The organism is Malikia spinosa, assembly GCF_002980625.1.
Lineage (GTDB): Bacteria > Pseudomonadota > Gammaproteobacteria > Burkholderiales > Burkholderiaceae_C > Malikia > Malikia spinosa.
In genome coordinates, this window is the sequence record NZ_PVLR01000046.1 from 1 (window position 1) to 55,313 (window position 55,313).

At 67.6% G+C, this 55,313-nt stretch carries 50 protein-coding genes, 1 pseudogene and 1 riboswitch (1 of these 52 running past the window's edge); of the genes and pseudogenes, 13 read left to right on the plus strand and 38 right to left on the minus strand.

The window, feature by feature from the left end; all coding sequences use genetic code 11:
* Positions 1–104: 104 nt before the first annotated feature.
* From C6P61_RS14600 to C6P61_RS14615, 4 genes are all read right to left on the minus strand, one after another.
* Positions 105–530, minus strand: a complete 426-nt coding sequence (locus C6P61_RS14600; RefSeq protein ID WP_105730662.1) for an ATP-binding protein — start codon at positions 528–530, stop codon at positions 105–107.
* Between the two features lie 175 nt (positions 531–705).
* Positions 706–960 carry a hypothetical protein gene (locus tag C6P61_RS14605; RefSeq protein ID WP_105730663.1) on the minus strand — a complete coding sequence of 85 codons (255 nt, stop codon included), beginning with the start codon at positions 958–960 and terminating at the stop codon, positions 706–708.
* 58 nt (positions 961–1,018) lie between these two features.
* A complete protein-coding gene (locus C6P61_RS14610; protein WP_105730664.1) occupies positions 1,019–1,258 on the minus strand; it encodes a type 1 periplasmic-binding domain-containing protein in 240 nt (79 codons plus the stop codon).
* Entirely contained in the window at positions 1,255–1,608 is a 354-nt protein-coding gene (locus C6P61_RS14615) for a type 1 periplasmic-binding domain-containing protein (RefSeq protein ID WP_425319757.1), read from the minus strand. Before C6P61_RS14615 ends, C6P61_RS14610 begins: the two co-directional genes overlap by 4 nt.
* Between C6P61_RS14615 and C6P61_RS14620 the strand changes: the two are divergent.
* Positions 1,537–2,561, plus strand: a pseudogene (locus C6P61_RS14620) (Gfo/Idh/MocA family protein); the annotation flags it as partial. The gene C6P61_RS14615 and the pseudogene C6P61_RS14620 overlap by 72 nt on opposite strands.
* Before the next feature lie 2 nt (positions 2,562–2,563).
* On the opposite strand, the gene C6P61_RS14625 reads toward C6P61_RS14620, so the two are convergent.
* The 3 genes from C6P61_RS14625 to C6P61_RS14635 all read right to left on the minus strand — a co-directional run bounded on the left by C6P61_RS14625 (position 2,564) and on the right by C6P61_RS14635 (position 5,423).
* Positions 2,564–3,355 carry a TIM barrel protein gene (locus C6P61_RS14625; protein WP_105730667.1) on the minus strand — a complete coding sequence of 264 codons (792 nt, stop codon included), beginning with the start codon at positions 3,353–3,355 and terminating at the stop codon, positions 2,564–2,566.
* A gap of 111 nt (positions 3,356–3,466) precedes the next feature.
* The gene (locus C6P61_RS14630; protein ID WP_105730668.1) at positions 3,467–4,477 is read right to left on the minus strand and encodes a Gfo/Idh/MocA family oxidoreductase; all 1,011 of its coding nucleotides are present in this window, start codon (positions 4,475–4,477) and stop codon (positions 3,467–3,469) included.
* A gap of 43 nt (positions 4,478–4,520) precedes the next feature.
* The gene (locus tag C6P61_RS14635; RefSeq protein ID WP_105730669.1) at positions 4,521–5,423 is read right to left on the minus strand and encodes a sugar phosphate isomerase/epimerase family protein; all 903 of its coding nucleotides are present in this window, start codon (positions 5,421–5,423) and stop codon (positions 4,521–4,523) included.
* Positions 5,424–5,542: 119 nt separating this feature from the next.
* Here C6P61_RS14635 and C6P61_RS14640 point away from each other — a divergent pair, with 119 nt between their 5' ends.
* The 4 genes from C6P61_RS14640 to C6P61_RS14655 all read left to right on the plus strand — a co-directional run bounded on the left by C6P61_RS14640 (position 5,543) and on the right by C6P61_RS14655 (position 9,892).
* Positions 5,543–6,595 carry a LacI family DNA-binding transcriptional regulator gene (locus C6P61_RS14640; RefSeq protein ID WP_105730670.1) on the plus strand — a complete coding sequence of 351 codons (1,053 nt, stop codon included), beginning with the start codon at positions 5,543–5,545 and terminating at the stop codon, positions 6,593–6,595.
* A gap of 181 nt (positions 6,596–6,776) precedes the next feature.
* Entirely contained in the window at positions 6,777–7,649 is an 873-nt protein-coding gene (locus C6P61_RS14645) for a MurR/RpiR family transcriptional regulator (protein ID WP_105730671.1), read from the plus strand.
* Between the two features lie 135 nt (positions 7,650–7,784).
* Positions 7,785–8,780 carry an inositol 2-dehydrogenase gene (gene iolG, locus C6P61_RS14650; protein WP_105730672.1) on the plus strand — a complete coding sequence of 332 codons (996 nt, stop codon included), beginning with the start codon at positions 7,785–7,787 and terminating at the stop codon, positions 8,778–8,780.
* Positions 8,781–8,857: 77 nt separating this feature from the next.
* Entirely contained in the window at positions 8,858–9,892 is a 1,035-nt protein-coding gene (locus C6P61_RS14655; RefSeq protein ID WP_105730673.1) for a Gfo/Idh/MocA family oxidoreductase, read from the plus strand.
* A 104-nt stretch (positions 9,893–9,996) separates the two neighbouring features.
* On the opposite strand, the gene C6P61_RS14665 is transcribed toward C6P61_RS14655, so the two are convergent.
* The 5 genes from C6P61_RS14665 to pgeF all read right to left on the minus strand — a co-directional run bounded on the left by C6P61_RS14665 (position 9,997) and on the right by pgeF (position 15,531).
* A complete protein-coding gene (locus C6P61_RS14665; protein ID WP_105730674.1) occupies positions 9,997–10,230 on the minus strand; it encodes a DUF2789 family protein in 234 nt (77 codons plus the stop codon).
* A 193-nt stretch (positions 10,231–10,423) separates the two neighbouring features.
* Positions 10,424–11,161 carry an acetoacetyl-CoA reductase gene (gene phbB, locus C6P61_RS14670; RefSeq protein WP_105730675.1) on the minus strand — a complete coding sequence of 246 codons (738 nt, stop codon included), beginning with the start codon at positions 11,159–11,161 and terminating at the stop codon, positions 10,424–10,426.
* 99 nt (positions 11,162–11,260) lie between these two features.
* Positions 11,261–12,442: an acetyl-CoA C-acetyltransferase gene (locus C6P61_RS14675; RefSeq protein WP_105730676.1), complete on the minus strand. Its 1,182-nt coding sequence runs from the start codon at positions 12,440–12,442 to the stop codon at positions 11,261–11,263.
* A 62-nt stretch (positions 12,443–12,504) separates the two neighbouring features.
* The gene (locus C6P61_RS14680; protein ID WP_105730677.1) at positions 12,505–14,280 is read right to left on the minus strand and encodes a PHA/PHB synthase family protein; all 1,776 of its coding nucleotides are present in this window, start codon (positions 14,278–14,280) and stop codon (positions 12,505–12,507) included.
* A 315-nt stretch (positions 14,281–14,595) separates the two neighbouring features.
* Positions 14,596–15,531 (minus strand): peptidoglycan editing factor PgeF, encoded by a 936-nt coding sequence (gene pgeF / locus C6P61_RS14690; RefSeq protein ID WP_105730679.1) that lies wholly within the window; start codon positions 15,529–15,531, stop codon positions 14,596–14,598.
* A 69-nt stretch (positions 15,532–15,600) separates the two neighbouring features.
* On the opposite strand from pgeF, the gene C6P61_RS14695 reads away from it, so the two are divergent.
* Positions 15,601–16,158 (plus strand): NUDIX hydrolase, encoded by a 558-nt coding sequence (locus C6P61_RS14695; RefSeq protein WP_105730680.1) that lies wholly within the window; start codon positions 15,601–15,603, stop codon positions 16,156–16,158.
* Here C6P61_RS14695 and C6P61_RS14700 read toward each other — a convergent pair.
* From C6P61_RS14700 to ppsA, 3 genes are all read right to left on the minus strand, one after another.
* On the minus strand, positions 16,151–17,218 hold the full coding sequence (locus C6P61_RS14700; RefSeq protein WP_105730681.1) for a cell division protein FtsZ: 1,068 nt from the start codon (positions 17,216–17,218) through the stop codon (positions 16,151–16,153). The genes C6P61_RS14695 and C6P61_RS14700 overlap by 8 nt on opposite strands.
* Before the next feature lie 2 nt (positions 17,219–17,220).
* Positions 17,221–20,745 carry a chromosome segregation protein SMC gene (smc, locus tag C6P61_RS14705; RefSeq protein WP_105730682.1) on the minus strand — a complete coding sequence of 1,175 codons (3,525 nt, stop codon included), beginning with the start codon at positions 20,743–20,745 and terminating at the stop codon, positions 17,221–17,223.
* 224 nt (positions 20,746–20,969) lie between these two features.
* Entirely contained in the window at positions 20,970–23,360 is a 2,391-nt protein-coding gene (gene ppsA, locus C6P61_RS14710; RefSeq protein WP_105730683.1) for a phosphoenolpyruvate synthase, read from the minus strand.
* A gap of 180 nt (positions 23,361–23,540) precedes the next feature.
* Between ppsA and ppsR the strand changes: the two genes are divergently transcribed.
* Positions 23,541–24,362 carry a posphoenolpyruvate synthetase regulatory kinase/phosphorylase PpsR gene (gene ppsR / locus C6P61_RS14715; RefSeq protein ID WP_105730684.1) on the plus strand — a complete coding sequence of 274 codons (822 nt, stop codon included), beginning with the start codon at positions 23,541–23,543 and terminating at the stop codon, positions 24,360–24,362.
* A gap of 13 nt (positions 24,363–24,375) precedes the next feature.
* Here ppsR and C6P61_RS14720 read toward each other — a convergent pair whose 3' ends face one another.
* The 5 genes from C6P61_RS14720 to C6P61_RS14740 all read right to left on the minus strand — a co-directional run bounded on the left by C6P61_RS14720 (position 24,376) and on the right by C6P61_RS14740 (position 31,043).
* Positions 24,376–25,266, minus strand: coding sequence for a hypothetical protein (locus tag C6P61_RS14720; RefSeq protein ID WP_105730685.1), 891 nt, complete (start codon positions 25,264–25,266; stop codon positions 24,376–24,378).
* 155 nt (positions 25,267–25,421) lie between these two features.
* Positions 25,422–27,659, minus strand: a complete 2,238-nt coding sequence (locus C6P61_RS14725; RefSeq protein WP_105730686.1) for an exonuclease domain-containing protein — start codon at positions 27,657–27,659, stop codon at positions 25,422–25,424.
* Positions 27,656–28,030, minus strand: a complete 375-nt coding sequence (locus C6P61_RS14730) for a response regulator transcription factor (RefSeq protein ID WP_105730687.1) — start codon at positions 28,028–28,030, stop codon at positions 27,656–27,658. The genes C6P61_RS14725 and C6P61_RS14730 overlap by 4 nt, the downstream gene beginning before the upstream one ends.
* Positions 28,027–30,819: a sensor histidine kinase gene (locus C6P61_RS14735; RefSeq protein ID WP_105730688.1), complete on the minus strand. Its 2,793-nt coding sequence runs from the start codon at positions 30,817–30,819 to the stop codon at positions 28,027–28,029. The genes C6P61_RS14730 and C6P61_RS14735 overlap by 4 nt, the downstream gene beginning before the upstream one ends.
* A gap of 26 nt (positions 30,820–30,845) precedes the next feature.
* A complete protein-coding gene (locus C6P61_RS14740; protein WP_105730689.1) occupies positions 30,846–31,043 on the minus strand; it encodes a hypothetical protein in 198 nt (65 codons plus the stop codon).
* A 157-nt stretch (positions 31,044–31,200) separates the two neighbouring features.
* Between C6P61_RS14740 and C6P61_RS14745 the strand changes: the two genes are divergently transcribed.
* Positions 31,201–33,024 (plus strand): DUF294 nucleotidyltransferase-like domain-containing protein, encoded by a 1,824-nt coding sequence (locus C6P61_RS14745; protein WP_105730690.1) that lies wholly within the window; start codon positions 31,201–31,203, stop codon positions 33,022–33,024.
* Positions 33,024–33,680 (plus strand): 3'-5' exonuclease, encoded by a 657-nt coding sequence (locus tag C6P61_RS14750; RefSeq protein ID WP_105730691.1) that lies wholly within the window; start codon positions 33,024–33,026, stop codon positions 33,678–33,680. Before C6P61_RS14745 ends, C6P61_RS14750 begins: the two co-directional genes overlap by 1 nt.
* Positions 33,681–33,783: 103 nt before the next feature.
* Here the strand turns inward: C6P61_RS14750 and C6P61_RS14755 are convergent, their stop codons facing one another.
* The 16 genes from C6P61_RS14755 to C6P61_RS14830 form a co-directional block, all read right to left on the minus strand.
* A complete protein-coding gene (locus tag C6P61_RS14755; RefSeq protein WP_105730692.1) occupies positions 33,784–35,514 on the minus strand; it encodes a cation acetate symporter in 1,731 nt (576 codons plus the stop codon).
* Positions 35,511–35,819, minus strand: a complete 309-nt coding sequence (locus C6P61_RS14760; protein ID WP_105730693.1) for a DUF485 domain-containing protein — start codon at positions 35,817–35,819, stop codon at positions 35,511–35,513. Before C6P61_RS14760 ends, C6P61_RS14755 begins: the two co-directional genes overlap by 4 nt.
* Positions 35,820–35,944: 125 nt before the next feature.
* Positions 35,945–36,580 carry a histidine phosphatase family protein gene (locus C6P61_RS14765; protein WP_244908963.1) on the minus strand — a complete coding sequence of 212 codons (636 nt, stop codon included), beginning with the start codon at positions 36,578–36,580 and terminating at the stop codon, positions 35,945–35,947.
* Positions 36,577–37,407 (minus strand): adenosylcobinamide-GDP ribazoletransferase, encoded by an 831-nt coding sequence (locus C6P61_RS14770; RefSeq protein WP_425319758.1) that lies wholly within the window; start codon positions 37,405–37,407, stop codon positions 36,577–36,579. The genes C6P61_RS14765 and C6P61_RS14770 overlap by 4 nt, the downstream gene beginning before the upstream one ends.
* An 11-nt stretch (positions 37,408–37,418) precedes the next feature.
* Positions 37,419–38,465, minus strand: coding sequence for a nicotinate-nucleotide--dimethylbenzimidazole phosphoribosyltransferase (cobT, locus tag C6P61_RS14775; RefSeq protein WP_105730694.1), 1,047 nt, complete (start codon positions 38,463–38,465; stop codon positions 37,419–37,421).
* A 64-nt stretch (positions 38,466–38,529) separates the two neighbouring features.
* Complete coding sequence (locus tag C6P61_RS14780; RefSeq protein WP_105730695.1) at positions 38,530–40,014, minus strand: cobyric acid synthase; 1,485 nt, start codon at positions 40,012–40,014, stop codon at positions 38,530–38,532.
* Positions 40,011–41,105 (minus strand): aminotransferase class I/II-fold pyridoxal phosphate-dependent enzyme, encoded by a 1,095-nt coding sequence (locus C6P61_RS14785; protein WP_105730696.1) that lies wholly within the window; start codon positions 41,103–41,105, stop codon positions 40,011–40,013. The genes C6P61_RS14780 and C6P61_RS14785 overlap by 4 nt, the downstream gene beginning before the upstream one ends.
* Positions 41,098–42,213, minus strand: a complete 1,116-nt coding sequence (locus C6P61_RS14790) for a CobD/CbiB family cobalamin biosynthesis protein (RefSeq protein WP_105730697.1) — start codon at positions 42,211–42,213, stop codon at positions 41,098–41,100. Before C6P61_RS14790 ends, C6P61_RS14785 begins: the two co-directional genes overlap by 8 nt.
* Entirely contained in the window at positions 42,210–43,043 is an 834-nt protein-coding gene (gene bluB, locus C6P61_RS14795) for a 5,6-dimethylbenzimidazole synthase (protein WP_105730698.1), read from the minus strand. Before bluB ends, C6P61_RS14790 begins: the two co-directional genes overlap by 4 nt.
* 6 nt (positions 43,044–43,049) lie before the next feature.
* Positions 43,050–43,619, minus strand: coding sequence for a cob(I)yrinic acid a,c-diamide adenosyltransferase (cobO, locus tag C6P61_RS14800; protein ID WP_105730699.1), 570 nt, complete (start codon positions 43,617–43,619; stop codon positions 43,050–43,052).
* A gap of 27 nt (positions 43,620–43,646) precedes the next feature.
* Positions 43,647–44,423, minus strand: a complete 777-nt coding sequence (locus C6P61_RS14805; protein WP_244908964.1) for an ABC transporter ATP-binding protein — start codon at positions 44,421–44,423, stop codon at positions 43,647–43,649.
* Complete coding sequence (locus tag C6P61_RS14810; protein ID WP_105730700.1) at positions 44,420–45,502, minus strand: FecCD family ABC transporter permease; 1,083 nt, start codon at positions 45,500–45,502, stop codon at positions 44,420–44,422. The genes C6P61_RS14805 and C6P61_RS14810 overlap by 4 nt, the downstream gene beginning before the upstream one ends.
* Complete coding sequence (locus C6P61_RS14815; RefSeq protein WP_105730701.1) at positions 45,499–46,431, minus strand: ABC transporter substrate-binding protein; 933 nt, start codon at positions 46,429–46,431, stop codon at positions 45,499–45,501. The genes C6P61_RS14810 and C6P61_RS14815 overlap by 4 nt, the downstream gene beginning before the upstream one ends.
* Positions 46,428–47,000, minus strand: coding sequence for a bifunctional adenosylcobinamide kinase/adenosylcobinamide-phosphate guanylyltransferase (locus tag C6P61_RS14820; RefSeq protein ID WP_425319759.1), 573 nt, complete (start codon positions 46,998–47,000; stop codon positions 46,428–46,430). The genes C6P61_RS14815 and C6P61_RS14820 overlap by 4 nt, the downstream gene beginning before the upstream one ends.
* Positions 46,994–48,343: a cobyrinic acid a,c-diamide synthase CobB gene (locus tag C6P61_RS14825; RefSeq protein ID WP_105730702.1), complete on the minus strand. Its 1,350-nt coding sequence runs from the start codon at positions 48,341–48,343 to the stop codon at positions 46,994–46,996. The genes C6P61_RS14820 and C6P61_RS14825 overlap by 7 nt, the downstream gene beginning before the upstream one ends.
* Before the next feature lie 18 nt (positions 48,344–48,361).
* Positions 48,362–50,185, minus strand: coding sequence for a TonB-dependent receptor domain-containing protein (locus tag C6P61_RS14830; protein ID WP_105730703.1), 1,824 nt, complete (start codon positions 50,183–50,185; stop codon positions 48,362–48,364).
* A 68-nt stretch (positions 50,186–50,253) separates the two neighbouring features.
* Positions 50,254–50,491: riboswitch (cobalamin riboswitch) on the minus strand.
* A gap of 32 nt (positions 50,492–50,523) precedes the next feature.
* Here C6P61_RS14830 and C6P61_RS14835 point away from each other — a divergent pair.
* The 3 genes from C6P61_RS14835 (at position 50,524) to C6P61_RS14845 (ending at position 51,870) form a co-directional block, all read left to right on the plus strand.
* Complete coding sequence (locus tag C6P61_RS14835; RefSeq protein ID WP_105730704.1) at positions 50,524–50,736, plus strand: DUF904 domain-containing protein; 213 nt, start codon at positions 50,524–50,526, stop codon at positions 50,734–50,736.
* Positions 50,736–51,038 carry a cell division protein ZapA gene (locus tag C6P61_RS14840; RefSeq protein ID WP_105730705.1) on the plus strand — a complete coding sequence of 101 codons (303 nt, stop codon included), beginning with the start codon at positions 50,736–50,738 and terminating at the stop codon, positions 51,036–51,038. Before C6P61_RS14835 ends, C6P61_RS14840 begins: the two co-directional genes overlap by 1 nt.
* 526 nt (positions 51,039–51,564) lie before the next feature.
* A complete protein-coding gene (locus C6P61_RS14845) occupies positions 51,565–51,870 on the plus strand; it encodes an SWIB/MDM2 domain-containing protein (protein WP_105730706.1) in 306 nt (101 codons plus the stop codon).
* An 88-nt stretch (positions 51,871–51,958) separates the two neighbouring features.
* On the opposite strand, the gene C6P61_RS14850 is transcribed toward C6P61_RS14845, so the two are convergent.
* Positions 51,959–53,263, minus strand: a complete 1,305-nt coding sequence (locus C6P61_RS14850; protein WP_105730707.1) for an MFS transporter — start codon at positions 53,261–53,263, stop codon at positions 51,959–51,961.
* 31 nt (positions 53,264–53,294) lie between these two features.
* Here C6P61_RS14850 and C6P61_RS14855 point away from each other — a divergent pair, with 31 nt between their 5' ends.
* Complete coding sequence (locus C6P61_RS14855) at positions 53,295–54,302, plus strand: D-2-hydroxyacid dehydrogenase family protein (protein WP_105730708.1); 1,008 nt, start codon at positions 53,295–53,297, stop codon at positions 54,300–54,302.
* A gap of 29 nt (positions 54,303–54,331) precedes the next feature.
* On the opposite strand, the gene C6P61_RS14860 is transcribed toward C6P61_RS14855, so the two are convergent.
* A protein-coding gene (locus tag C6P61_RS14860; protein ID WP_244908965.1) for a GspE/PulE family protein crosses the window boundary here: on the minus strand, positions 54,332–55,313 show its 3' portion. Its footprint extends 950 nt past the window's final position; 982 of the gene's 1,932 nt are visible here — the last part of the coding sequence; its start codon lies beyond the right edge, outside the window; its stop codon occupies positions 54,332–54,334.

The following is a 55,313-nucleotide window of genomic DNA, read 5'->3' on the forward strand; positions in this document are numbered from 1 at the left end:
GGCCCGGAACTCGGGTGAATGGCGCCGGCGCTGGCGTCCGGCTGGGGGATGAGTGATGTTGGTGTCCATGTGTCCGCGTGTAGATAAGCGGACACAAGCATCCTTCAGGGTAAGGCTGCTTTCAAGATGGGGTTTGCCGGACGGATACGCAGCGCGTCCTTGAAAGAACGATGAACGAGTTGAAGCTCGTCGATCGAGTCGAGGAAGAAGTAGGCAAGCTGCGATGAGGACGCCAACCAGTGGGTGAAACGCTCGTGCTCATCCCCGAAAAGGGTGGCGACGACGCCAGCGGATGCAACGCTTTCGAGAGACAAGAAGAACGCTGGCTCGCCCCGAGCGAAGAGTTCCCTCGCCTTCGACTCGCACTCATACGTCTTACCGGCACCGGCCTCGGACACGATGAGAATGCGCTGTGACCGTAGGAGTTCGTCCCAGCTGACGCCGGATTCGTCGAAGCGTTCACCCCAGGGCAGTTCGAATGCATCGTCTTTGCTGGAGGGTGTTCTCAGGGCCTTAAAAGTGCGATTCATCTTGATTGAGGGCTTAGCGGCCAGCGCTTGTTCGATTTATAACTGCACCTGTCGCCGCTAGTCTGACAGCGAGGGTGCTGAACCCGACCGATCCGGCGTCTCAGAGGCTCCGATCCGCTGTCTAGCTGACATTGGTTTGGCGGAGGCGAAGGGCCGCAACCGCTGCTTAGCGGTCTCACGAGCTATCAATGCGAAGGCTCCCATCGGGCCGGAAGCCGTCGCCGGCCTTTGTATGCGTTTTTATCAGAATTCCGAGGTACTCCCAAGCGGGGTTGTCGTGATCTGGGAGTGAAAAACAGAAGGTAATTGTCAGCCATGCCTGATCACGGCCGCGCTTAGCCACCGACTCGAGCAAATCTCGGCTGTGCTGCTGCAGAAAATCAGCTATGCCATACGGCATGACGGTGCCCGGCACCACCATCCAGCGCATGACCGGATGCGAGATCGTGACGCCGGAGAATGCCTGAGCCCGTCGGCTTGCCAGACGGCTAGACGTTCGCCGCGGTGAACAGCTCAAACGGAACCAGGGTCTGCCAGCGCTGCGGGCTGCTGCGGCTCTCGAGCGCGAGCTGCATGGCATCGCACAGCGCGCGGGCCATCGCTGGCAGGGGATGCGACAGCACGGCGGTGACGCTGCCGTCCAGCAGTGCCTGGCGCGTGATGTCGGTCAGGTCATGGCAGACGGTCACCAGCTGCGGTTGGGGGGTATCGCGCAAGGCATCGATCACGCCCTCGATGCCACCCCCTGCGACATAGATGCCCGCCAGGTCGGGGTGCTGGTGCAGCAGTTCAGTGCCGCGCTCTGCGCCAGCTGCGGGTCCTCCAGGCTGACCAGGGTCTCGAGCACATGGAACTGCGGGGCCGCCTCCCGCAGGTAGGAGCGAAAGCTGATCTCGCACTGTTCCTGGCACAGGTAGCGGTGGCTGCCCAGCAGCAGGGCGACCTTGCTGGCGGCGGGGCACAGGCGTGACAGCAGCCAGGCCACCATGCGCCCCATCTTGCGGTTGTCGACGCCCAGCGGCCCAGGCGTGCCGCCACATGGCGCGGCGTCAGCTCGTCCAGATGCTCGATCAGGCACTCGACGGGTGGCTCGCCCTGGCGTGCCGCGGCCGCCAGTCCGGCCGCGAACGAGCGGTAGAACGGCGTGCGCCGGCTTTGCAGCAGAAAGCCAAGGCCGCACTGCAAGCCGGCCTGCATGTGGTGTGCGAGAAGCCGCTGTGCTTCACGACCCAGCAGGCCGAGGAGCTGCGCGCGCTCGCGGCATGCCAGGGCCGGATCGTCGGCGTGACCTATGGCTATGCCGGCCACCAGCTGATCGAGCAGGCGCGCGAGATGATCGCGGCCGGCGAACTCGGCGAGATCCGGATCGTGCAGATGCAGTTCGCGCACGGCTTCCACAGCGCGGCGGTCGAGGCCGCCAATCCCGCCACCCAGTGGCGCGTCGATCCCAAAATGGCCGGCCCGAGCTACGTGCTGGGCGATGTCGGCACCCACCCGCTCTACCTGTCGGAGGTGATGCTGCCGCAACTGCGGATCAAGCGCCTGCTCTGCACGCGCCAGAGCTTCGTCAAGAGCCGCGCGCCGCTGGAGGACAACGCCTTCACGCTGATGGAATACGACAACGGCGCGGTCGGCCAGGTCTGGTCCTGCGCCGTCAACGCCGGCTCGATGCATGGCCAGAAAATCCGCGTGATCGGCGCCAAGGCCAGCCTCGAATGGTGGGACGAGCGGCCGAACCAGCTCAGCTTCGAGGTCCAGGGCCAGCCGGCGCGGATTCTCGAGCGCGGCATGGGCTATCTGCACCCGGCGGCACTGGCCGATGACCGCATCGGCGCCGGCCACCCCGAAGGCCTGTTCGAGGCCTGGTCGAACCTCTACTACCGCTTCGCGCTGGCGATGGACGCGGCGGACCGCGGCCAGCCGGCACCGCTGCGCTACCCCGACATCGACGCCGGGGTCGAGGGCGTGCGCTGGGTCGAGCACTGCGTGCGCTCGGCCGATGCCGGCGCGGTCTGGGTCGACTACCGCTGACCTCAGGCCGCCACTTGCTCGCGCAGCCAGCCCATGCTGTCGGCCAGCGCGACCTGCGGGTCGTCCAGCTGCTGCACCTCGGTGGCGAAGGGCTCGAAGCTGAACAGGCCCTGGTAGCCCGCGGCCTGCAAGGCGCTGATCTGCGCCACATTGCCCAGGCGGTCGCGCGGGTCGACCAGCACGCGGTGGGCGTCGAGCATCGCGTCCACTGTCACGTCGGTGTCGGCCACGCCCGAGATATGGACCAGGCCGGTCCACTCGGGGTAGAACTCGGTCTCACCGGCCAGGTGATGGTGGAAGGTGTCGTGCACCAGCTTGAAGATGCCTTCACCGCCAGCGGCCTTGATGGCGGCAATCGCATCGGCCTTGCGCCGCAGCGACGACACCGGGAAGCCCAGCGGCTCGACCAGGCCCTTGATGCCGCGCGCTTCCAGGATAGGCTTGATCGCCTTCAGCGCGCTGACCACGTCGTCCAGCGCGACCGGGGTGCCGTCGTTGAGCGGGCACATCACCAGCGACTCGGCGCCGCAGGCGGCCGCGTAGTCGGCCAGCGCCTCGGTCTGGGCGCGGCGTTCGTCGTTCCAGACGTTGAACGGATAGAGCGCGTTGATCGACAGCAGCTTGACGCCAGCGGCCTCGGCCGCCGCCTTCACTTCAGCCGGCGCTACGGTGCCGACCAGGTTGGGCGTGTCGTTGCGGATCTCGACATCGGTCACGCCGAGGGCGCGCGCCATGGCAAAGAACTCGGCCGGGGATTGGCGCGGGGCCAGGATATGGCTCAGGGAAAAACGCATGGTATTGACCTGGGATGAAAGGGTTTTCGGGTGTTTGCGGGTGTTGCCGCCTGGCTGCAGGGAGATCAAGCCTCTTGCCTGCCTGGCCAAGGCGGCCTTGCATGAGGCAACTTATTCGTAGAGCGCGGGGCGGGCCGGCAACTCGATCGCCACCGCCTGGCCGGCGCTCTCCTGCGCCTGCACGCAGGCGTCCGAGGTGACTGCGGCCGCATAGCCGTCCCAGGCGCTCGGGCCGGTGGCGCCACCCTGGGATGCAGCAGCGATGAAGTCCTGCAGCTCGACGTCGTAGCTGGCCACGAAGCGGTCCTTCCAGTCGGTCAGGATGCTGCTCTGGCGCTTGGCATCGAGCCGCAGCGCCACCGCCATCGGTTCGGGCAGGCGGGCCGTGCCGGCCTCGCCGACCACCTCGCACTGAATGTCGTAGCCGTACTGGCAGTTGACGAAGATCTCGACGTCGATCAGCACGCCCTTCTTCGTTTCCAGCACCACCACCTGCGGGTCACGTAGCTTGCTGTGGCTGCGCGCAGCATTGCGCGGGTAGAGCACGCGCGCCGACACATAGTCGTCGTCGAGCAGCCAGCGGAACACGTCGATCTCGTGGATCAGCGTGTCGTGGATCGCCATCGGCGTGACATAGGCCTCGGGCACGGCCGGGTTGCGGTGCGCGGCATGGACCAGGATCGGGGCGCCGGTGTGCTGCTGCACGGCCTGCCTGAGCGCCAGGTAGCCAGCGTCATAGCGGCGCATGAAGCCGACCTGCACCAGACGCTTGCCGTGAGCCACCTCGGCCTCGACGATACGGCGTGCGCCCTCGGCCGTGGTCGCCAGCGGCTTCTCGCAGAACACCGGCTTGCCGGCAGCGACGGCGGCCAGCACATAGGGCTCGTGGGTCGCGCCCCAGGAGGTCACCAGCACGGCGTCGACTTCAGGCGCGGCAATCAGCGCCTCGCCGGTCTCGTACAGCTTGGCGTTGGGCGCCAGATCGGCGCGCACGCTCTCGGCCGAAGCCAGGTTCACATCGGACAGCGCGACCACTTCGGCGCCGGCCAGCACCTGCTGGATGCGACGGGTGTGGTCGCGGCCGATCATGCCGGTGCCGATGACACCAATTTTCAAAGTCATGGTTTGCTCCTGAATAGCTTGGGGTTGGAATGGAAGTGGGGGCTTATCGGGTCGGGTATTGGTCGAGGTAGCGCTGGATCTCGGTGCGCATGAAGCGGCTGGATGCCTCGGCGCGCTCCTCCCAGGCGAAGACGCAGGCTGACAGCACGCCGTCGAACTTGACGTCGGCCAGGGTCTGGAAAAACAGGTCCCAGTCGATCTCGCCCTGGCCCATGTCCAGGTGCTGATGGACCCGGATCTGGCTTGAGCCCGGCGGATTGACGATGTAGCGCAGCTGCGACGATTTCTTGTGGTTGAAGGTGTCGGCCACGCGGACATGGGCCAGCACCGGCGCGGCCTCGCGGATCATGGCCGCCATGTCGTCGCCGTAGTAGAAAGTGTGCGGCGCGATGTAGCTCAGCCTCAAGGCCTTGGAGCCGATGTTCTTGACGATGTCGACGGCCGGCTGCAGCTGCTCGACCCAGTCCTCGGGGTGCGGCTCGACCGACAGCGTCAGGCCTTCGCGCTCGAAGATCGGCAGCAGCTCGTCCATCGAGCGGAACCAGGCCGCCTCGCACAGCTCCCGGGTGTTGGCGCCGGGGCGCTCGCCGACCGAGCGCTCGGGCGAGGCGCCGCGGCCGAACTCGCTGATCAGGGTGTCGCAGCCCATCTCGACGGCCACCTCGATCGCCTTCTTCCAGCAGCGCACCGCCCACTGGCGCTCGTCCTCGAACGGGCTGGCCCAGCGGTACATCGGCTGCAGCGTGGCCAGTCCCACGCCATGCTCGCGCAGCGCGGCCTTGAAGCCGGCCATGCGCTCCTTCGTGGCGCGCGGCATCACCCACCAGTCGAGGAAGTCGCTGCGCGGCGACAGTTCGATCTGGTCGTAACCCAGCTCGGCCGTGGCGCGGCACAACTCGGGCAGGCTCAGGTGGCGGATCATGTACGGGTCCAGCGCTATCTTCATTTCGGGTCTCCTTGTGCTTGTGCTTTTTCATGTCGCCGGTGCCAACCGGGCGACTGGAGCCAATGTAGGGGCCGACCGGCGAAAGAATGGCGAGATAATTGACGAAAAATCGTCAAATCATGGTTAACCCCAACCGCCGCAAGAAAACCGCCCGCTTCGAGGAAATCGCTGCCCTGGCCGGCGTCAGCGTCTCCACCGTGGACCGCGTGCTCAACGAACGCGACACCGCATCGGTCCGGACCCGGGAAAAGGTGGTGCAGGCCGCGCGTCAGCTCGGCGTGCCGCGCCTGCTGCCCGAAACCCGTCATGGCCTGATCCACATCGACATCGTGTTGCCCGACAGCAGCACGCCCTTCTTCCAGCGTCTGAACCTGGCCTTGCAGCGCGGCGTGGCCATGCTCGACAAGCGTCTCGTGGTGCATCGGCTGTGGACACCCGAGCAGGACGAGGCCGCCCTGGTGCGCAGCATCGGGCCGCGCCGCTACCGGCGCCAGGCGCTGATCGTGGCGGCGCCCGACACGCCGGCCGTGCGCGGTGCGCTGCAGCAGGCGCGCGAACGCGGCGAGCATGTCACGATGGTGGTGACCCGGGTCGACCAGGTGCCGCAGGCCGATTACGTCGGCATCGACAACCACGCCGCCGGGCGCACGGCGGGCTACCTGCTCGGGCGGCTGTGCCACCGCGAAGGACGGGTATTGATCCTGTCGAGCCGGCGCGACTACCTGGGCCACAGCGAGCGCAGCCGGGGCTGCCGCGAGGTGCTGGCCGAGCAGTTTCCGGCCCTGAGCTGCGACCTCGACGTGACAGAGACCCACGACGACGCCGACAAATGCTACTGGGCGGTGCAGCAGGCGCTGCAGGAAAACGGCGCGCTGGTCGGGCTCTATAACACCGGGGCCGGCTCACCCGGCATCATGGCCGCGCTGGGGCGCTTTGCGCAGGACAAGGTGTGCTGGGTCACGCACGAGATCTCGGACGACCACCGGCAATACCTGGCGCAAGGCATGCTCGACGTCGTGATCGACCAGGACCCCGACACCCAGGCCATCCGGGCACTGCAGAATGTGGTGGCTGCGCTCGGCACGGCGCCAGCGGCCAGCCTGGCGCAACAACCCGGAGAATTCCGGCTCTACTTTGCCGAGAACATGGGACAACAGCCCTATCTGGAGTGAACCGCCAGGCAGCCCCGAGCGCATGAAACCGGTGTTGCGGGAATGCCCGAATAAGAAAGAACTATATTTTCATTCACAATATGCAAAGAAATATATTTCTATAAAGGCAACTCAAAACCCGCATGAGCCCAATGATGGGTGCAAGGCCGGGGCGCGGCCGGTCTCCATTTGAAAGACGAACATGGCAGCGACAACAGACAGCAACAACAGTGTAGACCAGTTCATTGCACGCATCACGGCGCAATACGAGCAGCTCAGCAAGCAGCTCAAGGTGATTGCCAAGTACGTGGAACAGCACCGTGACCATATCGGACTCGAAGGCATCCAGCAGGTGGCGGCCCAGTGCCAGGTCCAGCCCTCGGCCGTGGTGCGCTTTGCCAAGCATTTCGGTTTCTCGGGCTTTTCCGAGATGCAGGCCATCTTCCGCGCCGGGCTGACGCGCCAGCTCGCGCCCAGTCGCAACTACCGGACCCGCATCCGCGATGTCATCGATTCGGGCTCGGGCAGCCTGTCGAGCGTCGAGATCGCGCGCGAATTCCTGGCCGGCAGCCAGGCCGGCATGCATGAACTCGATGCCAACCTCGACGAACAAGCTTTCAAGCAGGCGGTGGACATGCTGCGCGAGACCGACTGCATCTGGATCGCGGCATCCAGGCGCTCCTTCCCGGTGGCAGTCTATCTGGACTACGCGCTGCAGCACACCGACAAGCGGGTCGGCCTGATGTCCGGCCTGGGCAGCATGCACCTGGGACAGATGCGCTCGGTACGCCCGGGCGACGTGATGATCGCGATCTCCTTCGCGCCCTATGCCGAGGAAACGCGCGCTGCGGTGGATCTGGCAGTCGAACGCGGCGCCCGACTGATCGCCATCACCGACAGCCGCATGAGCCCGCTGGTCAAGATGGCAGAGGCCGCTCTGCTGGTGCAGGACAACTCCACCTTCGGCTTTCGTGCCCTCACCAGCACCATGGGCCTGGCACAAAGCCTGTTCATCGCGCTGGCCTACGCGCTGGAGCTGCCCTACCGGCCTACCTCGCCGAAGGTCGGCAACTGAGCCCGAGGAATAGAAACACGCTTTTTCATGGAAAATATTTTGGAAAAATCTTTCCAAAATAGCGGAAAACTTCTTATAGTTCCTGGGACGCGCAGCGCGCGCCAGATTCGATCCCAGGAGACATAAGGAACCCTCATGAAAAACGTCGCCGTCTTCGGTGCGGGCCGCATTGGCCGCATCCACGCCTCCAACCTCGCCGCCCTGCCCGGCGTTCGCCTGCAGTATGTCTGTGACGCGGTGCCCAGCGCCGCGGCCGAACTGGCACAGCAGCTCGGCGCCCAGGTCGCCGAGCTCGACCAGGTGTTCGCCGATCCGGGCGTGGATGCGGTCGCGATCTGCTCGCCCACCAGCACCCACAGCGACCTGATCGCCAGGGCGGCGGCCGCCGGCAAGCATATCTTCTGCGAGAAGCCGGTCGACCTGTCGGTGCCGCGCGCCGAGGCGGTGGCGCGCGCCGTCGCCGAGGCCGGGGTGGCCTGCATGATCGGCTTCCAGCGCCGCTTCGACCCGACCTTCAACGAGGCACGCCGCCGCCTCGACGCCGGCGAGATCGGCCGCCCCGAGATGCTCGTGATCACGAGTCGCGACCCCGGCGCGCCGCCGGTCGACTACCTCAAGGCCTCGGGCGGCATCTTCCGCGACATGCTGATCCACGACCTCGACGTGTTCCGCTGGATCCTGTGCGCCGACGGCGACGAAGCGGCCTGGCTCAGCGCGACCGCCTCGGTGCTGACCGATCCAGCCGTGGCCGAAGCCGGCGACTGGGACAGCACCGCCGTGACGATCAAGACCCGCCTGGGCCGTCTCTGCCAGATCAACACCAGCCGCCGCGCCGCCTACGGCTACGACCAGCGCTTCGAGCTGCTCGGCTCCGACGGCATGCTGCAATGCGGCAACCAGACCCCGAGCCAGGTGCTGCAATGGGACGCGCGCGGCGTGCGGGCCGACAAGCCCGAGCCCTTCTTCCTGCAGCGCTATGCCGCCGCCTACCGGCTCGAGATCGAGCATTTCTTCGACTGCCTGCAGTCGGGCCAGCCGTTCAAGACCACGGTCGAGGACGGCGTCAAGGCCCAGCAGCTGGCTGATGCCGCCACCCTGAGTGCGCAAAGCGGCCAGCCGGTGCAGTTCTGAGCGCTGGCGCCTGATGGCAATCGGAGCGCGGGCGAAGGCGCCGCAGCTCCCCAGTCGAAAACAACAGGAGACAAGACATGAAACAGGAAAACACCGCCCCGCTGCGCGTGGGCATCGCCGGCCTGGGCCGGCTCGGCAAGCGCCACGCCGAGCAACTGGCGCGCCACACCCCGGGCGCGCGGCTGGTTGCGGCCTGCAGCCCGGTGGCCGAGGAGCTCGACTGGGCGCGTGAGACGCTTGGCGTGCCGCGCCTCTATGCCGACTATGCCGAGCTGCTGGCCGACCCCGAAATCGATGCCGTGGTGCTGGTCACGCCGACCACGCTGCATGCCGACCAGACCAGCGCGGCGCTGCGTGCCGGCAAGCATGTCTTCGTCGAAAAGCCGCTCTCGCTCGACGTCGCGACCTGCGAGGCGGTCGAGGCCGTGGCGCGCGACTATCCCGATCAGGTCGCCATGGTCGGCTTCGTGCGCCGCTTCGACCCCAGCTACGCGCGTGCCAAGGCCGCGATCGACGCCGGCCAGCTCGGCCGACCGTTCCTGGTGCGCTCGCAGACCTGTGACCAGAACGATCCGGCCGGCTTCTTCGTGCGCTTCGCGCCGAGCTCGGGCGGCATCTTCATGGACTGCAGCGTGCATGACATCGACCTGGCGCGCTGGATGCTCGGCAACCCGAAGGCGGTGCGCGCCTTCGCCAGCGGCACGATCGCGCTGCACCCGGGCCTGACCGACTGCGGCGATGTCGACAACGGGCTGGCCATCGTCGAGTTCGAGGGCGGACAGCGCGCGATGTTCTACGCCAGCCGCACCCTGCCCCATGGTCACGAGACCACGACCGAAGTCATCGGCACCACCGGCACGGTGCAGATCGGCTTTGGTGCGCACGCCGACCGCACCGAGTTCCGCAACGCGGCCGGTGTGCAGCACACCGCGCTGCCGGACTTCTTCGCCCGCTTCGAGGACGCCTTCCGACTCGAAATGGAAGCCTTCGTCGCGGCCTGCCGCGGCGAGATCGCGCCGCCGCTGACGCTGTCGGACGCGACCGAGGCGACCCGGATCGGCCAGGCCATTACCGAGTCGCTGCGCAGCGGCCTGCCAGTCGCGATAGCCTGAAGCTGAAGCTGAAGCCGTGACTGTGACTGTGACTGTGACTGTGACTGTGACTGTGACTGTGACTGTGGCCGAGCCTGCTCCGCACAGGCCAGCCCAGGTCCGTGCTACTCGCGCAGCGCCAGGCTGAGCCGGTCGATCACCTCGGCCCAGTCGGCATCATCGGCCAGCAGCTGGCGCAGCAGCTCGGCCTGCGAAGCGGTCCAGAACGGGGCCTCCTCAAGCTTGGCATCAGGCGCCAGCGGCCCCTGCTCGCGCAGGAAGGCCGCGATGCTGAACGGGTCGCTGGGCAGGCCGAGCTGGTCGAACAGTTCGGTAAAGCGGTGAAAGAAGGCTTCCATGGGCAGACTCCCGGGACAGAGTTGAGCAGATGGGACTAGCTTGCAGCAAATCGCGCACGCCGGCAAGGGCCGCGCCCCGGCTTGAGCCAGCAGCGCCCAGCATGAAAAAACCCGCGCCAGCGAATAAAGCCGGAGCGGGTTTTTTCATGACCGGAAATGACGCCCTGACAGGCGTCTTCCCCAGTGCAGGGCATCAGCCCATGTGCAGGCCGCCGTTGACCGAGAAGTCGGCACCGGTCGAGTAGCCGCCGTCTTCGCTGGCCAGCCAGGCGACGATGGAAGCGATCTCGCTCGGCTTGCCCAGGCGCTTGACCGGCACGGTGGCGACGATCTTCTCGAGCACGTCCGGACGGATGGCGTTGACCATGTCGGTGCCGATGTAGCCCGGGCTCACGGTGTTGACGGTCACGCCCTTGGTCGCCATTTCCTGCGCCAGCGCCATCGAGAAACCATGCATGCCGGCCTTGGCAGCCGAGTAGTTGGTCTGGCCGGCCTGGCCCTTGTTGCCGTTGACCGACGAGATCTGGATGATGCGGCCCCAGCCCTTTTCGACCATGTCCGGCACGACCTGCTTGGTCACGTTGAACATCGAGTTCAGGTTGGTGTCGATGACGGCGTCCCAGTCCTCGCGGGTCATCTTCAGGAACATGCGGTCCTTGGTGATGCCGGCGTTGTTGACCAGCACGTCGATCGGGCCGTGCTCGGCCTTGGCCTTGGCGAAGGCTTCGACGGTCGAATCCCAGCTGCTGACGTCGCCGGCCGAAGCGTAGAAGGTGAAGCCCAGCGCGGCTTGCTCGTCGAGCCACTTGGTGAAGTCACGGGTCGGACCGCAGCCGGCGATGACCTTGAAGCCTTCCTGATGCAGGCGCTGGCAGATAGCCGTTCCGATGCCACCCATGCCACCGGTCACGTAAGCGATTTTTTGAGTCATGTCGTTCTCCTCGTTTGTTGGTTTAAGTCGTCTGGAAATCATCCCGGCCGCCGGAAGGCCCGGCGGTCAGGAATTGGGGAAACTCTGGGAAACAGTAGATCAGCGCTCGACAGCCAGCGCCACGCCCATGCCGCCACCGATGCACAGTGCGGCCAGGCCCTTCTTGGCGTCACGGCGCTGCATTTCGTGCAGCAGCGAGACCAGGATGCGGCAACCAGACGCGCCGATCGGGTGACCCAGCGCGATCGCGCCGCCGTTGACGTTGACCTTGGCCAGGTCGGTGCCCAGCTCCTGGTTGACGGCGCAGGCCTGGGCTGCGAAGGCTTCGTTGAGTTCGAACAGGTCGACGTCACCCACGCTCCAGCCGGCGCGCTCGAGCGCCTTCTTCGATGCCGAGACCGGGCCCATGCCCATGATCGCCGGGTCCAGACCGGTGGTGCCGAAGCTCTTGAGCGTGGCCAGCGGGGTCAGGCCCAGGGCAGCAGCCTTGCTGGCCTTCATGACCATCACGGCGGCGGCGCCGTCGTTGATGCCCGAAGCGTTGCCGGCGGTCACGCTACCGGCCTTGTCGAAGGCGGGCTTGAGGGCGGCCAGCACGTCGGCGCTGGTCTTCTTGTTGATGAACTCGTCAGCGGCGAAGACGACCGGGTCGCCCTTGCGCTGCGGGATCACGACCGGCACGATCTCGTCGACGAACTTGCCGGCTTCCTGCGCGGCAGCCGCCTTTTGCTGGCTGGCCAGGGCCAGCGCATCCTGCATCTCGCGCGTGATGTTGAATTCCTTGGCGACGTTCTCGGCCGTGATACCCATGTGGTACTTGGCGTAGGCGTCGGTCAGGCCGTCGTTGATCATGGTGTCGACCAGCTTCCAGTCGCCCATGCGCTGGCCGTCACGGCTGCCCGGCAGCACATGGCCGCTGGCGCTCATGTTTTCCTGGCCGCCGGCGATCACGATCTCGCTGTCGCCCCAGGCCACGGCCTGCGCGGCCAGCATGACGGCCTTCAGGCCCGAGCCGCAGACGGCGTTGATGGTCAGCGCCGGGGTTTCCTTGGCGATGCCGGCCTTCATCATGGCCTGACGCGCCGGGTTCTGGCCAGCGCCAGCTGCCAGCACCTGGCCCATGATCACTTCGCCGATCTGGTCGGCAGCGACGCCGGTGCGCTCGAGCAGCGCCTTGATCACGGTCGCGCCCAGCTCGGGGGCGGACACCTTGGCCAGGCTGCCGCCAAACTTGCCGACGGCGGTGCGCACAGCGGCGACGATGACGATGTTGTCTTGCATGGGTAGCTCCTCTTTATTGACTAACGGATAACAGGGGGAATGCGGAAAACTGGCTCAGCGCTTCAGGCCTTGGCCTTGACATAGCGGCCAGGCGCCGGCTCGATCGACTTGTACTTGCGGCTGCCGTAGGACTTGGGCGCGGCGATTTCCGCGCCGGCCTGGCTCTTGAGCCACTGGGCCCAGTCGCCCCACCAGCTGCCCTTGTGCTCGGTCGAGGCGGCGATCCAGTCCTCGGCGTTGGCCGGGAATTCGGTGTCGGAGCCGATCCAGTGGCTGCGCTTGCCCTTGCTGGCGGGGTTGATCACGCCGGCGATATGGCCCGAGGCGCCCATCACGAAACGCTTGGGACCCGTCAGGTGCTGGGTCGAGGCATAGGCGGCGCCGATCGGCACAATATGGTCCTCGCGCGAACCGTAGAGGTAGACCGGAATGTCAACCTTGGACAGATCGACCGGCTGACCGCAGACCGTGACCGAACCGGGCTTGACCAGGCGGTTTTCCAGGTAGGTGTTGCGCAGGTACCAGGCGTAATAGGGGCCGGGCAGGTTGGTGCTGTCGCCGTTCCAGTACAGCAGGTCGAACGGCGGCGGGGTCTCGCCCTTGAGGTAGTTGCCCACCACATAGTTCCAGACCAGGTCGTTCGGACGCAGGAAGCTGAAGGTGGTCGCCAGGTCGCGACCCGGCAGCAGGCCGCCCTGGGCGAACTGCAGCTCGCGCAACTTGACCATGGCCTCATCGATGAAGATGTCGATGATGCCGGTGTCGCGGAAGTCGAGCATCGTGGTCAGGAAGGTCGCGCTGTTGACCGGCTTCTCGCCACGCGCGGCCAGCACGGCCAGCGCCGTGCCCAGCATGGTGCCGCCGACGCAAAAGCCCAGCGTGTTGATGGTCTCGGCGCCCGTGATCTCGCGCGTGACGCTGATGGCCTTGATGACCGCTTGCTCGATGTAGTCGTCCCAGGTCTGCTTGGCGCAGGACTGGTCGGGGTTGCGCCAGCTCACGACGAAGGTGCGCATGCCCTGCTCGACGCAGTAGCGGATCAGCGAGTTCTCGGGCTGCAGGTCCAGGATGTAGTACTTGTTGATCGAAGGCGGCACGAACAGCATCGGGCGCGCATGCACCTTGGCCGTCAGCGGCTTGTATTCGAGCAGCTGGAAGAACTCGTTCTCGAACACCACTGCGCCTTCGCTGGTGGCGACGTTGTGGCCGACTTCGAACGCGCTCTCGTCGGTCATCGAGACATGGCCCTGCTGCATGTCTTTGAGCAGGTTCTGGATGCCCTTGGCAATGCTCTCGCCCTTGGTATCGATCGCCTTTTGCTGTGCATCGGCGTTGAGCGCCAGGAAGTTGCTCGGCGCGCTGGCGTCGATCCACTGCTGGACCGCAAAATTGACGCGGGCCTTGGTCTTGGCGTCGGCATCAACCGCCTCGGCCATCGCCATCAGCGTGCGCGCATTGAGCAGGTACATCGCGGCATTGAAGGCGGCCATCGGATTGCTGCCCCAGGCTTCGCCGGCAAAGCGACGGTCCTTGGGCAACTTGATTTCAAGGCCCTGGTTCCAGATCTGAGCCAATTCGTGCAAGTAGGACTGCTGGATTTCGGCCAGCTTGGCCTGGTCGAGCTTGACCGGCACTTCGGTCTGGCCGGCGATCTTGCTGAACAGTTCGGAAAGCTTGGAGGCAGTGGGCATTTGCGGCAGACCGTTAAACTGGGGCATGGCTACACCGAACACCGGTGCGACTGCGGCTTGGCTGGACTGCAACATGCGGGACCACTGCTGCAAGGCAGCCTGCTGGAAATCCTGGGAGCTTGCGAGCCAGGGGTTGCTTGAAATCATATAAATGCCTCCTATTTGTATTAGATTGTTGCTTTGCAGCAATTAGCTCAGTAACCTGGGTCAAACTAGGTATGGCTACTAGCATATCTCATTTATCCAGCCTCTTTCATTTCAGTTCTGAATCATATGTATATCATGGCAATTGGCTGGGGCTACGTCGCACTGATGATGGCACTGGCAGAAGCGACTAACGCAAATGGCTCCATCCTAGGAGCCATGCTGACATTTGTTTGTTACGGTTTGATGCCAGTCGGGTTACTGCTCTATGTCCTGGGGCGTCCGGCGCGCCGGCGCCGGCGCGAGCAGCAGGCCGCCTCAGTCGAGCCAGATGCTGGCGGCCATGCGCCCGGTGCTGCCGAGCCTGGCAGCGTCGCGCCGGTGAGAAAAGAACCGTGAGGACTGGGTCACGCTGCACCAGCCGAGGCTGCCATCGTTGCCCGCGATCTGGCTGATACCCAAGCCGGCCAGCCGCAGCCGGGCCAGGCGCGGCAGGTCGGCCAGCCATTTGCCGCCCTGGGCTGACGGCCTCCCCTGTCCGCTCTGCCCGCCTGAAATCGGCAGCGGCTTGAAGGCGCTTGCCGCCGCCGGGTCGGACTCGGTGTAGGCGCGCATCACCTCGGCGCCGACCTCGAACGCCTGCGGGCCGATGCAGGGACCGAGCCAGACGCGCAGGCCCGCGCGCTGCGAGTCCGTGCGCGCCGCCGGCCACTGCTCGCACAGGGCTTCGAGCACGCCGCGTCCGCCCACGCCGAGCAGGCCGCGCCAGCCGGCATGCACGGCCGCCACGCTGGCGCCATCAGCCGCGCAGAGCAACAGCGGCAGGCAGTCGGCGACCATGACGGTGCAGGCAAGGCCGGGCTGGGCGGTCCAGCAGGCGTCGGCCTCCAGGCCGTCGGGGCTGTCGGGCTGAAGTTCGAGCACCTCGACCCCATGGACCTGGCGCAGGAAGACCGGACGCGTGCCCAGGCGCTGGTGCAGCAAGGCGCGGTTGCCGGCGACCGCCTGCGGACAGTCGCCGACATGGTCGCCCAGGTTCCAGTCGTCAAACGGCGCTTTCGACAGGCCGCCACGGCGGCTGGTGAAAGCTGCGTGCACGCCAGCGGGCCAGTCGCCTGCGTCCAGCAAACCGGCTGCAGCGCTATCGGCTGTGCCGTTGGACTGCGGAGACTGCGGGTTGGCGCTGGCTGCGCCAGGGTGATCGGGGCCTGGGGCAGGCGGTGCGGACGGGGAAGTCTCGGGCGTGGCGGACATGGCGGGCGCAGCAGGGCTGAAGTGAAGGATGATCCGATTGTGCGAGAATGATCTGATCATTTTTCTTCGATGCTACGGGTGAACTTCTCGCACACCATTCATTTCTGCCGCCAGTGCGGCACAGCGGTCGAGCAGCGTGTGCCGGACGATGGCGACACCAGGCTGCGCGCGATCTGCCCGGCCTGCGGCACCATCCATTACCAGAATCCGCTCAACGTGGTCGGTACCGTGCCCTACCTGGGCGACCGGGTGCTGCTGTGCAAGCGCAACATCGAGCCGCGCCGTGGTTTCTGGACCCTGCCGGCCGGCTTCATGGAGCTCGGCGAATCGACCGCCGAGGGCGCGCTGCGTGAAACCCAGGAGGAAGCCGGCGCCGAGATCGAACTCGAAGGACTGTTCACGCTGCTCAATGTGGCCCGCGTGAGCCAGGTCCACATGTACTACCGCGCACGACTGCTGAGCGAGCGCTTCGACCCCGGTCACGAGACCATGGAGGCGCGGCTGTTCCAGCAGCACGAGATCCCCTGGGAGGAGATCGCGTTTCGCACCGTCAAGGAGACGCTGGAACGCTTCTTCGCCGACCAGCAGCGCGGCAGCTTCGGCTTCTACGCCGGCGACATCAACTGAACAGCCGCCGCGCCAGCGGCGAGCCCGCCGCGAGGTCGCGGCTGTCGAGCTGGTCGTACAGCGCCTCAAGCTCGGTGCCGACCTGATCGAGCACCTGGGCATCCAGCGGCACGCCGCGCTCGTCGGTCAAGCGCCCTTCCATCACGGTTTCGAGCGTCTGGGCGGCTTCGCGCAACCTGGCATAGGGGTTTTCCGAGCGCAGGCTCTTGGAGACATCGAACAGCAGGTCGAACTCGAGCAAGGCGCTCTGGTTCGGGTCCTCGGCCAGCGCGGCACGGATCTCGAACTGCAGCACCGCCAGCGGACCCGAGGCGGTGTCCTGCGCCGGCAGCACCATGCGGCCCGGAATCGCGCCGGGCAGAAAGCCGGCCCGCTCGGCCTGCTGCACGATGTAGCCAGGACTCCAGGCCGCGCGCGTGGCGCGGATCTTGAACGACATCTGCGCGTCATGCTCGCTGGCGAACTGGTCGAGCTCGCGCGCACGCGCCACCTCGGCCATCATGTCGGGGAAGTCGACATGGGCCGCGAGCTGATCGGCCAGCAGCTGGGTCTTGTTGACGAACTCGGAGAACTCGATCTCGTTGAGCGCGCCGGCACGGTTGGCCAGCTGCACGCCCGCCTGCAGGCTCTGGTACTGACGTCCCGGGCGCGGCAGCTCCCAGCTGGCGCTGTCGGAGTGATAGGCCTCGACCGCAAACGGCTTGCTGCCGATGCGGCGCGAACGCGGCATGGCGGCCAGCACGGCTTCGCCCGCGACCGGGTGGTCGGGCACCAGCGTGACCAGCACGTCGATCAGCGGATCGAGCTGGCTGCGCGCAACCAGGCTGGTCCCGGCCTGGCCCTGCGGCACCAGGGTCTCGAAATCGTCCATCGAGGGCTCGACCCGGCCCTGCTGCGGCAGCGGGTCGTGGAACGGCGCGCCGTCAAGCCCCGGCTCGAGCTCGGGCCCGCCCTGGGAGCGCAGCGGCAGATTGCGCTGGGTGGACCAGCGGTTGTAGAGCAGCACGGCCAGCACGACCGCACCCCCTATTGCCGCCAAACCGATTTGTAGATTCGTCATATTCAGGCAGTTTCCATCATTCCGGCGGCGGTTTCCATGTCGACCGCCACGATGCGCGAGACGCCTTGCTCCTGCATCGTCACGCCTATCAGTTGTCGGGCCATCTCCATCGCGATCTTGTTGTGGCTGATGAAGAGGAATTGGGTTTCGCTGCTCATGCGCGACACCAGCTTGGCGTAGCGCTCGGTATTGGCGTCGTCGAGCGGGGCATCGACCTCATCGAGCAGGCAGAACGGCGCCGGATTGAGCTGGAAGATCGCAAACACCAGCGCGATCGCAGTCAGCGCCTTCTCGCCGCCCGAGAGCAGGTGGATGGTCTGGTTCTTCTTGCCCGGCGGCTGCGCCATGACCTGCACGCCAGCATCGAGGATCTCGTCGCCGGTCATGATCAGGCGGGCCTGGCCGCCGCCGAACAGGTCGGGGAACATGCGGCTGAAATGCTGGTTGACGGTCTCGAAAGTGCTGCCGAGCAATTCGCGCGTCTCGCCGTCGATCTTCTTGATCGCGTCCTCGAGCGTCTGCATCGCCTCGTTGAGGTCGGCCGACTGCGAATCGAGGAAGGTCTTGCGCTCGCGCGCGCTGCTGAGCTCGTCGAGCGCAGCCAGGTTGACCGCGCCCAGCGAGGTGATCTCGCGCTGGCCGCGGTCGATCTCGGCCTGCAGCCCGTGCAGTTTGACGCCATCGGCTTCGATGCCAATAGCCAGTGCCTCGAGGTCGGCACCGGCCTCGCGCAGGGACTGGCTGTGCTGCTCGAGGCCGAGCTGGGCCGCCTGCTCCTTGAGCTGGAATTCGGTGATGCGCGCGCGCAGCGGGTCGAGCGAGCGCTCGTGCTGCTGGCGCTGCTCGTCGCTGGCGCGCAGGCGGGCCGTCAGCTCGTCGTACTGGCTGCGCTGGGCCGCCAGCGCCTGCTCGCGCTGCAGCCGGCGCTCGATGGCGTCCTGCAGTCCGCCCTGCGCGGCGGCATCGGACAGGCGGGCCAGCTCGTCGCGGGCGCGCTGCAGCTCGTCGGCCAGCGCGCGGCTTTGCTGAGCCGCGGTCTCGATCGCGCGCTGCAACTCGGAGCGGCGCGCCTGCAAGCTGCGCTCGGAAAACTGGGCTTCCTGCGCCTGGCGCTCAAGCGCGCGCAACTGCTCGCGCGCCTGCGCCAGCCGGCGCTCGGCGTCGATCGCGCCGTCCTCGAGCTGCAGGTGGCGTTCCTGGCTGTCGGCCAGCTGCAGGTCGAGTTCCTCGAAGCGGGCTTCAGCCATCAGGCTGCGCTCCTGCAGCGCCTCGAGCTGGGCGTCGAGCTCGGCCAGGTCGTCGGCAATCTGCTCGCGCCGCGCCCGGGCCTGCTCGGCCTGCTGCGCCAGCCGCAGCAGCTCGACCTCTTGCTCGTGGGCGCGCGCCTGCGCGTCCTGCGCCTCGCGCCGGCCCTGGCCCAGGCGCTGGGTGGCATCGGCGTAGGCGGATTCGGCGCGGGTCAGCGCCAGGCGCGACTGCTCCAGCAGCAGGGTCTGGGCGCGCCACTGCCGGTCGAGGTTCTCGATCTCCTGCGCGCGCGCCAGCAGGCCGGCCTGCTCGCTGTCGGGCGCGTAGAAGGCGACATGATGGCTGCCGACGCTGTGGCCGACCGGAGTCCAGATGCCCTGCCCCGGCGCCAGCTGATCACGCGCCGCCAGCGCCGAATCGAGCGCCTCGGCGCTCCAGCAACCGGCCAGCCACTCGGACAGCAGGGCCTGCAGACCGGCGTCATGCAGGCGCAGTCGCTGGGCCAGCGGTATCAGATTGCTGTGGCCTTTCAATTGCGTAAGTGACATGTTATCGGGCAAGCTGAAGAAGGCCAGCTTGGCCGGTGGCGCATCCGCGGCAAAGGCCTGCAGCTGGTCGAGCCGCGAGACCTCGAGCGCGCCCATGCGCTCGCGCAGCGCCGACTCGACCGCGACCTCCCAGCCCGGCTCGACCTGCAGCCGGCTCCACAGGCCCTGCAGGCCGTCGAGTCCGTGCCGGGCCAGCCAGGGACTGAGCTTGCCGTCGGTCTTGAGCTTGTCCTGCAAGGCGCGCAGCGCCTCGAGCCGGGCCGACAGGTCGGTTTCCCACTTGCCTTCGCGGTTGACATCGGACTGGGCCTCGCGCCGGGCCTGCTCGAGCCGGGGCTGCAGCTCCTGCAGCTCGTCGAGCCGGGCCGCGGCCAGCTCGCGCTGCTCCTGGCTCGCTTCGAGCTGCTCGCGCAACTGATCGAGACGGCTCTCGTCGGGCGCGGCCAGCGCCTGCTGGTCGGCCGCCAGCCGCTCGCGGCGCTGGCGCAACTGGCGCTGCTGCTCGGCAATGCCGCGCTGCTCGGCCGCCAGCACCTGGATCGCCTGCTGCACCTGGGTCACCGACGCGCGCTGCTGCTGGACCTGACCCTGGGCCCGGCGCAGGCTGTCCTCGAGCGCAGGCAGCAGCTCGGCCTGCTCCTCGCACTGGGCGGCCAGGATCTCGGCCTGCTCGGCGGCCGATTCGTTCTGCTCGGCCAGGCGCTCGAGTTCCTGCTCGGCATCCTGCTGGCGCTGCTGCCATTGCGCGATCTGCTCCTTGAGCTGGTCCAGGCGCTGCAGCACGCGGCTGCGGCCCTCGACCACGTAGCGGATCTCGGCCTCGAGCTTGGCGACCTCGGCGCCGGCCTCGTAGAGACCGGCCTGGGCCTGGTTCAGCAGGTCGCCGGCGTCGTAATGGGCCTGGCGGACCGCTTCCAGCTCGGCCTCGGTGCGGCGCAGCTCGGCCATGCGGCCCTCAAGCAAGTTGAGCGCCTGCAGGCCCTCGGCGCGCACCAGTGCGAGCTCGACCTCGGCGTCGCGCCGCTTGAGCCACCAGAGCTGCTGCTGGCGCAGCGTGACCTGGGACTGGAGCTGGTGGTAGCGACTCGCGACCTCGGCCTGCTTCTCGAGCTTGTCGAGGTTGGCGTTGAGCTCGCGCAGGATGTCCTCGACCCGCAGCAGGTTCTCGCGCGTGTCGCTCAGGCGGTTCGAGGTCTCGCGCCGGCGCTCCTTGTACTTCGAGACGCCGGCAGCCTCCTCGAGGAACAGGCGCAGCTCCTCGGGCCGGCTCTCGATGATGCGGCTGATCGTGCCCTGGCCGATGATGGCGTAGGCGCGCGGGCCCAGGCCGGTGCCCAGGAACACGTCCTGCACGTCGCGCCGTCGCACCGCCTGGTTGTTGATGTAGTAGCTGCTGCTGCCGTCACGCGTCAGCACGCGCTTGACCGCGATCTCGGCGTATTGCGCCCACTGGCCGCCGGCGCGGTGGTCGGCGTTGTCGAACACCAGCTCGACGCTGGCGCGGCTGGCGGGCTTGCGCTGGGTGGTGCCGTTGAAGATCACGTCCTGCATCGACTCGCCGCGCAGCTCGCTGGCCTTGGACTCGCCCAGCACCCAGCGCACGGCATCCATGATGTTGGACTTGCCGCAGCCATTGGGCCCCACCACGCCCACGAGCTGGCCGGGCAGGCTGAAAGTGGTCGGTTCGGCGAAGGACTTGAAGCCGGAGAGCTTGATGGTATGGAGGCGCACGGAAACCAGGCAGGGGAAAACCCTGGATTATCCCGCAAGGGATGCGGCGGTGCAGCAGAACCTGCGCCCTGCCCTGGCCCTTGGTAACGCCCATGGACCCGGCCGTGTGCAGGATCGCCCGGATGCCCAGGCCAAAAAAAGCCGGCTGGCCCCCATTCAGACGCCAGCCGGCCCTGTTGCCGGTTCGAACCGGGCCCGCAGCGGGCCCGGAACCAGGACAGTGATCAGCCCGCCAGCTGCTTCCAGGTGTCGATCACCGAGTCGGGGTTGAGCGAGATCGAGCTGATGCCCTGGTCGCGCAGCCATTCGGCGAAGTCCGGGTGGTCGCTGGGGCCCTGGCCGCAGATGCCGATGTACTTGCCCTGGGCGCGGCAGGCCTTGATCGCCATGCTGATCAGCGCGGTGACGGCCGGATCGCGCTCGTCGAAGTCATGCGCCAGCAGCTCGAGGCCTGAGTCGCGGTCCAGGCCCAGCGTCAGCTGGGTCAGGTCGTTGGAGCCGATCGAGAAGCCGTCGAAGAACTGCAGGTACTGCTCGGCCAGGATCGCGTTGCTCGGGATCTCGCACATCATGATCAGCTTGAGCTCGTTCTCGCCGCGCTTCAGGCCGAACTTGCCGAGCAAATCGACGACGCGCTCGGCCTGCTTGAGGGTGCGCACGAAGGGCACCATGACCTGGACGTTGGTCAGGCCCATGCTTTCGCGCACGCGCTTGATCGCCTCGCATTCCATCGCGAAGGCCTCGCCGAAGTCCTCGCTGATGTAGCGCGCCGCACCGCGGAAGCCCAGCATCGGGTTTTCCTCGTCGGGCTCGTAGCGGCTGCCGCCGACGAGCTTGCGGTACTCGTTGCTCTTGAAGTCGGACAGGCGCACGATCACCGGCTTGGGCCAGAAGGCCGCAGCGATGGTGGCCACGCCCTCGGCGACCTTGTCGACGTAGAAGGCACGCGGGCTGGCGTGGCCGCGCGCGACCGACTCGACCGCCTTCTTGAGGTCGGCGTCGATCGCCGGATAGTCCAGGATCGCCTTCGGATGCACGCCGATGTTGTTGTTGATGATGAACTCGAGCCGCGCCAGACCGACGCCGCCGTTGGGGATCTGGGCGAAGTCGAAGGCCAGCTGCGGGTTGCCGACGTTCATCATGATCTTGACGTCGAGCTCGGGCATCTGGCCACGGCTGACCTCGCTGACCTCGGTCTCGAGCAGGCCGTCATAGATGCGGCCGGTGTCGCCCTCGGCGCAGCTGACGGTGACCAGAGTCCCTTCCTTGAGGGTCTCGGTCGCGTCACCGCAGCCGACCACGGCCGGGATGCCGAGCTCGCGCGCGATGATGGCGGCGTGGCAGGTGCGGCCACCGCGGTTGGTCACGATCGCGCTGGCGCGCTTCATGACCGGCTCCCAGTTCGGGTCGGTCATGTCGGTCACCAGCACGTCGCCGGGCTGGACCTTGTCCATCTCGCTGATGTTGTGCACCAGGCGCACCGGGCCGGTGCCGATCTTCTGGCCGATCGCGCGGCCCGAAGCCAGCACGGCGCCCTTGCCGACCAGCTTGTAGCGCAGCTCGACCTGACCGGCGGCCTGGCTCTTGACCGTCTCGGGGCGGGCCTGCAGGATGTAGAGCTGGCCGTCATTGCCGTCCTTGCCCCACTCGATGTCCATCGGGCGGCCGTAATGCTGCTCGATCACGACCGCGTAGCGCGCCAGTTCCAGCACGTCGGCGTCGGTCAGCGAGTAGCGGTTGCGCTGCTCGACCGGCACCTCGACGGTCTTGACCAGCTTGCCGCTGGCGGCCTTTTCTTCCGGGGAGGCGAAGACCATCTCGATCAGCTTGCTGCCGAGGTTGCGGCGGATCAGCGCCTGCTTGCCGGCTTTGAGCATCGGCTTGTGGACGTAGAACTCGTCGGGGTTGACGGCGCCCTGGACCACGGTCTCGCCCAGGCCGTAGCTCGAGGTGATGAAGACCACTTCCTCGAAGCCGCTCTCGGTGTCGATGGTGAACATCACGCCGGCAGCACCGAGGTCGGAGCGCACCATGCGCTGCACGCCGGCCGACAGCGCGACCACGTCATGCGCGAAGCCCTTGTGCACGCGGTAGCTGATGGCGCGGTCGTTGTAGAGGCTGGCGAACACCTCCTTCATCTTGTGCAGCACTTCCTCGACGCCATGCACGTTCAGGAAGGTCTCCTGCTGGCCGGCAAACGAGGCGTCGGGCAGGTCCTCGGCAGTGGCCGAAGAACGCACGGCGTAGGTGGCAGTTTCGCTGCCGGCGTTGAGCGTCACATAGGCGTCGCGGATCGCCTGCTCGAGGTCGGCCGGGAACGGCTGGGCTTCGACCATGGCGCGGATCTCGGCGCCGACCTGGGCCAGCGCGCGCACGTCCTCGGTGTCGAGCGCGGCGAGCTTGGCGCTGATCTTGTCGGCCAGGCCTTCGAAGGCCAGGAACTCGCGAAAGGCATGGGCCGTGGTCGCGAAACCGGTCGGTACCCGCACGCCTTCGGGCAGCTGCGAGATCATCTCGCCCAGGCTGGCGTTCTTGCCGCCGACGGACTCGACGTCGGTCATTCGCAGTTGCTCGAAGGGCACGACCAGGGCGGTCGGGCTGAACAGTTGGGACATGGGAAAACTCCACTAAGTTGAAAAAATCGGTTCCCGGCTGGCGCGCTGACCTGTTGTTGTGCTGTTGTGCGGTCGCGGCGCAGCATCGCTGTGCAATTCGGGATAATCAGAAACATTGTAGGGGCCGCGCGGGCTGCGCGCCGTCCGTTTCACGACAATCGAACCGAGAGTAAGTACCAGATGCCGCATCGCACCGCTTTCTTCATCTCCGACGGCACCGGCATCACGGCCGAGACCTTCGCCAATGCGATCCTGGCCCAGTTCGAGATCAAGCCGCACCGCATCCGCCTGCCCTTCGTCGACAGCGTGGACAAGGCGCACCAGGCGGTGCACCAGATCAACCACAGCGCCAAGGTCGACGGCAGCCGGCCGCTGGTGTTCACGACCGTGGTCAACATGGAAGTGCTCGCGGTGCTCAAGTCCGAGTGCAAGGGCATGCTGATCGACATGTTCGGCACCTTCATCGCGCCGCTGGAGGCCGAGCTCGGCATCAAGTCGAACCACCGGGTCGGGCGCTTCTCGGATGTGACGCGGACCCAGGCCTACCACGACCGGATCGAGGCGATCAACTTCACGCTCGCGCATGACGACGGCCAGACCCATGTCGATTTGGCGAATTCGGACCTGATCCTGATCGGGGTCAGCCGCAGCGGCAAGACGCCGACCTCGCTCTACCTGGCGATGCAGTTCGGGCTCAAGGTCTCGAACTACCCGCTGATCCCGGAGGACTTCGAGCGCCGCCAGCTGCCACCGGCGCTGGTGCCGTTCAAGAAAAAGCTGTTCGGCCTGACGATACAGGCCGAACGCCTGAGCGAGATCCGCCACGAGCGCAAGGCCAACTCGCGCTATGCCAGCCTGGTCAACTGCCGCTACGAGGTCAGCGAGGCCGAGGCCATGATGCGCCGCGCCGGCGTGCGCTGGCTGTCGACCACCAGCAAGTCGATCGAGGAGATCTCGACCATCATCCTGCAGGAGATCAAGCCCGAGCGGCTCGACTACTGACGGTCAGGCGGCCTCAGTAATAGCAGTTCGCCAGGCGGGCGCGCGAAGTCTCGACCACCGGCTGGTAGGCCGCCCCCAGCGTGGACAGTCGCTGGATCGAGGCCAGCACCAGTTGCTGGTTCGCCGATGCGCCCGGTGCGGGTGGGTGGATCGACAGCAACTGCACGCCGGACTTGAGGCGGTTGGCGTCGAGCCTGGCCTTGATCCGGTTGACCGCGTCGGTATACAGGGCGTCCTTCTTCATCCATTCATCGATGTCGATCTTGCCGTTGGCGAGGTCATCGGTGAGGGCGGCCTGGATCGTCTTCATGTCGATGAAGTTCTTGGCATCGATGACCGCCGCACCGAAGCTGGCCTCGGACTTGACATCGTCGATGCTCTGCATGAAGCGGTAATAGACGGCGGTCGTGGTGACGGCCTCGCTGCCGAAAGTGTCGACGTCCTTGATGTTGATGGACGAGGCGTACAGGAAGGCAAAAAGGCCGGGCGACAGGCGGTTCATCGAGAACGACAGGCTGGCCGACGCGGTCGATGAGGACTTGGCGGCCTCGGCGACCGTGTTGACGACATCGGTGTAGGTCTTGATCGCCTCCGGGCTCATGGCCGGCTTCTTGGCCAGCGGATCTTGCGCCGCGGCGATGGCAGCCAATGACTTGGTCACGACGGCGGCGATCTTGTCGAGGCTGAACTCGCTGCTGTACTCGGTCTTGATGTCGGAATTGTAGGAAAGCTCGCGGGCGTCCGTCACGCCGGCGTCCTTCAGGTGGCCCTCGATCTCGGCATAGAAGCGGGCCTTGTTGTCCGCCTCCTGGGCCAGGATCATTGTCTGCAGCTTGTCGATCTGGTTCTTCGCCGCCACGGTCTTGTCGGCGACGCTCTGAACCGATCCTGAATTGCATGCCATGTTTTTCTCCCTGTTCATGTGGTTTTGCGCTGCTGATACTGCAGCGGCCTGCAGCTCAAGTCAAGCGAGCCCCACGGGCCGATCGAAGCCAGATTGAAGCCGCATTGAAGCCACATGGGGGGCAGCGGGCTGCCGCAACGGGCGCTCAGTAACGCTCAGTACTTGAGCCGCGCGTAATAGGTCTGCTGGGCGGCCGCGCGCGCCTGGCCCAGGGTGTGGATGCCCTTTTCGGCCAGCAGCGGGATCAGGCGCAGGAAGATCTCGGCCGTGACCAGCGCATCGCCCAGGGCGTTGTGGCGGCCCTGGACAGCCAGGTTGAAGCGCTGCGCGATGGCCTCGATCCGGTGCGACTGCTGGCTCGGGTGCACCAGAGCCGACAGCAGCAGGGTGTCGAGCACGGGCTGGTCGAAGCGGATGCCGGTGCCCGCCTCGAGCAGCTGCAAAAAGCGCAGGTCGAACGCCGCGTTATGCCCGACCAGCACCGTGTCGCGCGCAAAGGCGTGAAAGGCCGGCAGCACCCGCTCGATGGTCGGCTGGCCCCGGACCATGTCCTGCTGGATGCCGTGGATCGGGATGCCGGCGGGCGGAATCATGCACTGCGGATCGACCAGCTGGTCGAAGGTTTCCTGGCGCAGCAGCTTGCCGTTGACGATGCGGGCGGCACCGATCTGCAGGATCTGGTCGCCGCCGGCCGGATTGAGCCCGGTGGTCTCGGTGTCGAAGACGGTGTAGACCAGGTCGAGCAGCGGGCGGTCGTCAAGCGCACTGGCCTGCTCCGAGCGGCTGAACAGGTCGAAGTCGTAGAACTCGGGCCGGCCCACCGCCTCGGCGGCCGCAGCCTCGGGCAAGACGGCAGCCTGCCGGGGTGCGACGCCTGGCAGCAGGAAGCGGAAGAAGGACAGGTGGCTGGCACGGTCACGCTCGAACCAGAGCGCGCCGCCATGGCGCTCGACCACGTCGCGCACCGAAAAAGAATAGGACTCCTGGCCGATGCGCACCGGGTCGAGCTCCCAGCCCATGACGGTCTCGGTGCTGATCGCGGGACCGGTCCACATCAGGTCGAGATGAACCCGCGCCGAACCGGTCGGCGCTGGCTGCAGCCGCAGCTGGATGAAGCGGACCGAGAGCTCGTCCTGCAGCCTGGCTGCCAGGTAGACCAGGACCTGCAGCAGGCTGAAGCTCTCGATGCGCAGCCAGGCGGCGGGGTCGACCTCGGCCTCGCGCGCCGACAGGCCGGCCTGCTGCTCGATGCGGCGCAGCGCGGCGGTGACGAAATCGCTGCCGAGCATGTCCTCCATCGGCCAGCGGCTGGACAGGCGCTCGGAGGCCTCGCTGACCAGCGGCTTGAGCCGCTCGCCCATGGCCTGGGCCTCGTCGCGCACCACGCGCAGGAAGCGCTCACGCATGGCCGGCTCGAGGTCGGGGAAGTCGAGCATCTCGAGCGCGGCCTGGATGCTGGCCAGCGAGGCCCGGCTGCCCTCGGTCAGGGTCTGCAGCGCGCGGTCGCGCTCGGCCTGCTGTTCGTAGTCGGGCATCACGTCGTCGAGCATCAGCACATAGCCCGCGATGTCCTGCTCGGCAGCGCTGCCGGCGGCCGGACGCACCGGCGCGAGCTGGACCCGCAGCAGCTGGCCGGCGGGCGTGAGCGTGACGAACTGGGCCGAGGGCTGGGGCGCGCCGCGGCGCATGCGCTGGCGCACGTTCTCGAGCGCGTGCTCGACCAGCTGGCGGTCGAACAGGGCGTGGATCGAGCGCCCCAGGCCGAGCAGGCCGCTGTCGGCCACCGTCTGGCCGGGCTGGCCCGGTTGCCCCGGCTGACCCGGTGCAGTGGCCTGGCCGGCTGGCGCGAGGTCGCGAAACTGGGCCCGCGCGCGCTGGTTGTAGAGCAGGATGCGGCCGTCGAGGTTGCAGACCACCACGCTCTGGGTCAGCTCGGCCATCAGCGCGGCCAGGCGCGATTTCTCCTCCTCGATGCGCTGGGCGGCGGCCTGGACCTTGCTGTCCATCTCGTGGCGCAGGGTCTCGCGCTGCTCGACCAGCTGGTTGAACAGCCGGGCCAGGGCGCGCGTCTCGGGGTTGCCGGCAGGCGCGAGCTCGCGCACCACGTCGGTACGCAGCAGGATCTGCGCTTCCTCGGCCAGCCGCACCGAGGGCGTGACCCAGAAGTCGAACCAGCGCTTGAGGCCGTAGGCGATCGCGGCGATGCCACCGGCCCAGGTCAGGCCGACCAGCGCCAGGTGCGGGCCGACCAGCTCGAAGGCAGCCGCGCGCTGGGCTGGCTCCAGGGTCGCGGCCACCAGCGCAAAGGTCAGCGCCAGCCAGGCGATCGAGGTCAGCGCCGCGATGGCCAGCATCAGCCACAGGCGCCGGTCGGTGCGCCCGGGCCGGTTCATGGCTGCGCCCCGAGCAGGCTGCGCACCTTGTCGACCAGCTCGCGGGTCGAGAACGGCTTGGTCATGTAGTCATTCGCGCCGAGCGCCAGGCCCTTGGCCATGTCGGTGTCGCGGCCCTTGGCCGTCAGCATCAGGATCCGGATGCCGGCGAGCTCGTCGTGCTCGCGCACAGCCTGGCAGACATCGAAGCCGGTCTTGATCGGCATCATGACGTCGAGCAGGACCAGGTCGGGGCGCTGCTGCAAGATGGTGTCGAGCGCCTGCTGGCCGTCGCGCGCGACCAGCACGCGGTAGCCCTCGCGCTGCATCAGGAATTCGAGCGAGAGCAGGATGTTGGGCTCGTCGTCGGCGATCAGTATCGTGGCGCTCATGCGCGGTCTCCATTCTTGTCGTTATCGGGGGCGCCCAGCGGCAGCCAGAAGCTGAAGCAGGCGCCCTGCCCCGGCTGCGAACGCAGCTCGATCTGGCCGCCGAAATGCTCGATGATCTGGCGGCTGATCGGCAGGCCGAGGCCGGTGCCCTGCGGGCGCTGACTCGCGTCGCCGCCCTGGCGGAACTTCTCGAACACCAGCGCCTGCTGCTCGGGCGCTACCCCGGGTCCATTGTCCTGCACTTCGACCTGGACGCGGTCGCGCTGCAGCGCAAGACCGATCCGGATCTGGCCGCTGCCGGCGGGCACGAACTTGGCCGCGTTCGAGAGCAGGTTGATCATGACCTGGGTCAGGCGGTCGGGGTCGGCACGCAAGATCACCGGCGACTCGGGCAGATCGAGGGTAAGCAAGGCACCGCGCTCGCGCAGCAGCTCGGCGACGGTATCGGCGCTGCGGCGGATCAGGGCCACGAGGTCGAGCTCGGCATGCTGCCATTCGGCGTGGCCGGACTCGATCTTGGCCATGTCGAGCACCTGGTTGACGAGCCGGCCCAGGCGCTCGGTCTCGGCGACGATGATGGCCAGGAAGTTCTGCCGCTGCTCCAGGCGCATGGCGGGCGCACCGCCGGCTTCGGCGCGCGCGTCGTCGAGCATCAGCTCGGCCAGGGCGCGGATCGAGGTCAGCGGGGTGCGCAGCTCATGGGTGACCGAGGACATGAAGTCGTCTTTCAGCCGGTCCAGGCTCTTGAGCTGCTCGTTGGCTGCGCGCAGCTCGGCGCTGGCGCGTTCGAGCGAGAGCGACTTCTGCTCCAGCTCGCGCGAGTGCAGCAGCAGGCGCTTGGCCTCCTCGACCATCGCGAGCACGTCTTCCAGCGCCAGCGCCTCCTCCTCGACCACCGAGGCCACCATGACCCGGGCCGAGGCGCTGCCGATCGCGCCGGTCAGCTGGGTCTCGACGAAATGGACCAGCTCGGCATCGGCCTGCAAGGGCTGCAGGCGGTCGACAAGATCCAGGCGGCTCAGGTCCGAACGCCCATGCTCGCGCGCGTAACGCTCGAACAGCTCGCGCGCCCGCTCAGGCCCGAGAAAACGCTCGGCCAGCGCCAGCAAGCTGGCGACGCTGGCCTGGCCGCGCCAGAACACCGGCTGCAGCTGGCTGCTGCGCTCGAACACGTCGACGAACAGCAGGGCCTGGCTGGCCTCGGCCACCGAGGGGCTGCGCCAGAGCGAGACACCGACATAAAGGCCGACGTTGCCCAGCAGGCTCCAGAACAAGGCATGGGTCAGCGGGTCGAAGCCGCCCAGGCCCAGCAGCGCTTCGGGCCGCAGCCAGTCCAGGCCCCAGGGGCCGACGCGCAGGAAGTCGTCGGCCATCCAGCCCGACTTGGCCAGCGAGGGCAGCATCAGCGTGTAGCACCAGAGCGCGAAACCGGCCAGCAGGCCGGCCAGCGCACCGTGCCGGGTGGCGCCGCGCCAGTACATGCCGCCCAGCATGGCCGGCGCGAACTGGGCGACGGCGGCAAAGCTGATCAGGCCGATGCTGACCAGCGCATAGGCCTCGCCGGCCAGGCGGAAATAGCAGTAGCCCAGCAGCATCACGGCCAGGATCGCGAGCCGGCGCGTATTGAGGATCACGCGCGTCAGGTCGTGGCGGCCCTCGGACCAGCGGCGCGTGCGCAGCAGCACCGGCACCACCAGGTCGTTGCAGACCATGGTCGAGACCGCGATGGTCTCGACGATCACCATGCCGGTAGCGGCCGACAGGCCACCGACAAAGGCCAGCAGCGCCAGCGCCGGTTGGCCCTGGCTCAGCGGCAGCGAGAGCACGAAGCTCTCGGGGTCGGCCTGGCCGGGGCCGAAATGCAGCAGCCCGCCGAGCGCGATCGGCAGCACGAACAGGTTGATCAACAGCAGGTAGAGCGGAAAGACCCAGGCCGCGCGCCGCAGGTGGCGCTCGTCGACGTTCTCGACCACCATGAGCTGGAACTGGCGCGGCAGCAGCAGCACCGACAGCATGGCCAGCAAGGTCAGCGCGAACCATTGCGGATGGGCAAAGGCCATGCCCTGGCCCGGCGCGAACAGGCTGGCGAGTTCGGGCTGGACCGCCGCGCGCGCGAAGATGTCGCCGACGCCGTCGAACAGGCCCCAGCAGACATAGGCGCCGACCGCCAGAAAGGCCAGCAGCTTGACCACCGACTCGAAGGCGACCGCCGCCACCAGGCCCTCGTGGCGCTCGCTGCTGTCGAGGTGGCGCGCGCCGAACATCATCGTGAAGCCGGCCAGCGCCAGCGCGAGGTAGACCGTGCTCTCCTGCCACCAGGCGCGCTCGCGCGCCAGCGCCGCGGGCACGGCGGTCAGGACATCGAAGGCGACCGAGATGCCCTTGAGCTGCAGCGCGATATAGGGCACGATGCCGACCACCGTGATCAGCGTGACCAGACCGGCCAGCAGCGGGCTCTTGCCGTAGCGGCTCGAGATGAAGTCGGCGATCGAGGTGATGCGGTAGCGCTGGGCGATGCGCAGCATCTTGCGCAGCACCAGCCAGGCCAGCACCATCGCCAGCATCGGCCCCAGGTAGATCGGCAGGAACCAGACGCCCGAGCTGGCGGCCCGGCCCACGCTGCCGAAATAGGTCCAGGCGCTGCAGTAGACCGCCAGCGACAGCGCATAGACCCAGGAGCTGGCAATGATCGAGCGCCCGGCTGCCGCACGCCGGTCGCCGTAAGCCGCGACCGCGAACAGGGTCAGCAGATAGGCCAGCGAGACGGCGACGACCAGCAGCGGCGACATGGCGTTGGAATACCGGGGCAACGGACTCAGTCCGGCTGCCGCTCCATCAGACAGGCCAGCGCGGCGATCAGCAGGCCCCAGAGCGCGAACAGCGCGAGCGGAAACAGCGGCAGACCCCAGAGCAGCGTGTCGCGGTTCCAGAGCGCGATCAGCGGATAGTTGAGCAGCAGGCAGCCAGCAGCGAACAGCGCCAGCAGGCGTTGCGATTCCAGTCTTGGCTTCATGCTCAGTCTCCACGCGGGATACGCACCCGCCGCATCGATGTCCAGACTGCCATTGTGACCCGGCAGCGCTTACCCGGCACTGACTTCCTGCACGGCCTGCCAGCGCGGCCGGTCCGGGTGCAAAATGGCAACAGCCTGACTGCCGCGCCGATTCCAGATGCCCAACGCCTTCAACTTCTCCGCCTCCCCGTTCGACTGCCTGACGCTCGAGGAGCGCCAGTTGGTGCGCCAGAGCGTCAATGTGGGCTACTACCCCGCAGGCGCGGTGCTGCTGGCACCGCACATACCGCCGACCCATCTGTTCATCCTGATCAAGGGCCATGTCGTGCAGTGGGACGGCGAGGAGCGGGTATCGACCTACGGGCCCGATGACTGCTTCGACGGCCGCGCGCTGCTGGCGGGCAAGGTCAGCGACCGCTTCGTCGCCGCCGAGGAGGTGGTGGCCTACGAACTCAGACAGCAGGCGGTGACCGAGCTGATCGCCTCCAACGCTGGCTTCGGTGCGCTGCTGTTTTCCGACCTCGGCCAGCGCCTGAGCGCGCTGTCGCAGCGCCAGGACCAGCATCAGCTCCATGCGCTGACATTGGCGCGGGTGGACGAGGCCTATCTGCGGCCCGCGCGCGAGGTCGATGCCGGCACCGACATCGTCTCGGTCGCGCGCATCCTGCAGACAGAACGGACCCACAACGTGCTGGTGCGCGATGCGCGCAGCGAGCCGCCCCGGCTCGGCATCTTCACCGTGGCCAAGCTGGCGCAGGCGATCCTGGACGGGCGCCCGCTCGACCAGCTGCCAGTCGGCGAGCTGGCCGACTACCCGCTGCTGACGGTGCAGCGCTCGGACCAGATCGGCGACGCGATGACGCTGATGCTGAGTCACCGCGCGCACCGGGTGGTGGTGCTCGACGGGCAGCGCATCGTCGGCGTGCTCGAGTCGCTCGACCTGTTCAGCTTCCTGTCCAACCACTCGCACCTGATCAGCGCCCAGATCGAGCAGGCCCAGGCGCTCGACGCGCTGAGCCAGGCCGCCGCGCAGATCACGCGCATGATCGCGCTGATGCAGCGCAGCGGCATGCGGGTGGCCTTGATCGCCAAGCTGGTGCAGCAGCTCAACGCCCAGCTGTTCGAGCGCGCCTGGCAGCTGGTCGCACCAGCCGAGCTGGTGGCCAACAGCTGCCTGTTCGTGATGGGCAGCGAGGGGCGTGGCGAGCAGCTGCTCAAGACCGACCAGGACAACGGCCTGATCCTGCGCGACGGCTACATGCCCCCGGCCGACCTCGACGCGATCTGCGCGCGCTTCTCGCAGGCGCTGGCCGATTTCGGCTACCCCGAATGCCCGGGCCGGATCATGGTCAGCAACCCGGACTGGCGCGCGCCGCTGGCCGAGTTCTCGCGTCAGCTGCGCGAATGGCTGATCCTGCCCGACCCCGACAGCCTGATGAAGCTGGCGATCTTCATGGATGCACATGCGGTCTGCGGTGATGCCGGCCTGCTGCGCCAGGCGCGCGAGGCGGTGCTGGCGCTGGCGCCCGACAACCAGGCGGTGCTGGCGCGCTTTGCCTCGGCGATCACGGCCTTTGGCGAAAGCCAGGGCTGGTGGAACAAGCTGTTCTCGCTCGGCGAGGCCGACAGCGGGCTGGACCTCAAGAAGGAAGGCATCTTCCCGCTGGTGCATGGCGTGCGCAGCCTGGCGCTGGCGCGGCAACTGACCGAGACCGGTACCGTCGCGCGCATCGCGGCGCTGGTCGCAGACGGCGCGCTCGACGCGACCATGGGCGCCGAGCTGACCGACAGCCTGAGCTTCTTCATGGGCCTCAAGCTCAAGGCCGGACTGGCCGAGATCGACACCGGGCGCACGGTCACGGGACGGATCGACCCGGCCCAGCTCAGCCCGCTCGAGCGCGACCTGCTGAAGGACACGCTGGCCGCCGTCAAGCGCTTCAAGGCGCTGCTGCGCCAGCGCTTTCACCTGGATGCGATGTGATGGAGCCGCCGCTGATTCCCGGCCGCTGGGCCCAGGCGATCCGGCGCGAATGGCGCCTGCGCCAGCTCAAGGACCCGGCCTACGCTTTCCTGTTCGAGCCCGCCCCGGCTGACGAATGGGTGTCGCTGGCCTGCGCGACCAGCGGGCATGACCTGGCGCGCGACCAGATCCTGTCGGTCTGCGCCCTGCGCGTCAGCGGCCAACGGGTGCTGGCCAGCGAGCGGCTCGAGCTGCTGCTGAAACCAACGCGCCCGGTGCCGCCCGAGGCGCTGCGCACGCACCGGCTGCGCGAGCAGGAGCTGGCGCAGGGACTGGAAGCCAAGGAAGCGATGCAGCGGCTGCTGCGCTTCATCGGCAGCCGGCCGCTGCTGGGCTACTACCTCGAATTCGACCTCGCGCTGCTCGAGCAGCTGATCCGGCCGCTGATCGGGGTCGGGCTGCCGCAACCGGCGGTCGAGGTGTCGGCGCTCTACCACGAGTGGCAGTTCCGCCAGCTGCCGCCCTACCAGCAGCAGGGCGACGCCGCGATCGACCTGCGCTATGCCTCGATGCTCGAGCAGCTGGGGCTGCCGGTGCGCGAGGCGCCCGATCCGCTCGACCGCGCGGTACTGACGGCGCTGGCCTTCATCAAGTTGCGCCAGCTGCAGGTCGGCTGAAGGCTGGCCGCTGTCACGACCCCAGGCGTGACCACATGAAAAAACCGGGCACGAAGCCCGGTTTCTTGTGGCGCCGGGATCGCTCCCGGACGATGTTGGCAGATCAGTGACCCGATGCGCCCGAGGCACCCAGGCCGGTCTCGGAGCGGACCTTCTGCACCGCGTAGGCGGCGCGCTCGTTGGCGGCGTCCTTGCTGCGGTCGAGGATCGAGAACAGCCAGATGCCGACGAAGCCGATGGTCATCGAGAACAGAGCCGGCGAGCTGTACGGGAACCAGGCCGAGCCCTTGGGGTTGCCGAGCGTGGCTTCCCAGACCGAGGGCGAGACCACGGTCAGGGCGACCGAGGAGAACAGGCCCAGGAAGCCGCCGATCACGGCGCCCTTGGTGGTGCAATCCTTCCACAGCACGCTCATGAAGAGCACCGGGAAGTTGGCCGAAGCCGCGATCGCGAAGGCCAGCGACACCATGAAGGCGATGTTCTGCTTCTCGAAGGCAATGCCCAGGGTCACAGCCAGCACGCCGAGTGCCAGGGTGGTGATGCGCGAGACCTTGAGCTCGGAAGCGCTGTCGGCCTTGCCCTTCTTGAACACGGTGGCGTAGAGGTCGTGCGAGACAGCGGAGGCACCCGACAGGGTCAGGCCAGCCACCACGGCCAGGATGGTCGCGAAGGCCACGGCCGAGATGAAGCCGTAGAACACGTTGCCGCCGACGCTCTTGGCGACCAGCACGGCTGCCATGTTGGCGGTACCGGCACCACCCAGGATGATGCCCTTGGCGACGTCAGCCATCTCGGGGTTGGTCAGCACCAGGGTGATGGCACCGAAACCGATGATGAAGATCAGGATGTAGAAGTAGCCGATCCAGGTGGTGGCCCAGAACACCGACTTGCGGGCTTCCTTGGCGTCCGGCACGGTGAAGAAGCGCATCAGGATATGCGGCAGACCGGCGGTACCGAACATCAGCGCCATGCCGAAGCTGATGGCGGAGATCGGGTCCTTGATGAAGCCGCCCGGGCCCATGATGGACAGGCCAGCAGCAGCAGCCTCTTCCGGCGTCTTGCCCGTGTTGGCAGCAATCGCGGTCTTGACTTCAACGCCCTTGGCGAACAGCGCCTCGAACGAGAAACCGTACTGCGACATCACCATGAAGGCCATGAAGGTCACGCCCGACAGCAGCAGCACAGCCTTGATGATCTGCACCCAGGTGGTGGCAGTCATGCCGCCGAACAGCACATAGATCATCATCAGCGCGCCGACGATCACCACCGCCATCCAGTACTCGAGGCCGAACAGCAGCTTGATCAGCTGGCCGGCACCCACCATCTGGGCGATCAGGTAGAAGGCGACCACGACCAGCGTGCCCGAGGCCGCAAAGGCGCGGATCGGAGTCTGCTTGAAGCGGTAGCCGGCCACGTCGGCGAAGGTGAACTTGCCGAGGTTGCGCAGGCGCTCGGCCATCAGGAAGGTGATGACGGGCCAGCCGACCAGGAAGCCGATCGAGTAGATCAGGCCGTCATAGCCGTTGGCCATCACGGCGGCGGAAATACCCAGGAAGGAAGCAGCCGACATGTAGTCGCCCGCGATCGCCAGGCCGTTCTGGAAGCCGGTGATGCCGCCACCGCCGGTGTAGAAGTCGGCAGCCGACTTGGTCTTGGACGCCGCCCATTTGGTGATGTAGAGCGTGCCGCAGACGAACAGGCCGAACATCGCGATGGCGGTCCAGTTGGTCGCCTGCTTGGCCGACTCGCCGACGTCACCGCCGGCGGCGTGGGCCGCGCCGGCGGCCGCGAGGACCAGCAGCGCGCCCAGGAATGCGCTAAGGTTTTTCTTCATTTTGCGGCGTCCTTCAGGATTTCCTTGGTCAGCTCGTCGAACTCGCCGTTGGCGCGACGGACGTAGATGCCGGTGATCACGATCGTGAACACGATCACGGCCATGCCGATCGGAACGCCGACCGTGGTCACACCTGCACCCAGGGGCTGGGCCAGGAAGGGTTTGTTGAAGGCGATCAGCGCGATGTAGCCGTAGTACACGACCAGCATCAGGATGGACAGCAACACGCCGAAGCTGTTGCGCTTGGACTGAAGTTCCTGGTATTTGGGATTTTTCAGGATCTTGTCGACTACCGGATCACTCATGGATGTCTCCTCTCATGGTGTGGATGGGGCGAAGCATTTCATGTGAAGGATTCACATGTGTCCCATTCTCAGGTCGGGTCTGACGGTCTGCTTACGAAGCCTGTCAACCAGGCCAGCTTCGGGGGTTAACCCTGAAAGGAATAACCCTTGCCTGCTCCATACGGGAGCGGCCAGTCCAGGCAATGCCAGCCACCAAACGCGGGGGCCTGGGCCGGCCAGTCAGTCGCCAGCGGGCGGGCGTCGGGTCGCGCGTGCAGCAGGCTGGCGGCACGGATCACGCCGGCATGGGTGAACCAGACCAGATCCTGGCTGGCTGGATATTGTTTTTCTGTGGATGGCTGAATCAGGCCTGCATCGTGCAGCGCCTGCCCGACCCGCGCCAGCAGTTCGGCCACGCTTTCGCGCCCGCCAAAGCGGTGCGAGTGGAAATTGTCAGTCCAGGCATCGAATTCGGCCCGATCGATGGCGTCCCAGCGGCTGAGCTCGAAGCGGCCGAAGTCCATCTCGTTGAGGCGAGGGTCGCAGAGCGGCAGCGCGAGCTCGGGCCGCCGCGCCTGCAGCGCGCGTGCGAGCTGCTGGGCGCGCTGCAAGCCGGACATCACCAGGGTGGCGCCGGCGGGCAGCACCGCAGCCAGCTCGCGGGCCGCGCGTTCGGTATCGGCTGCGTCGGCCGGCATGTCGCTGGCGCCGTAGCAAAGGCCAGGCTCGACCAGCGGGCGGGCATGTCGCACCAGCCAGAGCCGGCGCATGCCGCTGCTCATGCAGCAGCCCCAGCGCCGGATGCCAGGGCCAGGCCGAGGTAGAAGGCGATTTCGCCGACCTGTTGGGTGGCACCGAGTCCGTCGCCCGTGAAGCCCTGCAGCCGGCGCTTGAGCAGGCGCCGCATCCAGAGCGCGGCCAGGGCCGTAGCCAGCAGGGCGGCAGCCCAGGCCGGATCGGCCCGCCAGCCGACCAGCAGCGCCATCACCAGGGCCCACCAGAGTGTTCCGGTGAGCAATGCCGAGAGGCTGATCGCATCGGCCAGCGGCTTGGACTTGGAGCGCGGCGTGTCGCCGACATGGGGCAGGGTTGCGATCACGAACAGCGGCGCCAGCCTGGAGCTCACATGGGCGCCGAACAGCGCCGCGACGGCCAGCGCGCCATCGAGCTGGGCCAGCGTCGCGAGCAACGCGGCCTTGAGGCCGAAGGCCAGCACCAGCGCCACCGAGCCGAAAGAGCCGATGCGCGAGTCCTTCATGATCTCGAGCGCGCGCTCGCGGTCGTAGCTGCCGCCCAGGCCATCGGCAAGATCGGCCAGGCCATCTTCGTGGAAGGCGCCGGTCAGCCAGACCGTCCAGACCGTGCTGGCGAAGGCCGCGACCCAGGGTGCGGCTGGCACCGAGGGCAAGGCCCACAGCAGCAGGCCGAACAGCGCGGCTGCCAACGCGCCGATCAGGGCACCGATAGCCGGCATATGGGCGGCGCTGGCACGCAGCATGGCCGGGCTGTAGCCGACCCAGGCTGCCAGCCGGCCCGTGACCGGAATCCGGGTGAAGAACTGCAGCGCCAGCAGCCAGTGGCGCACGAACAACAGCAGGCGCTGCGTCATGACCGGCCCTGTCAGGCCGCGCCGTCCCGGGTCGAGACCCCGGCCGACTCGAAGCTGGCCATCTCGCGCAGGATGGCGCAGGCCGACGGCAGCAGCGGCCAGGCCAGCGCAGCGCCCGAGCCCTCGCCCAGGCGCAGCCCGAGGTCGAGCAACGGCCGGGCTTCCAGCTGGGCCAGCATCAGGCTGTGGCCGCGCTCGCCCGAACGGTGCGCGAACACGCAGCGCTGCAGCACGGCCGGCACCAGGCGCGAGGCGACCAGCACCGCCGCGCAGGTGATGAAGCCATCGACCAGGATCACACGCCGCTCGGCGGCTGCCTGCAGCACGGCACCGACCATGGTCGCGATCTCGAAGCCGCCCATCGCGGCCAGCACGTCCAGCGGCTCGGTCACGCCTTCGTGGCGCAGCAGCACCTCGCGCAGCACATCGGTCTTGCGCGCGATGCCGGGCTGGTCCAGGCCGGTGCCGGCGCCGGTGCAGTCGGCGATGTCCAGGCCGCCCAGGCGGGCCAGGATCAGCGAGGCCGGCGAGGTGTTGCCGATGCCCATCTCGCCCAGCAGCAGCACGTTGCCCGGCAGGCCCTCGACCAGCTCGATGCCATGCATGAGCGCCTGCTCGCATTGTTCGCGGCTCATGGCCGGCTCGGTCGAGCAGTCGGCGGTGCCGTAGCCGACCTTACGGATCTGCAGTCCCGGACGCGGCGCGAAGTCGTGTGCGACGCCGCAATCGACCACGGTCATGCCGATGCCATGCTGGCGCGCCAGCACGGTGACGGCGGCACCGCCGGCCAGGAAGTTCTCGACCATCTGCCAGGTCACGTCGCTCGGGTAGGCCGAGACGCCACGCCGGGTCAGGCCATGGTCGCCCGCAAACACCACCATCTGCGGCGCGCGCAGCTCGGGCGAGTCGCTGCCCAGGATCAGACCCAGGCGCAGCGCCAGCGCCTCGATCGCGCCGAGAGAACCGACCGGCTTGGTCTTGTGGTCAAGCTGGCGCTGCAGCGATTGGGCCAGCGCCTCGTCGTGCAGGCTGTCGATCCGGGGCAAGGTGAAAGTCATGTCGATTCCTATATTGGGGTCAGAGACCAATTTTTTCGGGCCGCTGCAGGCAGGCAGGCAGGCTTCAGGCGATCAGCGCATCAAGCAAGCCGGGGGCAATATGCTGTTCAAGATAGTCCGCCAGGCCGTCGAACACGCAGTCGAGCGTCGGGGCCGAGGCGCCGAACAGCGCCTGCAGCACGGCCGGGTCCTCGAACAGACCATGCAGATAGCAGCCCAGCACATTGCCGCGCTCGTTCTGCCAGGCCAGGCCGGGCAGCACCTCGCGCGCGATGTCGCCGGCGGCGGCCATGGCCGGGTGCTGCGCGGTCTGGCCATGGTGGATCTCGTAGCCCTGCACCGCCACCCCCGACAGGGCCGACCAGGCACCGACCAGATCACCGAAGCCGGCCTGGGTACGCTGGACGGTCTTGTCGGGATCGAACTGGGTCACCAGCGGCAGCAGGCCCAGTCCGGGCGCGTTGCCGTCGACGCCATGGGTATCGATCAAGGCCTCGCCGAGCATCTGCAGGCCGCCGCAGATGCCCAGCACCGCTCCGCCCTGCCCCGCATGGTCGGTAATCGCGCGGTCCAGCCCCTGCTCGCGCAGCCAGGCCAGGTCGGAACTGGTGTGCTTGGAGCCCGGCAGCACGATCCAGTCGGCGCCAGCCAACTCGGCCGGACTGCGCGCCCAGACCAGGCGCAGGCCCGGAATGTTCTTCAGGGGCTGGAACTCGTCGAGGTTGCTCAGACGCGGATAGGCCACCACAGCGACCGTGCGCGTGACCGCGCCCTGGCTGCGGCTGCGGTCGTCGAACACGCCGTCCTCCTCGGGCAGGCCATGCTGCCACCACATCGGCAAGGTGGCGACGGTCGGCACCCCGGTCAACTGCTCGAGCTGCTCGGGCGCGGGAGCCAGCAGCGTCGCATCACCACGGAACTTGTTGAGCACGAAGCCGTCGATACGCGCGCGGTCAGCCTCAGGCAACAGGGCCCAGGTGCCGTAGAGATGGGCAAAGGCGCCGCCCCGGTCGATGTCGGTCACCAGCAGGCAGCGTGCATCGGCCGCGCGCGCCACGCGCAGGTTGACGATGTCGCTGGCCATCAGGTTGATCTCGGCCGGCGAGCCCGCGCCCTCGATCACGACCACGTCGTACTCGGCGCGCAGGTCGTCGAGCGCCTGCGCGATGCGAGGCCAGACCTTTTCCGAGCGGCCACGCCATGGCATGGTGCTGAGTTCGGCATCGACCTGGCCCAGCATGACGACCTGGCTGCGGGTATCAGCCTCGGGCTTGAGCAGCAGCGGGTTCATGCGCACATCGGGCTCGGCGCGGGCGGCAAGCGCCTGGAAATATTGCGCCGAGCCGATCTCGCCCGAGCCGCCGGGCGAAGCCACGACGCGCGCGTTGTTGCTCATGTTCTGCGCCTTGAACGGCGCAACCTTGAGGCCCTGGCGCGCGTAATGGCGGCACAGCGCAGTGGCGAGCCAGCTCTTGCCGGCACCGCTCGAGGTGCCAAGCACCATCACGCATTTGGCCCGCTGGGGGCCGGAATTGGCTTGAAGATTCATGTCAGGTGGCGAATGGAGGTCCAGGCCTGCGCGAGCGCGTCCTGCGCTTCGGGCGCCAAGACGCCCAGGCGTACGCAGCCGGGCAGGCCGAAGGAGGTCGCGTCGCGCAGCTTGACGCCGCGTGCGCGTAGCTGGGCCAGATCGGCCCCGAGGCCGGAGCTGCCGGAGCGCTCAGGGCGAGCGCCAAAGTAGTTGGCGTCACTGGGACGGGTCTGCCAACCCAGTGTATGACAGAGGTCGAGCTGTCGGCTTTTCCAGCCGCGCAGGGTTTCGAGGCTGGCGGCCAGCCAGTCCTGGGCTGCCGGCTGAGTCCAGGCCTGCAGCATCGCGACACCATGGGCCCCAACCGGCCAGGAAGGCGCGAGCGCCTGCAGGGCCAAGACCTGCTCGCCAGCGTCGCGCGGCGCGATCGCATAGGCGGCGCGCACCCCCGTCAGCCCCAGCGCCTTGTTCGGCGTCCAGAGCTGCCAGACCCGGTCCAGCCCGTCGGCGTCCAGCGCCAGCCGGCCCGCCAGACGCAGCGGACGGTAGGCGCAGTCGAGCACCAGCATCTGTTCGGGGCGCAAGCCCTGGACCTGCTGGGCCAGGCGCTCATGCGGCTGACCGAGCGGACTCGAGGGGTCGCAGGCCCAGAGCAGATCCGCCTCGGAGGGGTCGGTCACGGCCTGCAAGTCCCAGGCGCGGGCGGCCTCGGCGTAATCGCCATAGTGAAAAGGCGGCAGATGGACCGCAGCCGGCCGCTGCCAGCGCAACGGCAAGGCCGATGCCGATGCCGATGCCGATGCCGATGCCGATGCCAGGATCGAGGATTGCATCGACCTTGTCATACGGGCCGCCAGCGCGCTGATGCGGAAGATGAATTCGCTCGCGCTGCCGGCCAGCACGATGCGTTCGGGTGCCACCTGATGCCAGTCAGCCAGGCAGGCGCGCAGCGCCTGATAGTCCGGATCGGGATAGCGAGTCGGGTCGGCCGCCTGCACCGCCGCCAGCGCGGCCGGACAGGGTCCGCAGGCATTGCTGTTGGTCGAGAAATCGAAGCGCGGCACGCCGAAGGCATCGGGGCCGCCGTGCAGACGGGCGGATTCAGCCATGCCCGCCTCCGCTGGCTGGCCACAGGCCTGACAGCCACGCATCAGGCAGATCAGGCAGCCAAATTTGCGTAAGTGACAAGACTAGCGTGCCGAACACGATCAGGCCAAGCGCATGCCCTGCCAGCGCGCAGGCCCGTACGGTATCGAGTGGCCCGGGCGCCCGGCCCGTAGCGTTGAGCGTGTAGACCTCGGGCTTGCCGAGCCGGATGCCGAGCGCGAGCGCCAGCGCCCCCATCGGCCAGCCGCCGTTGGGCGAAGGCGTCAGGACTGCCTCGCGCCGCAAGCGCAATGGCGACAAGCCGCCCGCCGCCAACGCCAGCAGCAGCGCGCTCAGGCGCGCCGGCAACCAGGACAGCCAATCGTCGGCATGGGCCGCCCATTTGCCAGCCCATTCCCAGTGCCGCCCGCCGCGCTCGCCGCGGTAGCCCCACATCGCATCGGCCGTGTTGGCAAAACGGTAGAGCGCGGCACCCGGCAGGCCCGCCACGGCAAACCAGAACAGCGGCGCGATGACCGAATCGTTCAGGTTCTCGGCCAGCGACTCGAGCGCGGTCTCGCGCACCTGCGACTCGCTCAAGGCGGAGGTGTCGCGGCTGCAGAGCCAGGACAGGCGCTCGCGGCCCTGCGCCAGCGAAACCGACAGCGCCGCCTCGACCGCCTGCACCTCGCTCTTGAGCATGGCCCAGGCCAGCAGCGGTTTCAGCAGCAGTCCGAGGCCGAGCACCGCCACCCAGACGGGCAGTCGCAGCAGCAGGGATTGCAGGCCAGCAGTCGCCGCCAGCACCACAACAGCACCCGCACACCAGGCCAACGCACCGCGAACGAAGGCCACGTAGTCAGGGATTTCGACTGGGCTGATGGCCTGACTGGTACTCTGGCTTTGGCCATTGCTCTGGCGATCAGCCTGGCTGGCAGACGAATCAGCGGCTTGATCCGACGAACGCACACTGACCAGCGGCGCAATCCGCTGCCCCACCCAACCCAGGTAGTTCCCGATCCAGACCACCGGATGCCAGCGCAGCGGCGGCTCGCCGAGCCAGCGGTCGATCGCCAGCGCCAGCAGCAGGGCCGGCGCCAGGATCATCAAGTCAAACTCACCGACCCTCATGCGGGTAGGCCCTGATCGCCCAGAGTGGCGGCGTCCTGCAGCGCAACAACGGACGGATCGAACGAATCTCTCGGTTCAAACAGCGCGCTCGGCTGGCCCCAGCCCTCGTCGAACACCAGTTCGCTCAAGGGCTGACGGCTGGCCCAGCGCTGCTGCTGCAGCATCGGCTCGGCATAGAACTCGTGCACCGGACCCAGGCAGAGCAAGGCGATCGGCTCGGCGCCTGGTGGCAGGCCCAGCAGCGCCGCCACCTCGGCCGGGTCGAACAGCGAGACCCAGCCCATGCCCAGCCCCTCGGCGCGCGCGGCCAGCCACAGGTTCTGGATCGCGCAGCTGGCCGAGGCCAGGTCCATCTGTGGCAGCGTGCGGCGGCCAAAGACATGCTGCTCGCGCCCGTCGGCCAGGCAGACTGCCAGCAGCTCGGCGGCGTCGAGCAGGCCTTCGACCTTGAGCCGCATGAACTCATCGGCACGCTGGCCCAGCGCGCGCGCGGTCTCGATCCGCTCGCGCTCGACCGCCTGCTGCAGCTGCTCGCGCAGCGCCCGGTCCTGCACCCGGATGAAGCGCCAGGGCTGCATGAAGCCGACGCTGGGCGCCTGGTGCGCGGCCGTCAGCAGGCGGCGCAGCGTCGCGGGCTCGACCGATCCGCCGGCGAAATGGCGCATGTCGCGCCGCTCGAAGATCGCGCGGTAGACGGCCGCGCGCGCCTCGGGCGCGAAAGCCTGCTCGGGCAAGGCCGCAGCGGCATCAGTCGCATCAGCGACAGCGGCATCTGCAACCCCGGCGGCAGCAGCGCCAGCACCAACAGCGGGCGATGGGAGCTTCCTCATCAAGTATCAGTCCTCGATGCCGCGCTGGGCCGGAATGCCAGCCTGGAAGGCATGCTTGACCATCTTCATCTCGGTCACGGTATCGGCCAGCGCGACGATCTCCTCCGGGCAACGGCGGCCGGTCAGGCAGACATGGACCTGGCTGGGCCGGCTGCTCAAGGTGTCGAGCACGTCCTGCAGCGGCAGCCAGCCGTAGATCAGCGGATAGGTGATCTCGTCGAGCACGACCAGGAAGAATTCACCCGACAGGATCGCGGCCTTGGCCTTTTGCCAGCCGTCGCGCGCGAGCTGGGCCGAGCGCTCGAGGTCCTGGCTCTTCCAGCTGAAGCCGTCGCCCAGGCCTTCGATCGGAATGCCGAGCTGCTCGAACATGCGGTGCTCGCCAAAGCGTGCCGACGGCACCTTCATGAACTGGAAGATCCGGACCGGCTTGCCGCGCCCGTGCGCGCGCAGCGCCAGGCCGAAGGCGGCCGTGCTCTTGCCCTTGCCGTCGCCGGTGTTGACGATGACCAGACCGCGGCGCTCGCCTTCGGCCTTCTCGTAGGGTTTTTCGGTCGGGGGGGTTTCGATCTGCATCTTGTCAGTCCTGTTGGTGAGTCTTGTTCATGTGACCGAGGTGACCGGCAACGCCACCCACTGCCCGGCCAGGGCGTGGATCGCGATCCGGTGCTCAAAAACCTGTTCCAGCGCGCGTTGCGTCGCAACCTCATGGCAGGCGCCGTGGTGGGCAATCCGGCCCTGGCGCATCACGACCAGCTCATCGGCATGCAGCGCGATCGAGATCTCGTGCAGCACGCTGACCACGCTGCGGCCGGCCGCGACCAGCTCGCGCACCAGCAACAGCCAGTCGGCCTGGTGCGGCGGGTCGAGGTTGGCCAGCGGCTCATCCATCAGCAGCACCTGGGCCTCGACCGCCAGCGCCCGCGCCAGCAGCACGCGCTGGCGCTCGCCGCCCGACAGTTCGCCCAGCGCGCGCTCGCGCCAGTCCCAGGCCTGGGTCTGGCGCAGCGCCCGCTCGACCGCCGCCAGGTCGGCCGGACTGGCCGGCGCCAGCCAGGACTGATGCGGCAGCCGACCCAGCATCGCGACGTCATGGACCGTCAGATCATCGGCGGCCGACTGGTTCTGGCCCAGCCAGGACAGCGCACGCGCGCGCTGCTGGCGCGGCCAGTCATGCAGCTCGCGCCCGAGCAGCTCGACTTGGCCGCTGCAGGGCAACAGGCCGGCAATCGCGCGCAGCAGGGTCGACTTGCCGGCGCCGTTGGGGCCGACGACGGCGGTCCAGCAGCCGGCGCGCAGTTCGAGGTCGATCTGGTGCAGGATGGGAGTCCCGCCCAGGCTCGCGCCCAGGCCGCGCACCACGTAGGCGGGCGCGCTCACAGCAGGCCTCCGGCATGGAGTCCGCTGCTGCGGCGATGCATCAGCCACAGCAGATAGCCGCCGCCCAGCGCGGCCGTGACGACGCCGACCGGCAACTCCTGCGGCGCAATGACCCAGCGCGCCAGCAGGTCGGCGCTGGCCAGCAGCACGCCACCCATCAGGCTGGCCAGCCACATCAGCTGCCGATGCGGCACCTTGAGCACGGCGCGCACCAGATGCGGCGCCGCCAGGCCGACGAAGGCGATCAGCCCGGTCTGCGCGACCGCGGTGCCGGTAGCCAGCGCCAGCACCGCGACCAGCGCTGCGCGCAGCGGCGCCAGCGGCAGACCCAGCGTCTGCGCCGTCGCCTCGCCCAGGCTCAGGCCGTCGAGCACGCGCGCCAGCGCCGCCGCAAGCGCCATGCACAGGCACCAGCAGGCGAACATCAGGCCCCAGGAGGTCCAGCCGACAAAGCTGGTCGTGCCCAGCATGAAGGCCTGCATCGCCTGCAGCGAATCGGGCGAGAACAGCAGCACCAGCGAGGTCATCGCGCCCAGCACCACGCCGACGATGACGCCGGCCAGCAGCAGGCGCAGCGTATGACCGACGCCGCGCGCCAGCGCCAGCGTCAGCAGCACGGCCAGCACCGCGCCGGCAAAGGCCGCGCCGGTCAGTCCGAGCCGGACCCAGACGCTGCCCGACAGCATGCTGAAAGTTGCGCCGTTCATCATGCTGCCACCACCGACCATGCCAGCGCCGCCACCGACGGCGGCCAGCGCGATCGCCACCCCGAGCGAGGCGCCCGAGGCACTGCCCAGCAGATAGGGGTCGGCCAGCGGATTGCGGAACAAGCCCTGCGCCAGCGCGCCCGCCAGTCCCAGCAGGCTGCCGGCGGCCCAGGCGCCCAGGGTGCGCGGCAGCCGGATTTCCCAGACGATCTGCAGCGCCATCGCGCGCTCGGCCGGATCGGCGCTGGCATCGAGCAGCGGGCGCAGCAGGTTCTCGAAGCCGGCGCTGCCGATGCAGGTACCCAGGGCGGCCAGCAGCAGCCCGAGCAGCAGCAGACCCCAGCCCAGCAGCGCCGCCTGGCGCAACCTCATGCCTTGCCCCCGGCAGTCCTGGCCAATGCCTTGGCCGGTGACGGCTCGGCCTTGGCCGCGCCGGGTGCCTTTTCGGCCAGGCAACGCGCCATCAGGCGCGCGCCATCGGCCATGCGCGGCCCCGGGCGCACCAGCACATCCGACTCGGCGACCGGGAAGATGCAGACCCGACCCTCGCGCACGGCCCGGATGCCCTGCCAGCCCGGGCGCTGCAGCAGGCCCTCGGCATTGCGCTCGCCGATCATGATCACGTCCGGATTGGCGCGCACGATGTACTCGGGATTGAGCTTGGGAAAAGGCCCGAGGCTGGCCGGCAGGATGTTCCTGGCACCGAGCCGGGCCAGGGTTTCGCCGATGAAGCTGCCCTCGCCTGCGCCATAGGGGCCACGGTTGACCTCGAAATAGACCCGCACCTGGTGCACGCTGGGCGGCAACGATTGCGCGGCGGCCGAAACGCCGGCATCGATCTGGCGCCAGATCTTCTGCGCGTCGCTCACGCCCAGCACCTGACCGACCTTGCCCAGCACGCGCTGCACATCGGCATGGGTCTTGGGTTCGAGTGCCAGCACCGGAATGCCCAAGGCGACCAGCCGCTCGGCCGCGCGCGAGGAAGTCGCAGCCAGCACCAGGTCGGGCCGCAGCGCGACGATGGCCTCGATATTGGGGTCGAGTCCGCCGCCGACGCGCGGCAACTGCCTGATGCTCTCGGGCCAGGTCGAATAGCGGTCGACACCGACCAGGCGCTGGCATTGGTCGAGCTGGCAGACCATCTCGGTCAGCGAAGGCAGCAGGCTGACGATGCGCTGCGGCGTCCTGGCCAGCGTGACCGGACGGCCGCGGTCGTCGGGCAAGGTCAAGGTCAAGGCCCAGGCCGAAGCCGAGGCCCACAGGGAGCAGCCCGCCAGCAGCAGGATCAGCCAACGCTTCATGCTTCGTCCTTCAGGGTCAGCGGCAGCCCGGCAGCCATCAGCGTGGCGCGCGTGCAGCTGGCGGCCACCGCCTGGTTCAGCCGGCCCAGCATGTCGACGAAGGCGCGCACCTCGCGCCCGAGCGGGATCACACCCAGGCCGATCTCGTTACCGACAAGCACCACCGGGCCAGGAGCGGCCACAATTGATTGCGTAAGTTTCACAATTGAACGTTCGAGGACATCGGCCGGCAAGCCCTTGCCCTCGGCCGGCATCATCAGGTTGGTCAGCCACAGTGTCAGGCAGTCGACCACCAGCAGATGGTCGGGACGGCTGTGCGCGGCCAGGCATTCGGGCAGGCGCAGCGCCTCCTCCAGCGTGGCCAGGCCCGGCACCCGCTCAGCGCGGTCGGACTGGTGGCGCTCGATGCGCGCGCGCATCTCGTCGTCCCAGGGCTGTCCGGTCGCGATCAGCGTCGCGCGGTGCCCAGGCGCAGCCCGCAGCCAGGCGCGCGCCAGCAGCTCGGCCCGGCGCGACTTGCCGCTTTTCTGTCCGCCCAGGATCAGCTCGCTGCGCGCGACATTCAGCACGAAGCCTCCTGCGCCAGGAACAGGCTCGCCGCCGCCTCGGGGCTGGACGGGAACCAGGGGTGGAAATAGCTGGCCTGGATAGCACCCAGGCGGTAGACCGACTCGCCCTTGTCGGGTGCCGGCGCAGTGGCGGGACGCGCGGTGCGCGCGACCACCGCGACCTCGGACGCCGCCGTCGAATAGTGAAAAGTGTGGCCACGCAAGGTGCCGGCCGGCAGCTCGAGCTGCTGCGGCCCCAGCGCTGCCAAGCGCTGCTGCAGCGTGACGCGTCCCGGCAGCAGACCCCACATCGGATGCGCGATGCCCTGCTGGTCGACGATGGTGTCGAACAAGGCCATCATGCCGCCGCATTCGGCCCAGACCGGCTTGCCAGCCGCGACATGGGCGCGCAAGCTATCACGCAGGCCGGCGTTGGCGCCCAGGCGCTCGGCATGCAGTTCAGGGTAGCCGCCCGGCAGCCAGACCGCGTCGCACGGCGGCAGCGCGGCATCATTCAACGGCGAGAACCAGACCAGCTCGGCGCCGAGCTCGCGCAAGGTATCGAGATTGGCCTGGTAGATGAAGCAGAACGCCGCGTCGCGCGCGACCGCGATCCGCTGCCCAGCCAGCAAGGGCGGCACCGGATCGTGCGCAGGGGCCGCCGTGAAATCGACCGCCCAGCGCTGCAGCGCGGCCGCATCCATCTGGCCCAGTGGCGTCGCCGCCAGCGCATCGGCCGCAGCATCGAGCCGCTCCATGGCATCCTCGAGCTCGGTCGCCACCGTCAGGCCCAGGTGGCGCTCGGGCAGGGTCAGCGCCGGGTTGCGCAGCAGCGCGCCAAGCCAGTGCTCGGGCGCCACACCCTGCTCCAGCATCTTGCCATGGCCCGCGCTGGCGACCCGGTTGGCCAGCGCGCCGGCCCAGGGCAGGCCGGGCCGGTAATGCTGCAGACCGAAGGCCAGCGCCGCGAAAGTGCCGGCCATGGCCGAGGCGTCGATCACTGCGAGCACCGGCAGACCAAAGCGCTGCGCCAGGTCGGCCGCGCTCGGGTTGCCGTCGAACAGGCCCATCACGCCCTCGACGATGATCAGATCGGCGTCCTGCGCTGCCGCCTGCAACCGGGCCCGCACATCGGCCTCGCCCGTCATCCAGAGGTCGATCTGGTAGACGGGATGGCCGCTGGCGAGCTGGTGCCAGAACGGGTCGAGAAAGTCCGGGCCGCACTTGAAGACCCGCACCCGCCGCCCCTGGCGCGCATGCAGGCGCGCCAGCGCCGAGGTGATGGTGGTCTTGCCCTGGCCGGAGGCCGGGGCCGCGACCAGGATGGCAGGACAGCGAACGGCGGCTGACGCGGTATCGATCATTTCAACAGGCTTTCAGGCTCACTGCGGCGACCATTTCAGGCCCAGATAGAACAGGCGACCCGGCGTGTAGTAGCCGTTGGCCAATTGATAGTCCTTGTCGGCCAGGTTGTCGACCCGCGCCTGCAGCGTGACATGAGGCGCCACTTCGGTGCTGGCGTGCAGGTTCAACAAGCCGTAGCCACCCAGTGCGGTCTTGTTGTCCTTGTCGTCGTAGCGCTGGCCCGACAGCTGCAGCTCGGCACCGAGCTGCCAGCGGGCCACTCGCGTGTCGGCCGCCAGCGTGGCGTGCCGGCGCGAACGGCGTGCCAGCAGCTTGCCGCTGTCGAGATCGCGCGGATTCTGCAGGTCGAGCGAGGCGCTCAGATTGAAGCCAGCCAGCGAACGGGCGCCCGACAGCGTCAGGCCCTCGAGCCGGGCCCGCTTGGTATTGCCATAGCAGCCAGGGTACTTGCCACTGCCGTTGATGCAGCTGCCCGGTCCGCTGACATAGTTGATCAGGTCGTCGATCTGGTTGCGATAGAGCACGATACCGAAGCGGGTCGACTGCAGCGCATAGTTCAGGCCGAGCTCGAAGTTGCGCGCGGTCTCGGGACGCAGACTCGGATCACCGTAGATGCTGAAGCGCTGGAACAGGGTCGGCGCGCGGAAGGCGTTGCCGGCCGACACGCTGGCGCGCCAGTTCGGCGCGAAGGCATAGGCATAGGACGCGCTGCCGGTGTCCTGGCCACCGAATTCGCTGTCATCGTCATGGCGCAGGTTGAGCTGCAGCGTATGTGCCTGGTGCCGCAAGCCGTAGCCCAGCGCCAGCGCATCCTGGGAACGATCGGTCAGGACCGGCGTGGTGCTGGCGTTGTTGAGCCTATCCTCGCGCCGCTCGAGCGCGGCCGTCAGCAACTGGCCACCGATGCGGTATTCGTTCTGCCACAGGTAACTGCGCACCTGGGTATCGGTCAGGTAGGGCGAAGGCTGGGTCTCGTAGCGATCCTTGCCCTCGCTGAAACCGATCCGGGTCGAATAGGCCTCGCTCCACTGCGACTGCCAGTTCATCCCAAGGCTCTGCAGATGATGCAGATTGTGGTCGTCAGTGGTATTGCTGGCGTCATAGCGCGAGTCAGACCAGCTGTCGAGCAAGTTGGCCTCGATGCGCTGCTCGGGCGACAGCTGCAGGCCCAGGCGCGCATTGGCCGAGCGGTTCAGATAGCCGTCGCGGTCGGGATTGCTGGCGGCCTTGGCATTGAAACCCTTGCTGGTTTCGCGCGTCAGGCCGAAGGAATAGTCAAAGCCCTGCTGCGCGCCGCTGAAACCGGCATCGAGCTTGGCGGTGCGATCACTGCCCAGGCCCAGCCCCAGATAGGGCGTGAAAGCGCCCTCGCCCTTGCGGGTGAAGATCTGCACCACGCCCGCGATCGCGTCCGAGCCATAGATCGCGCCCGCCGGCCCGCGCAGGACCTCGATGCGGTCGATCTGCGCCAGCGGGATCGCTTCCCAGGGTGCGCCACCGGTGGACTGGGAATCGATCCGCACGCCGTCGAGGTAGACCGCGGTAAAGCGCGTATCCGCCCCGCGCAGGAAGACGCTGGTGGTGCCGCCAATGCCGCCATTGCGCGAGATCTCGATGCCCGGCACGCGTGCCAGCACATCGGCCAGGCCGGTAGCGCCGCTGCGCTCGATCGCCTCGCGGTCGATCAGGCTGACATCGGCCACGACATCGGTCAGCGGCTGGGCGACTCGCATCGCAGTCACCACCACATCCTTGAGTGACTGCTGAGCCAGCACAGGGAATGCGGCGGCCAGCGCCAGGTTGAGCACGGCCAGACGTGCAGGAAAACTGCTGAATTTCATGAAATGGAACGAGAACGAATGCCCTCACCGCCTTCCCCGACGGTGCATGAGCGTCACAGCCGCGCCTGAGCGCGGCCACTTCGTTGGCCGGTATCCGGGCTGGCGGAGACAACCTTCATCGCCTTCCCAGGCGCCTGCGGCGCCCAGTGGCTGGGAGATGAAAGCGGAGCCAGAATGGCTCGTCCGCTTACCGTTGCGGGGGCAGCGCTGGTTAGGACCGGGCCTCAAGCGGCCAACTCCCTCCAGCTTCCCGTTGAACTGCCGCACATGAACTGCGCAGCGAGCACCAACAAACAACATTCTACCCAGCCTGCACGCGCCGGACCTAAAATCAGCCCATGTCCTCTCAGACCCAGATAGACCAGATCGCAGACCGCGTCGAGCGCCTGCTGCTGCGCCATGCCGAGCTGCAGCTGCGCAATCGCGAGCTCGAACAAGAACTCCAGCAACTCGCACAGGAGCGTGACGCGCTGCACCAGCGCCTGCAGCTCGCCACTGTGCGACTGGACGCCCTGCTTGAGCAACTGCCGCTTCCCGTGGGAGACGAATGATGAACCAGCGCTACGCCAGCCAGAAGCTTGAAGTCCAGATCATGGGGCAAAGCTACACCCTCTCCTGCCCCGAAGGCGGAGCTGCCGCGCTGCAAGACGCGGTCGACAAGGTCGACGCCACCATGTGCGCCATCCGCGACGCCGGCCGCATCAAGTCACGCGACCGCATCGCGGTGCTGGCCTGCCTCAACATCGCGCACGAGCTGGGCCGTGACCAGGCCGAGGCCAGCCACCAGCAGCGCCTGGGCGGCCTGATCGACCGGCTCGACCAGGCCCTGGCCAGCAACGACAGCCCGGACTGAACGGCCAACTGGAAACCGGCGCGACGGCAGCAACTTTTGCCCTTACAATGGGGCTGTCTGCTGCCATGGTCGGGCTTTATATTTCCTTGAACCAATGCTCCATGAGCCCGGGCTTGGTACATTGCGTAACTGGTGTGAGCATCTCGCGTCAGATGAACCCGAAGTTGCGTTGCCCTCGCCCCCCTGAACCCCACCGTTCAGGATGACGGTCCGGCTTGGCAGCAGACACCCTAGACACTCTCATCGCGGCCTTTGCGCCTGTCGGTTCGAGCCCCCGACCCACCCTCTCCATCTTCCAGTCGTCAGTCATTCATGACAGCGTGCTGGCTTTGCCGTGGCTGAACCCCTTTTGCGGGCCTGCCACCCTGGCGCGGCAAGCCATCCAAGCGCCTGCGCCAGGGTAAAAAATCCCGGATTTGCCCCGGGTCGGCTAGGAAAAGCCCTGCTTTGCGTTTAGCATTCCACCACTCGCCAGCAGCCCTGCTGCCTGCGAAAACAGAATTCAACCTTCACAAGGATTTGCTATATGGCAACTGCAAAGAAAGCCCCCACCCAGACAGCTGTTGCTGCGCCCGCCGCCAAGCGCACCCCGAACGCCGCCTTCATGAAAGCCATGAAGCCCAGCGCCGCGCTCGCAGCCATCGTGGGTGCTGCCGCCCTGCCGCGCACCGAAGTCACCAAGAAGGTCTGGGAATACATCAAGAAGCACGACCTGCAAGACAGCGCCAACCGTCGCAACATCAATGCCGACGACAAGCTGCAGCCGATCTTCAAGAAGCCCCAGGTCTCGATGTTCGAGATGACCAAGCTGATCAACGAGCACCTGTCCTGATCCGCTCGCGATTCGCCTGAGAAAAAACCGACTCTTGAGTCGGTTTTTTCTTGCCTGTCACGGCGCTCAACGACAGCCCTGATCCGGCTCAGGCCCGCGCCACCGTGCGCCGGCCCACCCCCAGCGCCACCAGCACCGCGAGCAGCAGCACCAGGCCGGCGCCCGCCAGGGTGGCCTGGTAGTGGCCACGGTCCATCAGGGTGCCGAACAGCAATGGCGACAGGGCCAGGCCGGCATCCAGACCCGAATAGACGGTGCCGTAGATACGGCCGGTCGCACCGGCCGGGGTCGCGCGCTTGATCATCATGTCGCGGCTCGGCCCGCCAATGCCGACCGCGACCCCGGTCGCGGCCAAGGCCACCATGGTGCCGGTCGTGCCCAGCCAGCCGCTGGCGCACAACAGCAGCAGCAACGCCCCGCCACTCATGCAGAGCGCCACGACCTGCTCGCTGCGCCTGGCCCGGGCCGCGACAAAGCCGCCGGCCAGCATGCCGGCCGCACCGCACAACATATAGGCTGTCAGCGTCAGCGAGGCCGCCTGCAGGCTGACGCCATGCAGCGCACGCAGGATCGAGACCGAGAAGGTATGCACCACGGCCAGGGTCATGGTGGTCAGCAGGAAGAAGGCAAAGCACCACCAGACCACGGGCAGGCGCAGGAAATCGAATTCCCCCTCGGCAGCTGGTGCGCCCGCTCCGCCCTGAGCGCCCTGGCGGCCCGCAGCGACCGGCCTGGGTGCGGCCGCGACCGTGGCCAGGTGCTGGCGTTGCCAGACCAGCAGCGCCAGCACCAGCGCGTACAGCAGCAAGGCGCCCAGACAGGCCAGGCGCCAGTTGCTTGAGGCCGCGACCCCGACCAGGAAGGCCGTGCTGAGCGCCCAGCCCAGGTTACCCGACAGCCCATGCACGCTGTAGGCATGGCCGAGCCGCGGCGCCGAGACGCGCTGGTTCAGGATCGAGAAATCGACCGGATGAAACGGCGCATTGCCCAGGCCTGCGAGCAGCGCCGACAGCATCAGCCCGGCATAGCCCTGCGCCAGCGCGGCCGACAGGGCCGCGCCCATGAACAGCAGGATCGAGCCAAACAGCACCGGGCGCGCACCGGTCCGATCGACGACAAAGCCCGACAGGGCCTGGCCCAGGCCCGAGACGGTGAAGAACAGCGTCATCAGCCCGCCGAGCTCGGAAAACGACAGGCCGAAGTCGCGCTGCAGGAAGGGAAACAGGCCCGGCAGCAGCAGGTGAGAGAAATGCGACATCGCGTGAGCGAGCCCGACCAGTGCCATGACGGTCGCGTCGGCGCGCCAGATCAGCGCCTCAGGGGCGGCGGATTGAAGGGGGTGACTCATGCCGACGATATTAAGTGATGACAGCACGGCCGGATTGGCGGTCATGACAGGCCGATCTGCCGGCACAATATCGGCTATGAACATCGTGATTTTGGACGACTACCAGGATGCAGTGCGCAAGCTGCAATGCGCCAGCAAGCTGGAGCCCCATACCGTCAAGGTGTTCACCAACACCGTCAAGGGGGTGGGACAGCTCGCGGTGCGCCTGCGCGACGCCGACATCCTGGTGCTGATCCGGGACCGCACGCCGATCAACCGCCAGCTGGTCGAGAAGCTGCCACGCCTGAAGCTGATCGCGCAGACCGGGCGCGTCGGCAACCACATCGACCTGGCGGCCTGCACCGAGCATGGCGTGGCGGTCGCCGAGGGCCTGGGTTCGCCGATCGCACCGGCCGAGCTGACCTGGGCCCTGATCCTGGCCGCGATGCGCCGCATCCCGCAATATGTGGCCAACCTCAAGCATGGCGCCTGGCAGCAGTCAGGGCTCAGGTCCTCGTCGATGCCGAGCAATTTCGGACTCGGGCAGGTGCTGGCCGGCAAGACGCTCGGGATCTGGAGCTATGGCCGCATCGGCCGCATCGTGGCGGGCTACGGCCGCGCCTTCGGCATGAGGGTGCTGGTCTGGGGCAGCGAGCCGACGCGCCAGCATGCCCGGGCCGACGGCTACGAGACCGCCGACTCCAAGGCCCAGTTCTTCGCCACCTGCGATGTGCTGAGCCTGCATCTGCGCCTGGGCGAGCAGACCCAGGGCGGCATCTCGCTCGAGGACCTGTCACTCATGAAGCCGACCGCGCTGCTGGTCAACACCTCGCGCGCCGAACTGCTGCAGCCCGATGCGCTGGTCGCAGCGCTCAACCGCGGCCGGCCCGGCATGGCGGCGGTCGATGTCTTCGAGTCCGAGCCGATCCTGCAGGGCCACGCACTGCTGCGGCTCGAGAACTGCGTCTGCACGCCGCATATCGGCTATGTCGAGCGCGACAGCTACGAAACCTATTTCAACGCCGCCTTCGACAATGTCGTCAATTTCCTCAACGGCCAGCCGAGCCAGATCGTCAACCCTGGCGCGCTGCCGCTGCGGCGCTGATCCGGATCAGGTGGCGCGGCGCGACCGGCTCAGTCGTTGGTCGAAGCCCTGACCTCGGCCAGCGAGGTCTGGCCGGCCAGCACCTTCTCGATGCCATCCTGGCGCAGCGAGCGCATGCCCTCGCTCAAGGCCAGCGCCAGGATCTCGGCCGGCCGCGCGCGCTTTTGCACCAGCTGGCGCACGGCTGGCGTCGCCGCCAGCAGCTCGTGCAAGGCCATGCGACCCATGTAGCCGGTGTTGCCGCAGTGGTCGCAGCCGGGGGCCTGAAAATCCTGCAGCATGCCGCCCTTGGCATGGCGTTGCCGCCATTGCTCGTGCAGGGCCTGGGTGTCGCGCAGCGCGTGGCCCGGAGGCAAGGCGCGCTGGTAGTCATCGGTGATTTCGCGCAGGCGCGGCGCCAGCATCGGACGCGACTGCTTGCAGCTGGCGCACAGCTTGCGTACCAGGCGCTGGGCCAGGATGCCTTGCAGTGAATCGGCAAACGAGAAACTGTCGACCCCGAGGTCGTTCAGGCGCACGATGGTGTCGGCGGCGGAGTTGGTGTGCAAGGTCGACAGCACCAGGTGGCCGGTCAGCGAGGCCTCGATCGCCATTTCGGCCGTTTCCGGATCGCGGATCTCGCCGACCATGATCACGTCCGGATCGGCGCGCAGCAAGGAGCGCAGCGCGGCGGCAAAGGTCCAGCCGATGCGCGGATTGACCTGGATCTGACGCAGGCCATGCTGGGTGATCTCGACCGGGTCCTCGGCGGTCCAGATCTTGCGGTTCGGTCGGTTCAGCCGCTGCAGCACCGAGTGCAAGGTGGTGGTCTTGCCCGAACCGGTCGGCCCGACGCAGAGAAACAGGCCGTTGGGGCGCTCGACCACCTGCTGCAGCAGCTCGAGCTTGTCGGGCGCCAGCTCGAGTGCCTCCAGCGGCACCACCCTGAAGGCGGTCAGCAGACGCATCACGATGTCCTCTAGCCCGTGCGCGGTCGGAATCGTGGCCACGCGCAGCTCCAGCGGCAGGCCG

What these genes read in the sequence shown, in the direction of transcription:
- C6P61_RS14600 (WP_105730662.1), bottom strand. Translation starts at nt 530, where the DNA reads ATGAATCGCACTTTTAAGGCCCTGAGAACACCCTCCAGCAAAGACGAT.
- C6P61_RS14605 (WP_105730663.1), bottom strand. Translation starts at nt 960, where the DNA reads ATGCGCTGGATGGTGGTGCCGGGCACCGTCATGCCGTATGGCATAGCT.
- C6P61_RS14625 (WP_105730667.1), bottom strand. Translation starts at nt 3,355, where the DNA reads ATGCGTTTTTCCCTGAGCCATATCCTGGCCCCGCGCCAATCCCCGGCC.
- C6P61_RS14630 (WP_105730668.1), bottom strand. Translation starts at nt 4,477, where the DNA reads ATGACTTTGAAAATTGGTGTCATCGGCACCGGCATGATCGGCCGCGAC.
- C6P61_RS14635 (WP_105730669.1), bottom strand. Translation starts at nt 5,423, where the DNA reads ATGAAGATAGCGCTGGACCCGTACATGATCCGCCACCTGAGCCTGCCC.
- C6P61_RS14640 (WP_105730670.1), top strand. Translation starts at nt 5,543, where the DNA reads ATGGTTAACCCCAACCGCCGCAAGAAAACCGCCCGCTTCGAGGAAATC.
- C6P61_RS14645 (WP_105730671.1), top strand. Translation starts at nt 6,777, where the DNA reads ATGGCAGCGACAACAGACAGCAACAACAGTGTAGACCAGTTCATTGCA.
- iolG (WP_105730672.1), top strand. Translation starts at nt 7,785, where the DNA reads ATGAAAAACGTCGCCGTCTTCGGTGCGGGCCGCATTGGCCGCATCCAC.
- C6P61_RS14655 (WP_105730673.1), top strand. Translation starts at nt 8,858, where the DNA reads ATGAAACAGGAAAACACCGCCCCGCTGCGCGTGGGCATCGCCGGCCTG.
- C6P61_RS14665 (WP_105730674.1), bottom strand. Translation starts at nt 10,230, where the DNA reads ATGGAAGCCTTCTTTCACCGCTTTACCGAACTGTTCGACCAGCTCGGC.
- phbB (WP_105730675.1), bottom strand. Translation starts at nt 11,161, where the DNA reads ATGACTCAAAAAATCGCTTACGTGACCGGTGGCATGGGTGGCATCGGA.
- C6P61_RS14675 (WP_105730676.1), bottom strand. Translation starts at nt 12,442, where the DNA reads ATGCAAGACAACATCGTCATCGTCGCCGCTGTGCGCACCGCCGTCGGC.
- C6P61_RS14680 (WP_105730677.1), bottom strand. Translation starts at nt 14,280, where the DNA reads ATGATTTCAAGCAACCCCTGGCTCGCAAGCTCCCAGGATTTCCAGCAG.
- pgeF (WP_105730679.1), bottom strand. Translation starts at nt 15,531, where the DNA reads ATGTCCGCCACGCCCGAGACTTCCCCGTCCGCACCGCCTGCCCCAGGC.
- C6P61_RS14695 (WP_105730680.1), top strand. Translation starts at nt 15,601, where the DNA reads ATGCTACGGGTGAACTTCTCGCACACCATTCATTTCTGCCGCCAGTGC.
- C6P61_RS14700 (WP_105730681.1), bottom strand. Translation starts at nt 17,218, where the DNA reads ATGACGAATCTACAAATCGGTTTGGCGGCAATAGGGGGTGCGGTCGTG.
- ppsA (WP_105730683.1), bottom strand. Translation starts at nt 23,360, where the DNA reads ATGTCCCAACTGTTCAGCCCGACCGCCCTGGTCGTGCCCTTCGAGCAA.
- ppsR (WP_105730684.1), top strand. Translation starts at nt 23,541, where the DNA reads ATGCCGCATCGCACCGCTTTCTTCATCTCCGACGGCACCGGCATCACG.
- C6P61_RS14720 (WP_105730685.1), bottom strand. Translation starts at nt 25,266, where the DNA reads ATGGCATGCAATTCAGGATCGGTTCAGAGCGTCGCCGACAAGACCGTG.
- C6P61_RS14725 (WP_105730686.1), bottom strand. Translation starts at nt 27,659, where the DNA reads ATGAACCGGCCCGGGCGCACCGACCGGCGCCTGTGGCTGATGCTGGCC.
- C6P61_RS14730 (WP_105730687.1), bottom strand. Translation starts at nt 28,030, where the DNA reads ATGAGCGCCACGATACTGATCGCCGACGACGAGCCCAACATCCTGCTC.
- C6P61_RS14735 (WP_105730688.1), bottom strand. Translation starts at nt 30,819, where the DNA reads ATGTCGCCGCTGCTGGTCGTCGCCGTCTCGCTGGCCTATCTGCTGACC.
- C6P61_RS14740 (WP_105730689.1), bottom strand. Translation starts at nt 31,043, where the DNA reads ATGAAGCCAAGACTGGAATCGCAACGCCTGCTGGCGCTGTTCGCTGCT.
- C6P61_RS14745 (WP_105730690.1), top strand. Translation starts at nt 31,201, where the DNA reads ATGCCCAACGCCTTCAACTTCTCCGCCTCCCCGTTCGACTGCCTGACG.
- C6P61_RS14750 (WP_105730691.1), top strand. Translation starts at nt 33,024, where the DNA reads ATGGAGCCGCCGCTGATTCCCGGCCGCTGGGCCCAGGCGATCCGGCGC.
- C6P61_RS14755 (WP_105730692.1), bottom strand. Translation starts at nt 35,514, where the DNA reads ATGAAGAAAAACCTTAGCGCATTCCTGGGCGCGCTGCTGGTCCTCGCG.
- C6P61_RS14760 (WP_105730693.1), bottom strand. Translation starts at nt 35,819, where the DNA reads ATGAGTGATCCGGTAGTCGACAAGATCCTGAAAAATCCCAAATACCAG.
- C6P61_RS14765 (WP_244908963.1), bottom strand. Translation starts at nt 36,580, where the DNA reads ATGAGCAGCGGCATGCGCCGGCTCTGGCTGGTGCGACATGCCCGCCCG.
- C6P61_RS14770 (WP_425319758.1), bottom strand. Translation starts at nt 37,407, where the DNA reads ATGACGCAGCGCCTGCTGTTGTTCGTGCGCCACTGGCTGCTGGCGCTG.
- cobT (WP_105730694.1), bottom strand. Translation starts at nt 38,465, where the DNA reads ATGACTTTCACCTTGCCCCGGATCGACAGCCTGCACGACGAGGCGCTG.
- C6P61_RS14780 (WP_105730695.1), bottom strand. Translation starts at nt 40,014, where the DNA reads ATGAATCTTCAAGCCAATTCCGGCCCCCAGCGGGCCAAATGCGTGATG.
- C6P61_RS14785 (WP_105730696.1), bottom strand. Translation starts at nt 41,105, where the DNA reads ATGGCTGAATCCGCCCGTCTGCACGGCGGCCCCGATGCCTTCGGCGTG.
- C6P61_RS14790 (WP_105730697.1), bottom strand. Translation starts at nt 42,213, where the DNA reads ATGAGGGTCGGTGAGTTTGACTTGATGATCCTGGCGCCGGCCCTGCTG.
- bluB (WP_105730698.1), bottom strand. Translation starts at nt 43,043, where the DNA reads ATGAGGAAGCTCCCATCGCCCGCTGTTGGTGCTGGCGCTGCTGCCGCC.
- cobO (WP_105730699.1), bottom strand. Translation starts at nt 43,619, where the DNA reads ATGCAGATCGAAACCCCCCCGACCGAAAAACCCTACGAGAAGGCCGAA.
- C6P61_RS14810 (WP_105730700.1), bottom strand. Translation starts at nt 45,502, where the DNA reads ATGAGGTTGCGCCAGGCGGCGCTGCTGGGCTGGGGTCTGCTGCTGCTC.
- C6P61_RS14815 (WP_105730701.1), bottom strand. Translation starts at nt 46,431, where the DNA reads ATGAAGCGTTGGCTGATCCTGCTGCTGGCGGGCTGCTCCCTGTGGGCC.
- C6P61_RS14825 (WP_105730702.1), bottom strand. Translation starts at nt 48,343, where the DNA reads ATGATCGATACCGCGTCAGCCGCCGTTCGCTGTCCTGCCATCCTGGTC.
- C6P61_RS14830 (WP_105730703.1), bottom strand. Translation starts at nt 50,185, where the DNA reads ATGAAATTCAGCAGTTTTCCTGCACGTCTGGCCGTGCTCAACCTGGCG.
- C6P61_RS14835 (WP_105730704.1), top strand. Translation starts at nt 50,524, where the DNA reads ATGTCCTCTCAGACCCAGATAGACCAGATCGCAGACCGCGTCGAGCGC.
- C6P61_RS14840 (WP_105730705.1), top strand. Translation starts at nt 50,736, where the DNA reads ATGAACCAGCGCTACGCCAGCCAGAAGCTTGAAGTCCAGATCATGGGG.
- C6P61_RS14845 (WP_105730706.1), top strand. Translation starts at nt 51,565, where the DNA reads ATGGCAACTGCAAAGAAAGCCCCCACCCAGACAGCTGTTGCTGCGCCC.
- C6P61_RS14850 (WP_105730707.1), bottom strand. Translation starts at nt 53,263, where the DNA reads ATGACCGCCAATCCGGCCGTGCTGTCATCACTTAATATCGTCGGCATG.
- C6P61_RS14855 (WP_105730708.1), top strand. Translation starts at nt 53,295, where the DNA reads ATGAACATCGTGATTTTGGACGACTACCAGGATGCAGTGCGCAAGCTG.